A 57,671-nucleotide genomic window follows, 5' to 3' on the forward strand; every position below is an offset into this window, starting at 1 on the left:
TCCGCCAACGAAGAAACCCTGTTGGCGTTAGAGCCAGAGATGATTCTGGTCACCAAACCCAGCATGGACGATGACGACGCCGCCAAGGCGCTGCTGGAATCGCTGCCGCTGCTGGCCCATACTCCGGCGGGTAAAAACGGCCACATCCTCAACCTGCCCGCCAAAGCACTCCTGGGCGGATTGGGGCCCAGTGCATTGGACGCCGCTGAAAATCTGGCTCGGCAGATGGTGGAGATCCGATGATGGACCAAGCCCGACTGTTGTGGCCGCCACTCATCGCATCGCTGATGGTGGCCGGCCTGTTGTCAATCACCACCGGGCCCCTGGCCATCGATCCTCTGGATAGCCTGAGGGCGCTGTGGGCCACGGTCGTTAATACCGAAGTCACGTCGCTCCAGCCCCATGAACAACTGGTCATCAGCAACGTGCGCCTGCCGCGCACCCTGCTGGCCATCATTATTGGTGCCCTGCTGGCGCAATGTGGTGCGGTGATGCAGGGGCTGTTTCGCAACCCATTGGCGGATCCCGGCATCATCGGTGTCGCCTCGGGGGCGGCTCTGGGGGCCGCCATCTCCATCGTGGTATTTCCTTTGGCCGGAGACTACCTGGTGCCGATTGCCGCGTTCCTCGGCGGACTGGCCACTACGCTGGCAGTATACCGACTGGCCCACAGCCGCAACGGCACCTCGGTCACCCTGCTGCTGCTGTCCGGGGTCGCCATCGGCGCCCTGACCGGTTCCGGCATCGGCTTTCTGACCTTTGTCGCCGACGAAACCGCCCTGCGAGATCTGACCTTGTGGCAGATGGGCTCGCTGGCCTCGGCCCAGTGGCACAGTATTGGTATTTGCCTGGTGGCCTTTGCCATTCTGGCCTGGCAGTTCCAAAAAAACGCACAGTCTCTCAATGCTCTACTGCTCGGAGAGGCGGAAGCTCGCCACCTGGGCGTAGAGGTGGAGAAGCTGAAGATCAAACTGATCATGCTGACCGCCCTTGGCGTAGGCGTCAGTGTGGCCGCCGCCGGCATGATCGGCTTTATCGGTCTGGTGGTTCCCCATCTGATTCGTATGATCATCGGACCGGATCACCGAACCCTGCTACCGCTGTCGGCTGGCCTGGGCGCTGCCATCCTGCTGCTTGCCGACCTCGGTGCCCGCACCTGGATGGCTCCGGCCGAAATGCCGGTCGGCCTGGTCACCGCGATACTCGGCGCGCCTTTCTTCCTGGCGCTGCTGCTTAACCAACGCAACCGGCTGGGGTAATCATGGCATTTTTACACATTCAGGATCTGGACGTTGCCGTTGGCGGTAAAGCGCTACTACAGGAGGTGTCACTGGATGTACGCCCCGGGCAATTTACCGCCCTGCTGGGCCCCAACGGGGCTGGCAAAAGTACCTTGCTTAAAGCCGTTTGCGGTGAGATTGGCCATCAGTCTGGCCAGATTCAGTTTCTGGGTCGCCCCATGGAGCGGTGGCCGCGCATCGAGCTGGCCCAACACTTGGGCGTGCTGCCACAGCACAACAGCCTCAGCTTTCCTTTCCGGGTTCGGGAAGTGGTGGAGATGGGGCTGTTTCCGCTGAGCGCCAGCGCCAGTGAATCAAGGATGATTGTCAACCACGCTCTGGAGCAGGTGGACGTCTATCACCTGGCCGAGCGTCGCTACCCGACCCTGTCCGGTGGTGAAAAACAGCGGGTGCAACTGGCGCGGGTGCTGACCCAGCTGGCTCAGGCCAGCGAACCGCCCCTGCTGCTGCTGGATGAACCCACCTCGGCGCTGGATCTGTCTCAGCAGCACCGGGTGCTGGCCTTGGCCAAGGCACTGGCAAAAGAACAGGGCTTTGGGGTCATCGCGGTGCTGCATGACCTCAACCAGGCAGGGCGCTACGCCGACCACCTAGTGGTCTTGGATAACGGCAGCATTCGCTACCGGGGCAGCGCCAACGAGGTGCTGACCGGGGATCAGGTCGAGTCGGTGTGGCATTACCGCCCTACCATCGTCAATGACCCTAAATGGGGCACTCCGGTGGTACTCTGACGCCACCTAAATCACCCACACCAGAAGGCGACCGGCCTCTGCCCCGGTCGCCCTTTTGCTGCCCTTTCCCTAACGATACCAGACTGAACCCGGCCGGCGCTGCCGTCATGCAGACAGCCACACCATGCCCCTCTCCTGCCCCCCGATAAGCAAGCACAAAAAAGCCGACCCCGCAGCACGAGATCGGCAAACGCACCCAAGGGTACTGATGAACTTCATCCTTTGAGCTCTGTCTACCCTCAAAAAAAGCCGGCCCTGGCAGCGGGCCGGCAAAGCACCTAAGGGAAGGTAGAAACGGTTAAGGGGTCTTAATCTTAAAGAACATGGCGTACAACACCGGCACCACCACCAGGGTCAGCACCGTGGCAAACCCCAGGCCAAACATGATGGTTACCGCCAGCGAGGCAAAGAAAGCATCGAACACCAGTGGAATCATTCCCAAGATGGTGGTCAGTGCCGCGTTACTCACCGGCCGCACCCGGCTGATGGCACTGTCGACGATGGCCTGATAGGGCTCTTTGCCACTCGCCAACTCCAGGTTGATTTGATCCAGCAGTACAATGCCGTTTTTCAACACCATACCACTGAGGCTGAGTAGCCCCAGCAAGGCGGTAAAGGTGAACGGCTGGTTGGTTATCAACAGGCCGATGGTGACGCCAATCAGGGACAGAGGCACCGTCAGCCAGATCACCGCCGGTTTGCGGAAAGAGTTAAACAGCACCACGGTGATGATGAACATAAACAGGTAGCCCATGGGCAGGGAACCAAACAGCGACGACTGCGCATCCAGGGTCGACTCATATTCGCCGCCCCACTCCAGCTCATACCCGGCAGGCAACGCCAGCGCTTCTACCTTAGGGCGAATGCGTTTAAACAGCACATCGGCGGTCTCATCGCCCAACACATTGTGGTCGGCCATGACCGTAATGGTGCGCTTTCGATCTTTACGCTGAATCAACGAGTCGGTCCACACCAGATCAATGCTGCGCACCACCTGCTGAATCGGCACATAGTGCTGCAGGGTCGGGCTCCAGATCTTCAGGTTATCCAGCGTGGCGTAATCGTCGCGATACTGCTGCTCCAGCCGGGTAACAATCGGCAGCATGCGGGTACCGTCCCGGTACATGCCGACGGTACTGCCGCCAAAGGCCATCTTCAGCGTCTGCGCCACCGCTTCGTTGCTGATCCCTAAGCGACGGGCCTGAGAGTCATCCAACACCGGGACCAACTCCTTGGTGCGCTCACGCCAGTTGTGACGCACCCCACGGGCACCGCCATCCTGGTTAAGGATGTCCTCAACCTGAGCCGCCAGTTGTCGCAGCACATCGGGATCGGCACCGGACAGGCGAGCCTCAATTTTCGACTTCGGCGACGGACCGAATTCCATCAGTTTCAGCTGGAACAGCGGCTCGACAAACGCCTTGGGCAATTGCTCATCCAGCACCCTGGCCAGTGCCATCATGTTGTCCTGATTGTCGCTGCGAATCGCCAGCTGTGCATAGGAGGCATAGGACTGCTCCGGGGCGTAGGTCAGGGTAAATCGCGGCAACCCCTGGCCGATGGTGGACGCCACAAACTCCGCTTCCGGCCGCAACAGGATGTACTGTTCAACCTGCTTGACCATCGCCTCGGTTTCCCGAATGTCGGTGCCTTCAGGCAACCACATGTCCAGGTAGAACATCGGCGTATTGGATGGCGGGAAGAACGCCTGCTTAACCTGGCCAAAGCCGGTAATCGCCCCGGCCAGCAACAGCACCATGGCCACCATGGTGGTCTTGCGGAATTTCAGTGACCAGCGTAACAGGCCACCAAAGATCAGGAATCCCCGACCTTGATAGGGGTCCTTACTGTCCTCCTGAGTCGATGGCGCAGATAACAGGATGTCCGCCAGGAACGGTGTCAAAGTCAAGGCGGTTACCCAGCTCAGAAACAGAGAGAACAGCAGGACGTAAAACAGAGAGTTCATGAATTCACCGGTGGCATCCGGTGACAGCCCGATGGGAGCGAATGCCACAATGGCGATGATGGTGGCGCCCAGCAGCGGCCACTGAGTCTGAGACACGATATCTTTACAGGCCTCGAGCTTGCTCTTGCCCCGCTGCATGCCCACCAGAATCCCTTCCACCACCACAATGGCGTTGTCCACCAGCATCCCCAAGGCGATGATCAGCGCCCCCAGCGAGATCCGCTGCAGTTCAATGTCGGCGTTTTCCATCAGGATAAAGGTACCCAACATGGTCAGCAGCAGCACCGCACCGATGATCAGGCCACTGCGCAGCCCCATGGTAAACAGCAAAATCACGATCACGATGGCCACGGCTTCGGCCAGGCTCAGCAGGAAGCCATTGACCGAGTTTTCCACCTCCTGCGACTGGTGATAGAGCGGGTGCAGTTCGATGCCAACCGGTCGGTCCTGCATCAGTTCCGCCATCCGCTTGTCCACCGCCTGGCCCACTTCCACCACGTTGACGCCATCGGAGAAGGCAATGCCCAAGCTCAGGGCCTGCTGACCGTTATAACGCATCCGGTGAGTAGGAATCTCCTGAAAGCCCCGGTGCAGAGTCGATACGTCACTCAGGCGCACCAACTGGCCGGAGTCACGACCATGAATGATGGGATCAATGCTGCTGCCTACCGAGGTCGGCCTCAGAAACAGCGACTCGCCATTGATGGTCATCTGGCCGGCATCCAGTACCGCGTTTTCCTGGGTCAGCAGGTTCACCACCTGGCTCATATCCAGGTTCAGCGCCGCCAGCCGGGTCAGGGACATCTCGATAAACACCTGCTCCTGCTGGACGCCATCGATGCTGACCTTGCCGACGCCCTCGACCAACTCCAGCTCGCGGCGCAGGGTATCGACGTACTGTTTGAGGTCGTCAAACTCATAGCTGGAGCCGGTCACCATATACAGCACACCGTACACGTCTCCGAAATCATCGATAACCGCCGGGGTACGGGCCCCCGAAGGCAGCGACGGTGCCAGATCATTAACCTTGCGGCGCACCTCATCCCAGATCTGTGGCAACTCGCTTTCGTCGTACTCCATCTTCATAGACACGGTGATCTGCGACAGGCCCGGTGCCGAGGTGGAGACGATCTTGTCCACATAGGGCAGGCGCCGTATCGCCTTTTCAATGGGGTAGGTAAGCTCCTCCTCCACCTCTTCGGCGCTGGCGCCGGGGTAGGCGGTGACCACCATGGCGTCTTTAATGGTAAACGCCGGATCTTCCAGCCGCCCCAGGTTCAGAAAGGAGCTGGCGCCGCCAATGGCCAGAATCAGCAGAAACAGCCAGCTGATGACCCGGTTTTTAATGGTGTATTGGGCGATATTCATGTAACGGTTTAATCCTTGTTGACGACGGTAACAGCTTTGTTGGGGCGCAATTTCGCCAAGCCGGAAGTAATAATGCGATCGCCACCGGACAGGGCACCCATCACCAGTGCACCCTCCTGAGACATTCGGGCCACCTCAACCCTCATCGGTTCGGCGACGCTCCCCCGAACCCGCCAAATCTGGAACCGGTTGGCGACATCCGTGGCCTGCAGGGCCGTCAGGGGCAGCCGGTAACCACTGGTCACCGGCAGCCCGGCCGCCTTCAGGTCGATGCTCACTTCCGCGGCTTCACCAGGCAACATCTGCCATTGGGGATCATCCAGAGCCAGTTTGGCCACATAGGCACCGGTATCAGGGTCCAGTCGCAACGAGTGCTCCAGGTAACGCATGGGAATGGATTCCGACCGGCCTTTCAACGTGACCTGAGGCTCATAGTTCATGGCAGGTGCTATGGTGACCGCATGACTCAACAAGGTATCAGGTACCTGAACCTCCACATCGATACGATCACTTCGATACAGGGTCAGCACGGTTTCCCCCGGTGCCGTAGTTTCGTGGGCCTGCTGCTCCAGGGTATCGACGATGCCGTTAAACGGTGCGCGCAGCTCGGTGTAACTCAACTGCGCACGGGCTGAGTCCAGGCGGACCCTGGCCAGGCGCAGATTGGCGTCGATCTCATCGAAGTCAGACTGGGCCATCAGCCCTTTATCCAACAGTTTCGAGGCGCGCTCCCACTGCTTTTGCAGCAGCTGTTGCTGGGCAGTGGCGTCCTCAAGCTGCTGGCGCTGAATGGTGTCATCCAGCCGGGCCAGAATCTGCCCCTGCTGCACCGCCTGGCCCGGTAATACCGCCAGGCTGACCATCTTGCCTTCGATTCGAAACGCCATTCTGGTCAGCTCTGCCACCGCGACCTGGCCGTTAAAGCGACGCTCCAACAGGTGTTGGGGGGTATCCAGAGTGATGGTCTGAACCAGTTGCGGGGCCAGCGGCTGATTAGCCTGATCCGCCCCACACGCAGTCAATCCGGCGACAAGCGATGCCGCCACAGTCCACTTCATTACCGTCTTCATGTTAAATTCCCCGCTCTCTTTCCCACACGCGCACCAACTGCCCCGCATGCAGCCGGTTGGCACCGGCAGTGACAATGCGGTCACCGGACTGCAGCCCGGACTTCAAAGTGCCGTCGCCGTTCAGCTCCACCATCCTCTCCTCCAGGGTGCTGTGCTCCGGATGGATGCGCCAGACCTTGGCCTGATGGCCAACCCGGCTGATCAACGCCCCTTGGGGCAGGGTCACCGGTGTCATGGTGTTATTCAAACGATTCAGCTCCACCCAGGCGGTCATGCCCGTCAGGGCATTGACCACTTTGGGGCGCGGCATAATCAAGGTAATGCGGTAGCTGTTGGTGTCCGGATCCGGCTGGGAGGCGAACTCCTTGATGCGGGCATTGGCATAACGTCCGGGATGGCCACTGAACACCACACCGGCATTGAGCTCACCGGTTTGACGAAGTTCCTGCCCGTATTGCAGCGGCAGGTTGAAGCTGACATCCACCTGATCGTTGTTCTCGACGCTCATCACCACCTGATTGGCGGCCATCACTTCACTGGCGCGGGCAAACGTCATCGATACATAGCCACTGAACGGCGCCCGAATTCGAGTGTCATCGAGATCGCTCCGGGCCTGAACCAGGCGGGCCTTGGCCACCACCTGGTCGGTCTGAGTGCGATCGAACTGATCTTCGCTGATCAGCTTTTGCGCAAACAGGCGCTGATCCCGTTCGGCACGAATGGTGGCCAGGTCGTACTCCGCCTGCCGCGACTGAACCGCCAACCGGTAATCGGTGGGATCCAGTTCCGCCAGCAACTGGCCCTCAAACACCGGCTCACCCATGCGCACATACACGCCGCGCAGCTGACCTGGAATGCGAAACCCCATCTGTGCATGCCGGCTGGCCTCAACCTCGGCGGCAAACGGCAGCGACTGTACCTGTTTACCAATCACCATCGCCTTCACCGGCTGCACCACCGCCGGCGACGGCTGACCGCCATCGGGCTGAAACTGAGCCTGAGAATAGGCATAACCGGCCCAGGCCATTACAATAGCGGTCAACAGCGCCAAGCGCCGATGCCGTTTCCAGAGAGGATTTACTGCAGTTTTAAACATTGAAACCACGTGACACCATAAAGAGTAATTTACTATCCACGCGTATAGCTTATATACTACACGGGCGGATAGCAACTGTTGCTATACAAATGTATAGCAAGATGGTTCGACTAAGGCGCCGAGTTGGGCGAGGCTAATGAGTGAGAAGCAATGACAGCAAAACGTTCCGGTAGACAGAGTGCCAACTCGGCGCAGCAAACCCGTAAGCAGATCCTGTGTGTCGCAGGTGAACTCTTTGTCGAAAAAGGGTTTGATCGGGTATCGGTCCGCGAGATTGCCGACAGTGCCGGGGTCTCCCATGGCCTGATCCGCCACCACTTTGGCAGCAAGCATCAAATCTGGGAGCAGGTTTGTGATCGGGTGCTGAATGACGTACTGATGCAGATTAAAACCATCTTGTCTGAGCTGGATCCCAAACTGCCGGCCAACGAACGTTACTTCTCGCTGATCAGCCGATTTCTGGCCACCCAGCTGTGCGACCCGAGGCCGATGCGGCTGATGGTGGATGCGGTTCGGGACAATGAGATGCTATTCAATTACTTCCAGGACGCTCCCGCCGATATCGAAGCGTTGTTTGACTCCGAGCTCCGGGCGGTGCAGGCACAAGGCTATCTGGAGGGGATGAAAGTCAAAGAGATGAAGTGGCTGATCTGCATGTTCACCGACGCCCCGGCCACTCTGGCGCCGTTATTGGTGGACGTGTACGACACCAGTCTGGACAAGGCCAGGGTCCAGCACTGGATGCTTGCCTGCCAACTGCTGGCCAATCCTCTGGGCATTAGCAACGACAAGATTCCCAGGCCGGCCACCCTGGAAGAGGTCGCCCTCCCCTGGAGCCGCTGCACCCCCGACGACCTGTGTGACGAGACTTAACCCTCCAGAGCCCCGACTGGCGGGCCCTGGTGTCGCCACCGACATCGATTAATCCAGGCTCTTCTTAAACCGGGTTGACGCCACCGCCAGCCCTATGACAGTAAAGCCCGCCAGCCACAGGGCATCCTGCCACATGGCGATGAGATCTGAGCCACGCAACACCACCCCGCGAATGATGCGCATAAAGTGTGTCGCCGGCAACACCTCGGCTATCCACTGGGCGGCATTGGGCATCGCTTCATAGGGGAACATAAAGCCAGACAGCAAAATCGAGGGCAGCAGCACAAACACCGTCATCTGCATCGCCTGCAGCTGAGTCGTGGCAATGGTGGAGATCACCAACCCCAGTGTCAGGCTGGCGGCGATAAACAGCAGGGTTCCCCACAGTATCTGACTCACCTCACCATTGATCGGCACGCCAAATACCGTCACTCCCAGGCCCAGGATGATGGCCACCTGCACCAGACCGATGAAGATATAGGGGATGATCTTGGCCACCATCAGCTCCAGAGAGTGCACCGGCGTGGTGATCAGCAGCTCCAGGTTGCCTCGCTCCCGCTCGCGGACAATGGCCGCCGAGGTAAACAGGATCATGGTCATGGTCAGAATCACCCCCAGCAGGCCAGGCACTATGTTCACCGCCGAGCGCCTCGATGGGTTGTAAAACAGCGCCACCTCAAAGGTTTTCTCCTTTACCCCGGAAAAACTGGCCATCTCGGCAATGGGCATGAACTGAAACTGCAAAATCGCCGAACTGACCATGGTATCGCTGCCATCCACCAGCCACTGCCCCAACTGACGCCCCTGGGCGGCGCGTTGATTCAGATCCGACGGCAGCACCAAAGCGGCCCGAACGCGCCCGGCGCCGATGGCGGCCTCCGCTTGCGCCACCGTCGCCAGCCGCTGTTTCACTTCCACTACCTGGGTCGCTTTCACCGACTCGGTCACCACCCGCCCCAGCACCGACTGGCTTTGATCCACCACCGCCACCGGAATGTTGCGCACATCGGTGTTGATGGCAAAGCCAAACAGCAGCAGCTGAATCAGGGGGATCATCACCACCATACCGAAAGTGATTCTGTCCCGGGACAGCTGGCGCAACTCCTTAAAGACAATGGCTTTAATCCTAAATACGCTGTTCATTGCCGCCCCTCCCCGGTGCAGGTAACAAACACATCTTCCAGGCTGGGGCGGGCCAGGGTCAGCCGACCATGGCGCAGCGCCGGCTGCTGCTGTTGCAACCAGGCAATGGGATCCTCAATGGCCGTATCCACCAACACCCGCAATCGAATCCCCAGCTGGGCGGCAGAACGTACCTGCGGCAAGGACACTAGCTGCTCTTTAAGCTGCCGCAAGCCCACCGCTTCCACCTCCACCACCGACACCCCCATGTCGTTCATCAGGGTTTCCGGTGCGCCGTCGGCTCGGACAATGCCCGCCTCCATGATTGCCAGGGCGTGGCAGCGCTCCGCTTCATCCATGTAGTGGGTGGTCACCAAGATGGTGGTCCCGGCATCGGACAGATCAAACAGCTGCTCCCAGAACTCACGGCGATTCTCGGGATCCACTGCCGAGGTGGGCTCATCCAGGAACAACAAATCCGGCTTATGCATGGTGGCCGCCGCCAGCCCCAGTCGCTGCTTCTGGCCGCCACTCATGCCTCCCGCTCGCTGCGTCGCCAGCCGGGTCAGGCCGTAGGTGGTGAGCTGCTCATCGATGCGTTGACTCAACTGCCGATCCGGCATGCCGTAGATCTGACCGATAAACTGCAGATTCTCCCTGGCGGTCAGATCCTCATACAGTGAGAATTTCTGGGTCATGTAGCCAATCCGAAGGCGCAGGGCTTCCGCCTGCCTGGGGATAGACAGTCCCAGTACCTCGACACTGCCCTGGGTGGGGCTCAGCAGGCCGGTCAACATGCGGATGGTGGTTGACTTGCCACAGCCGTTAGGCCCCAGAAAGCCATAGATACTGCCGGTGGGCACCGTCAGGTTCAGACCATCGACAGCCTTGAAATTGCCAAACTTGCGCACCAGCCCCTCAGCTTTGATGGCGTATTCAGTCATGGGGCATCTCCACCTGGGCGGGGACGCCCGACGGCAGGTGACGGGCAGATTCGGGCAGAATCACCTCGGCCAGGTACACCAACCTGGCTCGATCCTGTTCATTTAAAGCGTAGTAAGGGGTAAAAGCCGGCTCGGTCGCTATCCAACGAATCTGGCCCTGATAGCTCTGTTCGTCGCCATCAACGTGCACCATCAGCCGGGTACCGGCACTGAGCCGAACCCGATAGGGTTCAGGCACATACACCCGGGCAAAGGGGGTCATGTCAGCCTGGATGGCGGCAACGATGCCATTGGTGGGCACCCGCTCACCAATGTTATAGGGCAGGCTGTCCAGAATGCCGTCCCGGGTCGCCACCACGGTCAAATCGCTGAGAATCTGCTCCTGCAATGCCACTTCCGCTTCGCTGGCATGAAGTGCCGCCTGGGCCTGGGTGATGTCTTCTACCCGGCTCCCCCGAATCAGCTTCGCCAAGGTTTCTCTGGCCAAATCCTGATCCGCTTTAGCCGCGTCCCGGTTGGCTTTAGCGCTGTCCAGGGTCGCCACGCTGGCAAGCTTCTTTTCCACCAGGGTTAACGCTCGCTCCAGACTTTTATCCGCCTCCAGCAGGGTGGCGCTGGTCCGCTCCACCTTGGCCTGTGCCGCCGCGATGTCTTCCGGTCGTTCACCGTTGGTCAATCGCAGCAGGTAGGCTTCCGCTTTCGCCTGCTCAGCCTTGGCCCGGGCCACCACGGCCAACTGCTGCTTGTCATCCAGCACCACCAATATGTCGCCGCGTCGAACAAACTCCCCCTCTTTAATCGGCCGCTGACGAACAATCTGATTGGCGGTCGCCGTCAGGATCACCCGATCCCGCTCCAGGGTGCCAAGCGCCTCGGTCGGCACCGGGTCGGTGCAGCCTCCCAGCGCTAACGCCATCATCACAGCAAACAATTTCCATTTCATAGGGGTACACGTCTCCGAACAGGGGTAGACCACCAGTCTACGAAAACCGGCTAAATTCACTACAAACTCAATTCTCACTGTGAGTACAATTTGATGAATTTTCAAGCGTGACAAAGAGTAAAGGCCTAACTCTCCTGCGAGGGACCCACCGGCAGCCCCACTTCGGCGATGGACTGATGTGCTCGCCGGTTAGGTTTAGGCTCATGCTGAAAAAGTGGGGCCCGCCTTCGGAACGGTTGAAGAAATAGTGGACAACGATGGCCTGTATGGCCGCCAGGTGGTAACCAAGCGTCCCCGAGGCCCCCCAGACCCTCAGCGGAAAAATCCGAAGGGGAATAAAAGGCCGTAAGCGGCCGGACTAGGGGTCGGACTCCCCTGGCCGCTTGCGGCTATGAGACTCCTGCAACCATACCCTCAGGTTAATACCGGTCAGCAACAGCAACACCGCCGCCACGGCAAAGACCATCAGACGGCCTTTCCAGGCGGCCACAACCGCCAACCCAAGACCGAAAACCAGAATAAAAAATTGACTGAACATGGCCTCTCCCTGCGCCACCCAAGGCTACCAGCCTCAGCCCATTAAATCGGGCCTTAAGAGAAAAATCTCTTCGATACGCTGTTTTTTTCATTTCTGCGGCCCGCCTCCGGTTTTGTTCACAGCGCACCTCGACGCCAGGGGGGGCTGATTCACATTTTTTCATCCTGCTGTCGGCTCTCAGACAATAGCCCAGGCAGATCACATTGTTAAATCAAGTTCTTACCTAAAATCAACAGCACTACCCCCCCTTTTTTAGCAATGATTATGACCATTATTGAAGCCCTGACTATCGGGCTGGGACTCAGCTACGCTGCCGCCCTGTTGCACGCCAGTCAACATCATTACGGTGCCCTGACCCTAATGTCGACTCTGGCGGCCGCCTTGCTGATCGCCAACCAGGCCACCCTGTGGCTGACCGTTACCCTGGCTATAACACTGGTTGCTGCGCTGCATCGTAGCCGCTGGGGGGAAAACTGGCTCACTCAGGTCGACCCTCAGCGCCTGCGCGTGCTGTGCCAGCATACTTTGGCGCTATCGATGTTGGTGGTCGCTGCTCAGTATGGAATTCATTTGTGGTTTCTCGGCCAAGGGCTGACGCCTCCCCTGCCCCGGCCGGATGTGGTGGATGCCTTTTTGCCCATCGCCGGCGGCCTGGGGCTTCGGGGAGCCATCGAAACCGGCCACCTGGACCACCACCATCCTGCTGCCATGGTGATGTTGACGGTGGTGCTGCTGGGCGGGCTGCTGTTCAAACGGGCTTTCTGCGGCTGGGTGTGTCCGTTGGGGCTGGCAGGGGAGTACCTGCATCGCCTGGGCGACCGCCTGCTCCCCGCCCGGCGCAACGTGCCTCCGAGGCTGGACGGGCCATTGCGAATGATCAAATACGTGCTGGCATCGGCACTGGTGTACGTGGTGGCGCTGGCGCTGCCAACCATGGCACTGCCCGGATACCTGAAAAGTTCCTATCACATTATGGCCGACGTCAAAATGGCCCAATTTTTTGTCGAACCGGGTACTTTGACGCTGCTGATGGGAACGGGGTTGATTGTGGCATCGATGTGGCGCCGCCAGGCGTTCTGTCGCTACCTGTGCCCCTACGGAGCCCTGATGGGCCTACTCAGCCTGCTGAGCCCACTCAAAATTCAGCGCCAGTCCGATCACTGCCTGATCAACAGCAAAGGGCTGGCCTGCGACAAATGCAGCCGCGCCTGTCCCGCCGGCATTGCCGTGCATCAGCAGACCCGGATTCACAGCGATGAATGTCAGGCGTGCCTTCGCTGTATCAGCGCCTGTCCCAAGCGGGCACAGGCACTGGCACTGAGCCTGCCTAATCAGCGTAAGGTCAGCGCCAACGGCCTCTTTGTCCTGTTGGTCATCACCCTGCTGCTGCTGCCGCTAATCGCACACCTCGCCGGAACATGGCACAGCGAAACCGACCCACTGATCCGCATTCAGCTGATACAGATGCTGGACAGCCTGGGGATGTAACCCGGCTGACTAACGGGAACCGCAGCGGCTTTGACCCAAAGCCGCGTACACTCGCACAATCCCCCGCTCATCGAGACGGTGCAGATAGCGATCCCAGGCCCGTTCGGCCACTCTCTGGGAATCCCCGGTGAGGGAATCCTTCCACTGTGCCAATTCCACGATCTGTTCACGGCTTAATTGACTCTGCCCCAGGCGGCGTACCCCTTCTTCCAGGCTTAACATGATCGCCTCCACCAATGCTCTGAGCTTATTTCTAGTTTGGCTCAGCTTCAGTGTCAAACGTCACTTGTCAGCCTAATCCTGAGCAAGCCAGGCCACGGCGTTACCAGTACAAAAGCCATCCCCCTCTCTCAGCCAGCCTCTGCTAATGGGTATTTTTTGCTCTACGCTCTAACTCATTGCTAATATTATTATTTCAATACTTCGTGAGCGTAGCCATGACCCTTGTTGCACGAATTCTGCTGTTGGCATTGCCTGTGGTTATTGCGGGCTGCGCCACCTCCCTGCCCCAGGTGAGTAAACCCGAGTCTTACGCCATTGCCCCGGATACCAACCAGCAGGCCTGGGAGTCCATTCAAGCCTTGCAGCAGGCTCACCCGGGCCAATCCGGGGTGTACCCTATCGGTGACGGCCGTGAAGCCTTCATCGCCCGACTCCAGGCCGCCACCGATGCCCAGGCCAGCATCGACCTGCAAACCTACATCTACCGGGATGATGATACCGGCCGGGCTGTGCTGTGGAGCCTGTGGCAAGCCGCCGAGCGGGGTGTCCGGATCCGGTTGTTGCTGGATGACATGCAGACCTCGGGCAACGATGAAGCATTGGCAGTGCTGCATCAGCACCCCGAGATTCAGGTTCGACTGTTCAACCCGTTCACCAAACGCCAATGGCGGGGATTGGAGTTGGTCGGCAGCTTCGACCGCACCAACCGCCGCATGCACAATAAAGCCTTTATTGTCGACAACAGTGTCGCCATCACCGGTGGCCGCAACATCGGCGACGAATACTTCGACGCCAGCCATGATATTGCCTTCGGTGATTTCGATGTATTGCTGATCGGGCCGGCGGTAATCGACATCAGCACTCAGTTCGATGACTACTGGAACAGTGACTACGCCATTCCCGTCGATGCCCTGGTGGAAACAACGCGTAGCACCAACCCGGCCGAAATCACGCGTGCCTTTGAACAGCGCATCGACGCCGATAAAAAGCAACAACAAGCCTACATCGACAGTCTCTACGAAACCGAGCTGGTGACTCATCTCGAACGGGGTGAACTGCCTCTGTACTGGTCACGAACCCGGGTGGTGGCCGACTCACCCCACAAGGCCGACAGCAGCAGCCCCGAGTCCAGCCTGATGGTGGACGCCCTCGCCGAAGAGTTTCGCAGATCCAACGACTCGTTGCTGCTGGTCTCCCCCTATTTTGTACCGGGCCAGGCCGGTGCAGATAACCTGGTGGCCATGGCCCGCCGCGGTCTGAAGATCAGCATCATCACCAATTCGCTGGCGGCCACCGATGTGGTCGCGGTGCACTCCGGCTATCGAGGCTATCGACAGCAGTTGCTGGAAGCCGGCATCGCCCTTTACGAAACCAAGCGCCGTCCCGGTATCAAGCCTGGCAGTTGGGCTGCTTCATCGCAGGCCAGCCTGCACGCTAAAACCATGGTGTTTGATCACCGTACCCTGTTCGTCGGCTCCTTCAACCTGGATCCGCGCTCCGCCCTCATCAATACCGAGATGGGGGTCTTGTTCGACTCGCCGAAGCTGGCCAAGCTGATGACCCAGTCGCTGGAAAAACAGATACCCAAATCAACCTACCGCCTGAGCCTGGAGGATGGCGAGTTGCGCTGGCACGATGACCAGACTGGAGCCGTGCTCTCCTCCGAACCCGACGCCAGCGTGTGGCGACGGATGGGCGCCTGGTTAATGACCTGGCTCCCTATCGAAGACCAGCTGTAATCTGCCCCATACAAAAGGGCCGGCGATTGCCGGCCCCTGATCAAGGGTTAACGGTTCTTTTTGCCTTTACCGGGCTTATCGCTACCGCCGCCACCACCGGTGTCACCGCCTCCGCTACTGCCGGTGCAGCTGGCCAGGGCCAGGTGCGCGTCGTAGGCACGAATCAGGCCATGACCATAGGCATCATCGCGGCCCGCCGTCCCCAAGTCTTCGGCAGTACTGGCCAATGCGGTGCGCACTTCTGAATTACTGCAGGTCGGATTATGACTCCACACCAGTGCCGCCACGCCAGCCACGTGCGGAGTCGCCATGGAGGTACCATCGAAGTAGGCATAGTGATCGGTGGACACCGCCAGGTCAGCCCTACCCAGGCTGGCCTTCAGGGCGGCACCGGCGCTGTCGCTGATTCCTACGGAAGGGATGGAGGTCGAAGTCTCGCCCAGGGTGCCGTACAGCATGCCCGGCTCGTTGTTGTAGATCACCGCACCGATACCACCGTTGCTTTGGCAGTTAAGCACCTTATCGGCAAAGCTGACGTTACCGCGGGCGATCAGGCAAACCTTGCCGGAGGCGGCGCAGGAGGCTTCGCCGGTACCGCAATCCACCAGGTCACCGGACACGGACTGAATGGGAGAGCCATCCATCATCGCCGAAGCATAAGCGCTGCCGTCAACGGTCAGATCAGACTTGGCTGCGCTGTCCATGGGCACGGAGGAGAGTACGCCCACCCCGGGTGCCGCCAACTCGACCTGGTTGGTCTGCTGCGAGAAATCCGCCACAGCCTTGTTCTCATCTATGGCCGCAACGGACACCACTGAATCGTAGGAGGCGGGGTAGGAGTGACGGGTGTTACCATCATTGCCAGCCGCGGCGATACTCAATACCCCTTCACCAAAGGCCTGTTCGAAGGCCCGCATCTCGGTACGGTTGGAGCGGGAACCGCCCAGGCTCATGTTGATCACCATGTTATCCAGCTGGCGATCGGCCTTAGCTGCCTTACAGGCATCCAGCGCGGCCACCAGACCGGAGGAGTAAGCCCAGCCATCGGCGCTGAACACCTTGATGATATGCAGGTTGAGGTTGCTGTTAGGCAGTACGCCCACCACACCGACGTTATTGGCTACCCCGGCAATGGTGCCGGCCACATGGGTGCCGTGACCATTTTCGTCGGTGAACCAGTCTCCGGTTCCCGGGTCACTGGTACCCTGGACCGCGCCGTTGTGGTTCAGATCTTCGTGCTGGCCGTCGTAACCGGAGTCAATGATGCACACCAGGGTGTTAGAGGCGGCAGCATCGGACAGCTGGTCAGCCTGTACCATAGGAATGCCGTAAGGGATGGTTTCGGACATCATGTAGCGCTTCACGTCCGCTTCTACATACTCTACGTTCGGGTTGCGCTCCAGTGCCTTCAGCGCCTGGGCCGGCAAGCTGACCGCCATCGCGTCATGGGCGGAAAGCTGGCGCTCAACCCGTCCCTTTCCCTGGGCAACACTGGCGGCCACTCCCTGGCCTTTACCCGGTTTGAATTTAACGATGTAACGTTCCTGAGTTTCTGCATAGCCCACATTGAGCAAGCTGGCGGCCGCCAAAGACAGCGCCAAGGAGGTCTTCTTCATCAGAGTCATAAATTCTACCTAACTTATCCTTAGTTATAGTTGTACCCCGTATCCCGAGGTGTCACGACTCCAGACTGTGACAACGATACCCTAACCTTAGGGAAACGCAGGCGTAAAGCAATCACCCGTGGCTGCAACCAGGGCGTTAACCTGATGCTGCTCGCCTTAACAGCGACTTATTCAAACAATCTCGCCACATTGCAGCCATCGACACTAAAGCTAGCCGAAATAGTGGAACCAAAAAGTTTTTTTATAAGCATTTCCATTCAAGGAGAGGAGATGCTTTCACTTGCCAAATAAAATCAAAAACTTGCAATGACCTGCCCCTCTGGACAGACCTGTTCCCTTTTTTGAGGGCAGTTTTGTACCGGAAGAAAATTTGTTTTGAACTCGATCACGATTCAACCGTGACGCCGATCTCGGTGCCTCAGCACAGTGGCGGGACATTCTGTGAATTGACTCCGGTTCATTAACACCCAAACCCAAAAATTCACCCCGCCAAAGTAAAATATTTCATTGACTCTCCGTCCCATGAGAAATTTTTGTCTGTGAAGGCGTCACGGTGTCTGTTGCTCCCTTTCCGTACTCTGAGCTCATCAAAACAAGCAATCGCACTTGGAGAAACCATGTCTAACAGACGCTCATTCCTCAAACTGGGGGCTGGCATTGCCGCTGGAGGGCTATCCGCCAGCATGCCGGCACTGGCCGCACGGGAAGGGACACAACACTGGGACGAAGAGGTCGACGTTCTGGTGATCGGCTCAGGCTTTGCCGGGCTGTCCGCCGCCCTGAACGCTCAGCGTCAGGGGCTGGGTAAAGTACTGGTACTGGAAAAAATGCAAGTCATCGGCGGTAACTCCGCCATCAATGGCGGCTGGTTTGCGGTACCCAAGAACCCGATTCAGCTGGCTCAAGGCATCAGCGACGACAGCCCGGCCGAGCTGGTAAAAGATCAGATGATCTCCGGCCGGGGCATGGCCAACGAAGCGATGCTGACCCAGATCGCCGAGCACGCTCTGGACGCTTACCATATGTGCGAGGATGCCGGCGTTGAGTTTCGCAAAAACTTCAACATCCAGGTCGGTGGCCACAACAAAGCCCGCGCCATTCGCAGCAAGCACGGTACCGGCGGCGATTACACTACCAAACTCTATGAAGCCGGCGCCCGGGAGGGCATCGAGTATCGCTTGCAACACTACATCGAAGACTTCATCCGGGTCGGTGATGAGGTCCAGGGCGTCGTGGTTCGCCGGGGCTACCGTTTCCCGGATCAGAAGACCGGCGAGCTGATCCGCATCAAGGCCAACAAGGCGGTGATCTGCGCCTCGGGCGGCTTTACCCGCAACATGGCCCTGCGCGCCGCGGTGGATCCATCACTGGACCCCACCCTGGACGGCACCAACCACCTCGGTGCCACCGGCGAGGTGATGCTCTCCGCCATGGCTCACGGTGCCCTGCCGGTACACCTGGATATGATCCAGACCGGCCACTGGGGCTCTCCCGATGAGGGCGGCTTCGGCTGGTCGGTAGCCTTGCTATCCATCAGCTGGCACGAGGGGATGGCCGTCAGTGTCCTGGACGGAAAACGCTTCATGAACGAGCGCGCCGACCGCCTGACCTGTTCCACCGCCATCATGAAGAACCGCTACCCGGACGGCACTCCCGCCTATCCGCTGGTGTTCTTCAACCACGATGACCATCCGGGCGACGATCGCGTCATGCGGGCCCTGAGGGATGAGATGGCCTGGAAAGTAGACAGCCTGGAGGAGATGGCAGAGAAGTTCAACGTACCACTGGCGCAGCTGAAGCTGAGCGTCAAAGAGCACAATGAGAACGTGAAAAAGCGGATCGATCCCCTGTTCGGCCGCAAGATGGACACCGCTCAGATACTGAAGGCTCCCTTCGTGGTCTCCCGTGTCTGGCCCAAAGTCCACTACTGCATGGGTGGCCTGAAAACCGACCTGGATGGACGCGTACTCGATGGTCGCACCATGACACCAATCAAGAAGCTGTACGCGGCAGGGGAAGTCACCGGCGGCGTGCATGGCCGGGCCAGGCTGAGCTCCACCTCCTGCCTGGAGTGCCTGACCATGGGCATCATCGTATCCAAAACCATTAAAGCTGACGCCTAAGGAGAACAGCATGAAATCAATTCTGTTAACCCTGGCGCTAGGCCTGGCTCTCACTGCGACCGCCCAGGCTGGCGAACTGACCAAGGTCAAAGGCAGCATCAAGGGCCGGGACAACCACCAGTTCCTGTATGAAGAGGGGTGCAAAGCCTGCCACTCGGGATCCGCCAAAAAATACGTCGACGACAGCGCTTGTCAGGACTGCCACGGCAACATTAACGACATCGAGATCACCCGCGAGCTGGTGCTCGAAGAAGCCAATCCGCACAAGAGCATTCACTTTAACCAGGGCGCCAGCTGTCTGGCGTGCCACGCGGAGCATCAGCAAAAAGCGCCTGTGTGCTCCGAGTGCCATCGCACCTGGTTTGACGTGATGTAACACCCTCGACACCGGAGCGGCTCCGGTGTCGACCAAAACAACAAAGTACCATTCCAATAGGATGAAGATGATGAAAAAACTTGCATTACTAATCGGCGTATTCTGCTCCGGCTCTGTGCTGGCCAATGCCCATCTGGAGCACGCCCAACTGCCTTACCAGCAAGCCACGGCAATCCCTTACGACAGCACCCCTTACACGCCTCAGGACACCATGCCCGAGCAGTGTAAAGACCCGATGGTGATGCAGTACATCGCCGATTGGGAAGCGGGTCGCGTTGACTTCAACACCATTCAGTCCAATGACTCCATTGCCAAGGATCAGCGATTCTGTAAGACCATGGACGACGACGGCAACATCATGGAAGCCAAGGACTGTAAACTGGAAAATGCCCCGGTCGGCTACCTGTGGAAAGAGCTGTCCGACGCCCCGGTAGTTATCGGCATCACCAATGGCGGCAAGTCTGACCACGCCCCCCACTTCCACGGCCAACCTGAGTGTTACTACGCCGTTTCAGGCCGTGCCCGCACTCTGGCAGACGGCCAGTATAAGTGGATGGAAAAGGGACAGTACTTCTACATTCCCGGTAACACCATCCACAACACCCCCATCACCGATGAGCAGGGCTTTGGAGTGATGTACTGGTACCCGAAAAACGCCCATTTCGACGGCTTCAAATACTACTGGCGCAAAGACGTGAAGAACCTGCGCGTAGCCGAAGAAGCCTTTGATCGCATCGATGCCCTGCGCAAAGCCGCCATGGATCTGGGCCCATACGGTACCAACCAAGACAAGTTCAAAAAATAAACAGATCCAACTATTTTTTGGAGCCGGTGCTGCCGGCTCCCTTTAAGGCAGTGAAATAATGAAAAACCTAACCAAACTCTCCACGGTGGCAGCGGCGGTCCTTACCCTGCTGACCACCCCGGTTCAAGCCCAGGAAGAAGACGGCATCAGCATCGGCGGCGCGGTGCGTGTTAACTACGGCATGAAGCTCTACAGCGACGCCTCCAAAGACAAGGGCGGCGACCTGACGTTTGATATGGCGGCCATCAAGTTCAACGGCAAGCACGGCGACTGGGGCCTGGCCTCGGAGTACCGTTTTACCTCCAGCACCGATTACATCAAGTACGGCTACGGTTACTACGACGTCAGCCCGGAATGGCAGCTGCAGTTTGGTATCAACAAGGTCCCCTTCGGCAACCGCGAATTCATCTCCAACAGCTGGTGGTTCGGTATTCCTTACTACCTGGGCTTCGAGGACGATCATGATGTGGGCCTGAAGGCCACCTTTGATAACGGCCAGTGGCACACCGACCTGGGCTTCTACAAGAACCCGGAGTACGGCGCCTCGGAGAACAAGCGCTACGCCACCGATCTGTACACCGGCACCATCAACGGCACCGAGTACGCCAACGAAGAAACCAACCAGCTGAACCTGCGCCAGACCTACACCCTGGCCCACGACGGCGGCAGCACCACCATTGGCGGTTCAGTTCAATGGGGTCAGATCTACAACAGCAAAACCGAGAAAAATGGCGATCGCTATGCCATCGCCGCTCACCTGGACTCCAGCTTCAACGGCTGGAACATTCAACTGCAGGCGATGCAGTACGAATACGACGCCGAAAACCAGGCGGGCGTAGACGGCAACAAGATCGGTGTCTCGGTCGTCAGCTGGCAGTATGAGATCGCCTCGAAAGGCCAGGCCTACAACTTCAACATCGCCAAAACCTTCCCCACCAGCTGGGGCAGCGTCAAGGTATACAACGACTTTGGCATCATGACTCCCGACACCGACGATGACAGCTTTGACAACAGCTACCAGAACGTGACTGGCGCCGCCATTGCCGCCGGGCCGCTGTACATCATGGCTGACTTTGTCATGGGTCGTAACATGACCTTCTCCACCGAGATGGACGACCACGTTGGCCTGGAAGAAGCGGGCGACGGCTGGGATCAGCGCATCAATATCAATTTCGGCTACTACTTCTAAGCCAAAACCAACATCACTCCTGTCCCCCAAGCGGCGCCCCTCGGTGCCGCTTTTTTAGTTGCTGACGATTTCACGACAACGCCCGCAGCAGTGACAACAGGGGCGGATAGCCGCCATGCCCCTTCATTAAATCCTCTTTCTGGTGACACTCGAACTCCTGAAACCTGGAACGCAGCCAACCCTGTTTGCCGCGCTGCTCGAATCGGACCGTTTCCCTGTCAACATGGCAGCCAAGCAGTAAAAAGGCTCCTTAAGGAGCCTTTTTATAAAGAGTCATCATCCCCGCAAAGCTCCTAGGCGCCCTCCTTTTGCATCGCCAGACAGTTACGGCAACTGTTGAAGCTGTCACGGTTAGCCTGGTAATACATGTGTACCCGCATCCCCATGCGCTCAAACTTCGCCAGACTCAACTCCTCTTTCCACTCATAAGGCAAGAAAACCCTTTGTAACTGCCGGAACAGGGTCTGTCGTTTTTCATGGAGAAACTGTCTATCAATCAAGCGACTCTCAAATGAGGACAGGCAACCACTGAGAAAAAACGTAATCGCCTGGGCGTGCTCACGCACCTCATCCTGAGTGGCGATCAAATCTCCCTGCTTCACTGCGAGTGCAAGGTAATCGTTGTTGGCTAACCAGTACTGATTGATTCTTTGTTCGAATACCTTGACCTTCTCAGGGCTGGCCAGGCGCCATATCATGCTGTTCACCGCCGTTTGACGAACCAGGTTAAAAGTCGGCGAAAAATAGGTAGCTTCAAAACTAAAGATTATTGGTATCAGAACCTTTTCGACCGACGTCAGCTCGGGATACAAACGCTCAAATTCCGAAAAATGATTGGATGTCGCGTTACGCAGAAAGCAGCACACCAACAGATCTTCCTTGCTTTCAAACAGCTTATAGAAGGTGCTGTTAGACAGCTCCGACTCTTTACTGACCTGGGACAGCTTAAAGGAGATCAGACCCTGCTTTTCGATCAAGGATTCCGTCGAATCGAGCAACCGGTGACAACGTTCAATCTGTACATCGGAATGGGGGCATTGCATACGTTCACTACCTATAGAACCGGCTTCAAACAGCCGGCGTCATTGTACTAAAAACAGGGTGGCCCAGTCCGCAGCAGTTCACATTTGCCACATTAACCTGTCGTTTTCCATTCACTCGAGATCACAAATAAACCCAATTCATTCACCGGGCCAGCAAACCTCTGGCAACCCAGGGACGCTGAATCAACAACTCAAACAAAATCACCCCATAACAGGCCGACTGAATGGTCCACCAGGCAGTGACCGACACCGGCAGACTCAACACCAGTGCCAGGGTCACCGGGCCATGAACCGGCAGGCGCCACCACAGGCGGCGACTGTCAGTGACTAAAGGCAGTGATGGTATCAAGGCGATCAGCGCCAACACCAGCACCCGGGCGCCCAGGCAAGCAACAATGGCCATCCCCATGACCCAGTAGCGCTCGGTAAACATCGACAGCGTAAGACTAAACCCCAACACCAACACCAGTACGTCGGCCCACATCCGCCCGCCCTCGGCAATAAAGGGCCGACTGGCGGCATCGATGCGGGGGGACAGCAGCAACACTGCCACGGCGGTGGTGACCACCCCGGACAAGCCAAAGCCCCACTCTGCTCCCCAGAACAGCAGATAACTCAAGGGCAACAACAGTCTGGGCGCTCGGGATAACAGTGGCCTCATCAGCCAGTGAGCACACCACGCCAGCACCAAACTGGCCAGCATCAACCAGAAAAATCCCAAGCTCAGCGACAGCGGTTGCAGTTGCTGCAAAGAGCCCGCGGTCGTCAACAGCATCAACCCCACCACGGCCAACATCTCTCCCCACAGGCCCTCGCCCTCCAGCAGCACTAGCAGTCCCCGCTTTTGCGGTATCAGCAACGAGCTCCAACTGGGATCGGCGGCAGCCAGCAACACACCGGCGATCACCGCCGATAACAGCGGAAATCCGGGGTGATCAATACTGAAATACAGAATCAGCGCCACGACCGTCACTGTGACCGCAAACACCAGACTGGAGGGGACTATCACCCAGGGCCACAGCCTGGACAGCCGCCGGCGGGAGAGGTGCAACGCCCCCTGTACCATCAACCAGGGCAGCAGCAAAAAGTAGATCCCCCTGGCCAGGTCCGCGGCCGTCACCCCGGTTTGCCAACCGAATCCAGTGACCGCCTGGCCCACCACCACCCCCAGCAGCAGCAGCAGCGGGTGGCGTACCAACAATTCCAGACGGGCCGCTGCCACCACCAAAGTAATGGCGCCCAAACCCAGTAACCAGCTCGATTCCAAAATCGCCCTGAGTCCTTATTAGATAACTGATTTATCTAAGCATAGTAGGCATTTCCACCACTGCACTGCCTCTGGACGCCCCAAAGGACCCGGCCACAAACTGGCCACAAACCCGCTACGCCATGGTCATCCCCCATGGCTCACAGACAGGCAAAGTTGCCGAAAGCCTCCCCGGCGGCAACGGAGCGATCGAATTCAGCTCCTAAAACCAGCAAATTCTGCGAGCCATCGCTCACTTTGGCGCCGGCCCCAACAGTTGTGAGTATTTGGAGGCCGGTTCGTAATCGACTGGTTAACGAAATGGGTCTGACCGACTGGGGCCATGGTCTTCCATCCGGCGGCAGGCCCCGCAATCCGCGGCCCCAGCCCCAACGGACAGGCCCAAAGCCGGGCCTCAAACCATAACAGAATCGGAATTGCCAAAGCTTTCCAAGTATTTGAGAGGACAATTGACGAAGATTATCGAAACATAACGCGGTGTTTTCACCCAAATTAAAACATGTAATTAAAATTCAAATGAAGCCACAAAATAGCCATGAGCCGACATTATGTTCGTAATTTTCCTACACATTCCAGTGCGACCAAACAAAATATCCGCTGGTAAATGAGTTTTTAGATTAAAGAGGTTCTAATCAGGTTCAAGAAGTAAAATTCATTTTATTGAGCGATATTCAACCTGGAGTTCAGATAATGACAACCATTCACATTAAGGGATGCTAAAAACGAAACATTATGAATTCCGAATGCACATCTAAGATATTGATTTATAAGCGTTAAATCAAGTTGTGAAATTTTCGTTTCAAAAGCAAGAAAAAAAACGTGATCCACATCACTGGCGCAAGGCGCGCAAAAATGCCATGGATCACAAAAATTCACCAATTGGGATGAGAAACTCATTCCCGATTGCTACTAAAATGTGAAGTTCATCAACATTGATTTGGATCAATTTTCTTTCCCGCTTTCCGCTATTGAATACGCTACCAATTACTAGCGTTCAGCTGTGGATTAATAATTTTCAGTTGACGTAGTGAAAGTGAAAGAAAGTAATCATTCCTCAATAGAAGGGAAAACGGCGTGAATCTCATACAGACACTCGCAACGCTCACACCGATTATTTCGGTACTTGTATTTTTGGTGCTATTGCGCATGCCTGCTTCAAAGGCAATGCCAATCTCTGCAGTATTAACCGGTTTAGCAGCTGCCTTCATCTGGCAGATGGACACCACCATTCTTGGTGCGTCCGTCGTCCAGGGTATGCTAGATGCGATAACCCCGCTAACCATCATCTTCGGTGCAATCTTCCTGCTGAAGACGCTGGCAGCTTCCGGCGCCATGGATACCATCCGTGCGGGCTTCACCAACATCAGTGCCGATGCCCGAGTTCAGGTCATCATCATCTGCTGGCTGTTTGGCGCCTTCATTGAAGGTTCTGCAGGCTTCGGTACTCCAGCTGCCATTGGCGCTCCACTCCTGGTACTTCTGGGTGTTCCGCCACTGGCTGCTGCAGTTGTCGCGTTGATTGCTGACTCCACTTCAGTTTCCTTCGGTGCCATCGGCCTGCCGGTGCTGTTCGGTATGGACAAAGGTCTGGACGCCGGTGGCGTTTCCATGGCCGCTGAGCAAATCGCCGCACTGGGTGCCAACGCAACCTTCGCTGACTACGCTCAGCAGATTGCCATGCACATGATCACCATCGACCTGGTGACCGGTTCACTGATTCCTGTGGTACTGGTTTGTGTACTGACAGGCTTCTTTGGCCGCAACAAGTCCTTCGCTGAAGGTTTGGCTATCTGGAAGTTCGCCCTGTTTGCAGGTCTGGCCTTCACCATCCCAGCCTGGCTGATCAACTACTTCGCTGGTCCTGAGTTCCCATCCGTCATCGGTGCTCTGGTTGGTATGGCTGTGGTTATCCCTGCTGCGAAGAAAGGCTTCCTGCTGCCCGCTCAGCCTTGGAACGACTTTGCTGAAAACGACGGCAAGGCCGCGTCTGCCACTGAAGGCCAGCCACAAGCTGCCGGCGCCGACGTCACCAAGCCTCAGTTTTCCCAAGCCGCCGCCTGGACCCCATACCTGGTAATGGCCGGCCTGCTGGTACTGTCCCGGGTTGTTGCTCCTCTGAAGAGCTTCCTGCTGAGCTTTAACATCAGCTGGCCTGGCCTGATGGGTACCTCTCTGAGCTCCGGCTTCAAAACCCTGTACGCACCTGGCGCCTTCTTTGTGGCCGTGTGTATCCTGGGCTTCTTCATCTTCAAGATGAAGCCAAAAGCGTTCTCCGGTGCCTTCACAGACTCTTGCAAGTCCATGATCCCAACCATCATCTCCCTGGGCGCTTCGGTTCCTATGGTGAAGATCTTCCTGAACTCCGGTGAAAACGCCGCAGGCCTGATGTCCATGCCTAAGGCACTGGCTGACCTGCTGGCTAACACCATGGGTGCCGTTTGGGAATGGACTGCGCCAATCGTTGGTATCTTCGGTGCCTTCCTGTCTGGCTCCGCTACCTTCTCCAACATGATGTTCTCCGGCCTGCAGTTCTCTGTAGCAGACAACATCGGCATGAACCACGCATTGGTACTGGCCCTGCAGGGCATCGGTGCTAACGCCGGTAACATGATGTGTGTAATGAACGTGGTTGCCGCCGCTACCGTTGTAGGTATGGCTGGCCGCGAATCCGAAATCATTCGGAAGACCATGCCTGTTGCACTTGCCTACGCCTTCGTGGCCGGCACCATCGCCTTCTTCTGGGGTGGGTTCTAACACCTTCTAGAAGAACTGAAAAGCCGGACCAAAGAGTCCGGCTTTTTTATTGCGAAAAATAACCCATACCACTTCGTCTTCCTGCCGTAATCAACACATTTTACACTCCCGCAAAATAAGCAACTGCCAAATTTAACTTATATTACAATAGGTCAGAAGTCGTATTTGGCGCCCACGACACGAAAACACTTATCCCCATACACCTAAATAACCCCCCCCCTCATTTACCACCATCTCCGCCGCATAGGCGCCGACAAGAGAATTGTGCACACAACCAAACAATAAGGTTCGACGAATCCATAGTCCGACGCATCGCAGAACGCCCAACGAAGAGCATTCCGGTTTCCATGGTGACGACGAACGCGCCTGGTCGGATCATCGAACCAGGAGAGCCTCTGCGATTTAACCAGGCACATAATGGGTGATCCCGGCCATGAAAGACGAGCGCCTGCTGGAGACCGGTGATGCCATGGCCGTCTGTGTGAAAGGGCAACTCGCGAGCATCCGGTTGTCAATTCTGTTTCAGGGAAAACCCAGAAATCTGATGGGTACCCAAGGTAAGCCGTAACAGGCATTAAACTGCAGCAGGCGGGCAAAAATGACAGCCAAGAAGATGATTAACCAAGCGGCGCTGATGGAGCGAATTCTTTGGAGCATCGGTCACCATGGTGAATCGCTAAGGCGTGTTGAGTTTTACGGGATACCTGTGTGCCAACCCTGGGCAACAGATCAACTCCGTGATGGATCCGGTCGATGGACGACGCTCTGCAATCGACCGCCTTATTGAGCTGCCTCCATCTTTAACCCACTTCTGCGCTAATGAGATAGACCGACCCCGGTCCTCCAGAGCTCGCCGGGAATTTTTCTTCGATAAAATTGTTCATCCGCACAAAAACCAGGGTGTTTTTTAACTCTATATTCGGTCATTCGTCCAAAGATGTAGAAATGCCCTTGTGGCATAGTATCCATGTTGAATAAATGTGATCCAGGTGCGGGCTATACCAAGTGCAATAAATATTTGTTCAAATATTTAACTCCCTTGGTACACAATATAAGGGTATAAAAAAGTGCTAACTGCTAACTACAGTGAACTGGCTAACAAACTTAACCAGATTCTTGACCAGGACCGCGTTCACACCGACTACCTTCGCCGGGTAGCCTGGGGTACCGACGCTTCTTTTTATCAAAAACGTCCACAGATCGTTGTTCACCCGAAGACCGAATCTGAAGTGGCAGCCTCCCTGGCGGAGTGTCATGCCAACAAGACCCCGGTCACCTTCCGGGCCGCCGGTACCGCCCTGTGCGGTCAGGCCATCTCCGACTCCATCCTGATGGTTGCCGGCAGTGGCTGGGACAAGTACGAAGTGCTCGATGGTGGTGCCCGCATGAAACTGCAGGCCGGTGTTATCGGTGCCAAGGTCAACCAGGTGCTCAACCCTCTGGGCTGGAAGTTTGGTCCCGATCCTGCCACCATCGCCTCGGCCATGGTGTCCGGTATTGTTGCCAACAACGCGTCAGGCATGAACTGTGGTACCCACCACAATGCCTACCGTCTGATTGAATCGGCCCGCATCGTTATGGCCAACGGTTTCGTTCTCGATACCGCCAGCGAAGCCAGCCGTAAAGAGTTCACCGCCAAGCACCCTGAAGTGATCAAAGGCATCGAACAGATTCGCGACGAAATCGCCGCCGACGAAGAGATGACTGCGCGCATCAAGCGTAAGTACTCCATCAAAAACGTGACCGGTTTCGGCATGAACTCCTTCGTTGATTTCCACGACCCGTTCGACATCATGCTGCGCCTGATGGTGGGTTCAGAGGGTACTCTGGGCTTCCTGTCTGAAGTCACCATGAAGAGCGTGGTCAAGTCCTCTCACTCCGCCTCTGCCATGGTGTACTTCGACTCCCTGCGCGGCGCCTGTGAAGCGATTGTGGAGCTGCGCAAAGACGCCTTCGATGAAACCAACGCTGCCGAGCTGCTGGATAACTTCGCCCTGAAAGCCGTAGCCGCGTCCAAGTACGAGACTCCGGATTTCCTGGCCGACATCCACAAGGACGTCACCGCGGTACTGTTCGAAACCTTCGGCATGAGCCAGGAAGAGATCGACGCCAACATCGCCAAGATGACCGCTATCATGGCCAAGCATGGTCTGTACAAGCCGGCCGAGTTTACTCAGGTAGGCTCAGAAATCGCCAACATGTGGGCCATCCGTAAAGCGGTATTCCCTCTGGCGGGTTCCATGCGTCCGGCTGGCACCTCCTGCATCATCGAAGACATCGCCTTCCCTATCGAGGTGCTGCCCCAGGCCACCATCGATCTGCAGAACCTCTCCTTCGAGCACGGCTACAACGATGCGGTGATCTACGGTCACGCCCTGGAAGGCAACTACCACGTTATCTTCTCCCAGGACTTCAGCACCCAGGCTGAGATCGATCGCTTCGACAACTTCATGGCGGCGGTCGTAGAACTGGTTGCCACCAAGTACGACGGCTCCCTGAAAGCGGAACACGGCACCGGCTTCGGCATGGCCGCCTTCGTTGAGAAGGAGTGGGGCAGCAACATCTACAACATGATGAAGCGGGTTAAGCAGGTGATGGACCCATCCGGCATCCTCAACCCGGGCGTGATCATCAACGATGACCCACACTGTCACTCCAAAGGCTTTAAGCCACTGCCTAAGGTGCACGACCTCATCGACAAGTGCATCGAGTGTGGCTTCTGTGAGCAGCACTGTGTGGCCCACAGCCTGACCATGTCACCGCGTCAGCGTACCGCCGTCGCCCGAGTGATGAAGACCCTGGAAACCACCGGTAAAGAGCCGGAGGTTCTGGCGGATCTGAAGGCCAACTACCCCTACTACGCCATGGATACCTGTGCCGCCGACGGCCTGTGTAAACTGGGCTGTCCTATGGGCATCGATACCGGCAAGTTCATCAAGAAGCAGCGCGCCAAGTACGCCACTTCCATGGACAAGAAGATCGCCAACTTTACCGCCAACCAGTACGACAATCTGGAAGGGGTTGCCCGCTTTGCCCTGGGTGCCACCGACATCGCCCGTGCCGTGATTGGCGAAGGCGGTATGGGTGCGGTGACCGGCCTGGCCCGTAAGATCATGCCGGGTATGCCGATTCCTCAGTGGACTGAAGGGATGCCTAAACGTGGTAAGGCCCTGCCTGAGATGTCCACCAAAGGTGACACCAAAGCGGTGTACTTCCCTGCCTGTCTGAACCGCATGCTGGGTACTGCGCCAAGCAACAAGGACCAGCGTTCGATCCCTGAGACGATTAAGTCTCTGTTCGAAAAAGCCAACATCGAAATGTTGTGCGGTGAGAAGCCTCAGGGTCTGTGCTGTGGCCAGTCCTGGGAGTCTTACGGTCACGACGAGCAGGCGGATCGCAAGTCTGACGAGCTGTCCAAGTGGCTGCTGGAAGTCTCCAACAACGGTGAGCACCCGATTCTGGTGGAAACCACCGCCTGTCTGGAGCGGATGCGCCGTGCCTGTGACAAGCGCCTGAACATGCTCGGTCCAGAGGAGTTCGCCATGCAGTTTATGGTCGACAAGCTGGACATCACCAAGATCGAAGAGAAGATCGCGGTGCACCCAACCTGTACCTGTCGTAAGATGGGCATCGTCGATGACCTGGTTGGCCTGGCCAAGCTGTGCGCATCCGACGTTGTGGTACCAGAGCGTGACAAGGTTGGCTGTTGTGGTATGGCCGGTAACCGCGGCATGAACTACCCGGAGCTGAACGCCCACGGCCTGCGTAACCTGAAAGCGGAAACCAAAGACAAGGGTTGCACCAGTGGCTACTCGGTGTCGGCCACCTGTGAGATCGGCCTGACCACTCACTCCGGCATTCCGTACAAAAACATCCTGACCCTGCTGGACAAAGCGTCCAAGGCCAAAGCCTAAGCGGTCCTGAGATGACAAAGGCCACCCTCACGGGTGGCCTTTTTTTGTCTGGGCTCTGAGCCTCACTCAGACGCTCATACCAACCCCGCAATGCTCAAGTCTTCACAAGGCCTTACCCGATGGCTTACAACGCCGTTAACCCCCTCTTATGGCCGCGTACCGGCCCTGGGTCAGAGACAACAGCTGGTCCGGAGCCAACTCAATCTCCAACCCCCGCCGCCCCGCAGAGACAAAAATGGTGGCGTGAGCCTGTGCCGACGCATCCAGCAGCAGCGGCAGTCGCTTCTTTTGCCCCAGCGGACTGATGCCGCCGACCACGTAGCCGGTGGCCTTCTCCGCCACCTTGGGATCGGCCATCGCCAGCCGCTTGGCTTTGACGGCCTTGGCCAGCGCTTTCAGATCCAATTGTCCGGTTACCGGCACCACGGCCACGTAAAGTGTGCCGCTGTCGTCTGCGGCCAGCAGGGTCTTAAACACCCGGGCCGGATCTTGCTGCAGCGCTTCTGCGGCTTCCAGACCATAGGAGCTACTGGCGGGATCATGAGAATACTGATGAAGTTGGTAAGCCACTTTGGCTTTCTTGACGGCATTTACAGCAGGGGTCATAACAGGTCGTAATCGAGACGTACAGGCCACCTAGTATGCCACAGCCGGGCCCATTCGCGGCCAGAGCGGATCACAAATCCACTGCTGACAAGAGTTGAAACAGAATAATGGCCGATGATTGTGTTGCTAAAAAAGGTATATTCGCCCAGAAACAATTAACACTCGACGATATTATTTTTCTTTCTGTTGTTCAATGCAGGCAAAAACAGTTCAAATTTGGAATACTAAAACCGCCTCATTGAAATTGTGACCGACCGTCAGGAAATGCGGCCAAATAGAATATAGGATTTGCTCATTCTCTCTTCCAGGCAATATGAATGAATAGCAAACTCAATAAACTGGATTATTTTACGTTGAGTGTGTTTGTCGAGTTGTATGAACAACGTAGTGGCATCGCGGTTGCCCGCCAACTCAATAGCACCCAACCCAAGGTCAGTCGCGCCCTGACCTGCCTTCGTGAAGTATTTGAGGATGAGCTGTTTATCCGCCAGCAATACGGCATGGTCCCCAATCAACGGGCCGAATTTTTTTACCCCATGGCTAAGGAGCTGGCCCGTCAGTACCAGCAGTTGTCACAGGCCCTGGCCCACGACTATACCCAGAGGTGGGAGGTCAATATTGCCGCCCAGGAGCATCTGTTCCGGATTATGGTCGATTGCCTGAACCAAACCCGCACCGAACTGGGCAACGGCTTCGGCTACAATCTGCACCCATGGACCCCCGACTCCCACAAGCAGATCAGCCTGGGGCAGCTGGATTACTGCATCTCCATCAACCCCAAACACTCGGATTCCGTGGACCAGCACCATATTGGCAGCGTTCAGAATTACTTCCTTGTTGCGAGAAAAGGCCACCCGGTTTTTGAGCAACCGCTGTCACTGGCCAACCTGCTTCATCACCCCATGGTATTGTTTAACTATGCCTTAAGCAGCCTCAAGCACCATCGAATCGAAGTGGCAGCCCAGGAGTTGGGCAGCGCCATCGAGGTCGCCATGAAAACCTCCAGCATGTCACTGTTGCTCGAGCAGGTAGCACGAACCGATCACATCAGCATACTGGCGTCGGTGTTTGCTCTGGAGGCGGTCAAGGAGCGCAGCGAACTGGCGTACGTCAACATCACCGATTACTGGAGAGCACAGGTGCTATCGCCACACAGCAATAATGAGTTCCAGTTCTATCTGGAAAGTAAGGGCAGTGCCGACAGTCGATTAACCGAAATATTCGCCAGGAATCTTCGGGATAAAATTTTCACATTGCAATCAAAACAAGATAATGAGCAACCTCATTAAAAGCTCATTCTCAATATACCTTTTGCATTATTGAGATCGGATTATTCATTACTAATAAAACAGCAAGGATGAAAATGTAAAATTATATGTCAGCCGAAAGAATCGATAACTATTATTATTTTCATGTTTTTACACGACCTTGATATCTACCGAAACGCTACCCTTCTGAGTAGCGTTTTTCTAAACAACCGACCAATTCAGATAGGCAAACGTCAGTGTGCTCACCGTCAGCGCTCTTTCACAATCGCCGCTGAAAAAGCGTCTCATCCCCCTTTTCGTCCGGCAGGTTTTTCACCTTAAGTCTGGCCGCCAACGGAGCGGCTACTCGCGACCTCATCCCGCCCCGTAGCCGGCATCGGCGATGTCCTCATCGAAGACGTTGTGTACCCGAGTCGTTGAATACCTCGCCCAAGGGGGGGGGGCAAAGCCGGGTGGCAGCTTGACCGCATACCCAAAGTGGCCCCGTCGGTTGTCGCCAACGGACCTGACGTCGATGAGTGTATTTTCAATCTCTCTGCCAATCGGCCGGTTTTCTCCCCGGTTTCGAGTCGATGAGCCGAAAGAAAGCCCGTCAGGGATTCCTTGAGCCGGCGGCAGGCTCCGCCCCTTTAGCTCCCACTTCGGGACATTTTGTCCATCCGCGGCGGTCATTTCAGGTAATCCGTGTTCTTTTACCCCCTTTTCTGTTGATCCACATCCCACCATCTCGCAGTCACAATTGATGGAAATACGTTACAGATCAACCATGCGCCCAGACGTTCCCTTTGGCGTTGCGGACCGACTGTGCATCTATCGCCGCAGCGCTATTTTTTATTCGGAGTTTCCCATGCTGTACCGCCCCCTGATTTCCGGCCTGCTGTTCCTGGCCGTAATGCCAGCCCAGGCCATTGAATGCAAAGCCAGCTATGGTGACGGACAGGTGGAGTTCAAGCTGGCCACCGGCAGCCCCGGCGAACTGGGCCTGCTCAAGGCCCTGGCGGATGCGTTTAACCAAGGCCATAACAGCCGTCTGTGCTGGGTTAAAGCCGGTTCAGGCAAGTCTCTGTCTCTGCTCAAATCCGGAGAGGTTGACATGGCGATGGTGCACGCCCCCGCTGCCGAGAAACGTGCGGTCGAGCAAGGCTGGGCCACTCAGCGTACCCTGATTGGCAGCAACGAATTCTACCTGGTGGGACCGGCCGGTGATCCTGCCAAGGTCAGCCACGCACTCAGCATCGCCCAGGCTTACCAACAGATAGCCGATAAACCGGCACTGTTCCTGTCCCGGGGCGATAACTCCGGCACCCACAAGAAAGAGCGGATGATTTGGGAAAAAGCCCAGCGCTCGCCTCAGGGCAAGTGGTATCGGGTCACCGGCAAGTTTATGCGCGCCACCCTGCGTCAGGCTAACCAGCAGCAGGGCTACTTTATGACCGACAGCTCCACCTGGGTGGCGGAAAAAGCCAAACTGGACAACTTAAAGGTGCTGTTTGCCGGCGATCCTGTCCTGGTCAACACCTACCATGCCCTGCGCGGCGTTAGTGGAAACGACGCGGCCCTCAAGCTGTCTGGGCAATTTATCAATTTTGTCGGTTCCAACGCCGGTCAGGCGATTCTCACCCACTACGGCAAAACCGCCCACGGCGCCGCCATGTACACCGGCATCGCCGATACCACCAGCAGCCACTAACCGGCTGCACCAGTTCGCTCTGGCGGGTTGTCAGGTTTCTCACCGTCTCCTGCACATCCCGCCCTCTCCCCCTCTTCAAGGCTTGAAGATCACTGAACCCAGCCCAAAAACTGAATTTTATTTTCATAACATTGCGCCAGAGCATTAAAATCTCAGATAACAACTGGCATTATCAGCCCAAACTTATAGGGTTCCCCTGATCAGGCTCGAGTGTTAATGAACGAAAAACTGACCAAATCAGAAGAGAAACAATTAACTCAGATTTTGGACGACGCAGCCCAATTCGGCGGCATGACGCTGATGCAAAGTCGTGGCTATCTGGCTCACATCCACTGCTTTCCACGGACCATCGATCCTGGCGTATGGAGTGCTCATATCGCCAACATGAAACCAGAAAAAGAACTCTGGCCATTTGAAAACAAGACCATGGAGATGCTGTTTACTCTCTACAACCAGCTGCATCATGAGGTCGTGGAAAAGGGCCAGGTGCTCTCCCCCCGCTGCCAGCCGCTGCTGGAGCAGGTAAAGGCACGCACCATTCCCCAGGATCTGCGCCATTGGTGCGCCGGCTTTATGACCGGCTACATGGTGTTGCGTGAGAACTGGCAGGAGATTTGCGATTCCGAACAGCTGGAAGAGGTGGAGTCCTGCAGCCACATGATGGGGTATCTCGCCACCCTGGGTAGCGAAGAGGAACACGCCCTGGCATGGCGCAACGATCAGGCCGAGCCGGAGCCGCAGATGCTGCTGGACGCCATCAGTGAAGCCATGGACTACATGCATGGCTGGTCTCAAATGGAGTTGGATGACAACAACCAACCGGTCAACGCTATGATCAATCCGGACTCCGGCAGCCACTGAGTGCGGTAACAACGCAAACAGGCTGCCACTGGCAGCCTGTTTCATTTTTAGCGCAACACGGTTACACCGGCATTCGCTTCAGAGGGTTACGCTTCAGGTAATCACACAAAAACTGCATCAACGCCCGTTGCACCTCCGGCAGAAAACGCTGCGCCGGATGCAACAACCACACCGGTACCGCCGGCGGCTCATAGTCACTGAGGACCGGTCGCAGGGCTCCGGTATCAAACGCCCGCCACAACTGGAAGTCCGCCAACTGCACCACGCCCCGATCCGCCTGCGCCTGAGCCCGAATGCACAGACTGTCGTTACTCTCGAAATCGCCATCCACCTTCACCGGAATCCGGTGGCCCCCCTCCTGATACAGCCAGGAACGAGGCGTACGGTGGACGTTGTTGATCAGGCAGTTATGATCGGCCAGATCCGCCGGGTGCTTGGGGATGCTGTTTAACGCCAGGTAACCGGGCGATGCACCGGTCAACATCCGCATGGTGGTCAACTTGGTGGCCACCACGTCCGCGTCCGGCTGTTTGCCGGTTCGAATGGCAAAGTCGTAGCCCTCCTGAACCAGATCGCATTGTCGGTTCAACAACCTCAACTCAATGGCAACCCCTGGATTTTCCCGACCAAATTCGGCCAGGGCCGTTGGCAGGATCGACTGACCAAACAGCACTGGCGCCACCAATCGGATGGTACCCGCCAGGCCATCGCCGGTCTGGGTACTGCCATACAGACCATCCACCTCCTTACAGATGGACTCCATCTTGGCCAGATAGCGTTGCCCTTCATCGGTCAGCCGTACCGAGCGGGTGGTCCGCTGCAGCAGTTGCACCCCGAGGTGACGCTCCAGCTCGCTGACCTGCCGGCTAACCGCCGACGGCACCAGGTTTAACGAGGAAGCGGCGGCGGAGAAACTCTGTTGCTCCAGCACCGCTCTGAATATCCGTATCGATTTTAATAGGTCCATCGTTGCCAGAATTAGAACAATTGATTGATTAATAGATGTCTATTCACATTTTGGACTCAATCAACCGACCATAGCAATAGACAATTGAAAAAATCTGCCCCACCCCGCTATCAGTGTGCCGAGCTAAACCCGGCGTGGCTGGCCAACGGAAGCTGACTCAGGTGGTGCTCCAGGACCGAAGCAGACACCATCGAACCCGTGGCAACGTCAGCGAGTTTGCCTCTCAGTCCCGGGGTGCCTTAAGTTCTGTCGTCACCGTCGGTGAGGAGGGCAACGCACCATCATCGGACACCCAGCCGTCCCGGCCATTGCGCTTGGCCGCATACAGAGCCTGATCCGCCCGCCGGAACAGCGATCGCTGCGTGTCCTCAGCCCGCCACTGCGCCACGCCGGCGCTGACACTGACCCGGTGGGAGACCGGCGAAGCCGGATGGGGGATATCGTCCCGCCTCAGGGCGGCGATCATCGCCGTCACCACCTGCTCCGCCGCCCGCAGGTCGCAGCCATTGAGCAACACCGCAAACTCTTCGCCTCCGATGCGGCACAAGGTGTCGTTGTTGCGGTCAACCACGCTTTGTAACAGTTGAGCCACCTGGCGCAGACAGTGATCGCCATAGTCATGACCCTGGTTGTCGTTGTAGAGCTTGAAATAATCGATATCGATAAGAACCAGACTGAATCTCTTACCACCGCGACCCGACTCCGCCACGGCTTCAGTCAGCACCTTATCGAAGCCTCGGCGGTTGGCCACATTAGTCAGTGGATCGAGATAGGTTTCCTGCTCAAAACGGGCAACCAGTTTCAGGTTTTCTGTGTACCGATCCATCCCGAAGAAATACCATTTACGCAGGAAGTGAGCACTGAGCAGCACCAGTACCGGAAATTTCAGCACCGACAGATAGGTGGTCACCGACTGAAATCCGCTATGGATGTTGGTCAAATAGACAAACGACCCCATGATCATCGATGTGCCGACAGCCAGCATGGTGCGACTTGTGTACCAGCCAATCACCATCGACAGACACCCCAGCACAAAGATCTGTTTGGTGGACTGAAATCCCATCCAGCTTTCGACAATATTGATGGACAGGGCGCTCCAGGCCAAGCCACAGAAGGCCGCCAGGCCCACTCGAACCCAGTGGCGTGTCGGGGTCACCTCGCTCACCTGAGTTTTGAACAGCAATATCAGCACCAAGCAAGCCAGCAACTGCACGGCCGCCAGTCCCAGCACCCGGTGTGAGTAGCTGTGAAAATGCAAATAGAAGTTGGCAAAAAACAGGGCCTGCGTAATGAGTGTCGACAGCAACACCCACTGGGTTCCCTGGCGGAAATTGCGGGCCTGAATCGCCTCGACAACCTCTTGGTAACGCCGCTCAGGCATCGCTGTTCACCGGTACTCACCCCATGCGGTCTCTACAGGCCCCTAAAGGGCGTTTTCTGGGCGGCAGTGTACCCCGAAGGAACTTCAATGTGCCTTGTTTGAGCAATGATTGAATCTTAATCACGGCGCAAATTTTGCTGCCGAACCGGCCTTAATGGAAAATAACAACCATGAATCAATATGTTGGTTTTAAGTACACAACGGCCAGGCTCAGAAAGCCCAGTTCGCTGCCGAAAACCAAGCACCAAAAATGCGACCGCTCGCACCGGAAACAGCACTCAACCAAAACCACAACAATGGTCGTTATCGACGCACTATTCCGCCGAGCCGGCCTCATGGGCTTTGGCCGACAGAATCATGCTGGTAATGCTGGAGCCCTTACCCGGTATCACCATCACCCCGGCAGAATCAAAAAAAGGCGAGACCATCGCAGTCTCGCCTTCATCAGCAGGCAGTCACCCTACCCCGAATTTCTCATTTTATCCGACGCCGTTTCTCATTCTTGGCGGCGCGCTACAAAAATTCAGGCACAAAAAAAGCGCCCCTCGGGGCGCCTTTTCAAGCCAACGCGACATTAAGCGCGTTTAAAGTCCAAGTGGGTAACTTTAGGCTTGTAGGGGTGACGCTGCATGTCCTGCACCTTCACCTTCACTTCTTTACCGTCAACGTTCAGAGTCAACTCGGAAGTGTAGAAAGACTCATTTTCCTGAGCTTTCAAAATGAGATTGTGATCCAGCTCGATGGACACAGCGGCTTCTTCGCCACCGTAGATGATGGCTGGGATCTTGTCCGCGTGACGCAGGCGGCGGCTCGCACCTTTGCCCTGGTCTGCGCGTACTTTAGCTTCGAATACGAAAGACATGGTAATACCTTATTATCAGATAAAATAATGCCACTGCTTGCGACCAGCAGTGGCACTTTGCAAAAAGCGGACGGAGTCTACCACGAGGTGGTCGTTTCTCCAACGACTTTCTGCAGTAACCCGCCCCGGTTACCAACGCCTTACCCGCCCGGTATCCACATGGACAAAGCCGGAGCTAGGATAGAAGCCGACCCCGCCACGCTTAAGCTCCAGCGCGGCATCGCGCAGATCCTTAAGCTCGACACCGGGAATAGCAATGTCGATGGCCATGCCACGGGTGTGATAGCTTTTCTTTGCCACGCCAGAGGACTGGTTCGCCAGCATGGTATTGGTTTTCAGACTGCGGTAGCCGGAAATGATCTCGATGCGGTTGTCGGTTCCCAGGCTTCGCTTCAGATCAAACAGCAGGTTAAACAGATCCTGGTCCATCTCTGCGACCTCGCCGGTACGGTGGTCCCGCAGCACCTGGTTGAAGCTCTGTAGCGCCTGAGGATCATACTCTCCGCCCATCCAGAAAGTCTGGTTACTGGTCTCACCGGTGTGCCGATTATAAAAGCTCAGACTTTTCGGGGTAGAGCGACTGGCCAGGGCGACCTGCGGCAATTGGCACAATACGGCCGTTGCCCCCAAACCCAACATCAGGCGGCGGCGAAGAAGATCACAGTGCGTCATTATAAAACTATCCAGTGCTGCGAAGACTCGAAGAGGCAAGGCCCCCTTCCCTCAGTTGGCCGACACGCTAACGGTTATTTTTTGCACTGGCAAGTTTGCAGTTCCTCTGCTACTCCCAGAGGATACGGGGTAAACATCGGATTAAAAACGAGGTTATCGGCCGATCTGACCGCCCATGGCGATGGTCATTTTGTGATCGAGATCACCATCCTGGTGATACAGATCGCGTCGATATTGGGGTTTATGGTCTTTTCCCATCCAGGCGCTCCAATACACCAGGTACACGGGTAACGGGCGTCGTAACTTAAACCACTGGGTGGCATTGCTGCGGCGTGAACGGACAAACTGCGATTCGCGAATGTCGCCATATTCCACCAGCTGCCGAGCCAGCAGGTCGGCATCCTGCACCCTGACGCAGCCGGAGGAAAACGCCCTGGAGGGCTTATCAAATAGCCGCTGTTTTGGAGTGTCGTGCAGATAGATGGCCTGATTGTTGGTCAGGTGGAACTTATACCGGCCCAGCGCATTCGCATTACCCGGGCGCTGGCTGAGCTGAAAGGGAAACTGCCCATAAGTGGCCTGCTGCCATTGCTGCGGCGTTTTATCGACTCGCTCCCCCTGCCAGTCAAAGGCGTCAAAATTCTGCTGCGCCAGGTAGTCGCCGTTGCGGCGAATCTGAGGAATCAGGTCTTTGCTAACGATGGAGCGCGGTACATTCCAGCTGGGGTTAACCACCACACTCACCATCTCGGTGGCCATTCTGGGCGTCCTACGGCTGTTACGACCGACGATGACCCGGCTACGAAACCGCTCCCCCTGAGGAGTAACCCATCGCAGGGAGAACTCCGGAATATTAACCAGCAGATACTCCTCGGAAAACCAGCGACGATCATGGCTCTGACGCAAAATATTGCGAGACAATCGCTGCGCTCGAACCGACGGAGGCAGGGAGAGCCAGGTACGGGTTTTCGGACCGATCACCCCGTCCGCCTCCAGTCCATGCCGACGCTGGAAACGCTGCACCGCCTCCACCAATTCGGCATCGTACTCCTGCCCCAGTACCGATCCCTGAAAGTCGTTTAACAGCTTAAGGACCACCCGAATCTGCTCCACTTCGACATGGCTCTGATGAGGCTCTATCAGGCGGGTGGCGCTAAACTGAGGCCAGTTAAGATGGACCATCCGCTGCAACTGTTCCACCCAGTGCCGGGCCGCCAGATAGTCGCTGCCCCTGGGTTCGAGATCGATCACTAACTGAACCAGACGCTGCTGACTGACGGCGCTGGCCAGTTCAAAGGCACTGCCTTCCGGGCTGGTAAGATGCAGGGGCATCTGCCCGAGCAGATCGCCACCGATTGGGCGGGAGGCCATCACTTGGTTGAACCCCTGAATCAGCAGATAGGACTCGGTCAACAGATCACTCTGTTGCCTCAGGGTCAACGACTCCTGGCTCAATAATCGCTGCAGTTCATTGAATTGGTGGGAGACATTGGACGCCGCCAGGAAACTCACCTGTTTGCGCAACTCCTGGCCTGCCTGACGCTGAGCCGGGTTGTCGAACCACAGCGGCGCTGCCATGGTGCCCGAAGACGCCATAACCAACCACAACACTAACCACCACACTCGTGCCACCGCAACCCCCTTAGATCCGGCCATCACTCCAGCATGACCGTCGGGCCTTTATCCCATCCTGGGGGCGCCAATTCTGTCGCTGTTATCGAAACCAGAACCGTCGTCGCAGCAATGATTTCTCGCATTCAGCAGTAAGTATGGCAAGAACCCGAAGAAATCATCGGAAAAAATCATTCTGGTCAGTATAGAGCACTGAAAAAAAAGACCCTTTGGCAGGAACGCCTAAGGGTCAGGGGTTTCAAGGTCAAAACAGTAACGGGAGGGCGTTCAACGCACGAGCGCAACTGTAGCGACATCAGGTTACCGTTTCATGACACTCAGCCCGAAGCTTCTCCCAACGTGTCATTAAGGAAGGTCAACCAGAAGCGTCCCCGCTGCGACTGCCCATGCTCAACGGCTTTCACCGCCGCCTGACGGGCCAGGTGATACTCCTTTAACTGGTAGTGGGCATTCACCTGAGCCAGATACAGTTCACCACGTCGGTCCTCCAGAGACTCCACCAGCACTGCCTGCGCCAGCACCGTCAATGCTCGCCGGTGCTGACGCTGCTGCAGCAGCAACCTGGCTTGGGGCCACAACAGCTCCGGACGTCGGCGGGCAGCCACTTCCCATGCCTCAATCGCCTGTTGCCACTCCCGAGCGGCTTGCCAGTAACGGGCCAGTTGCTGCTGGTGCTCCGCCGCCGGCGAAACCTGCCCACGATCCAGGTATTGCTGCAGGTGACGGGCAGCCAACTCCGGTAAGCCCTGGCTGGCAAACAGTTGCACCAGAGTCAGGTAATCGGTTTCACTCTCCAGCACGCCGCTACGCTCTGCCAGGGCAGAGGTGACCAAGGCGGCCTCAACCTTGTTTTGCTGCAGCTGCACACTGATGCTCTGGCGCCACCAGGCCAGGCGTTTTGGCTGCAACCGCAGCAATGCGACCAGGGTCTGCTCCGCCGCCGCCCATCGCTTCAGATTCCACTGGGCGGTCAGACTCAACTGCCGGGCAACCAACACCGGGTTGTAGGACGCCTCACTCTCGCCAAGCAGTGTCAGCGCCTGCTCCGATTCGGCCTGCACCTGCTGCCACTGCCGCAGCCGGGCCTGGCACCTCGCCGCTCCGATATGCCATTGGGCGACCCGGTCATACTTATCGGTGTCGCTGCGACTGGCAATCAGGGCCTGATACTGCACAATGGCATCGTCAAAACGTTCCTGGCTCAGCAGCAGTTGCGCCAGTTCATGCTGGGTCTGGCGTTCGCTGACCGGGTCCAGGCCGCCACTGTCCAGCGCCTGCTGCATCTGCTCAATCGCTTCGGGGTAACGTTCGGCCACTGAGTACAGACCCGCCAACATGCGACCAACATAGGCCGAGGCGTCCTTTGACGAGGGCGAGAGCGACTCCAGCAGTTCAATGGCCTGATCCGGCTGCTCCTGCTCGTACAACTCGTAGGCTTTTTGCAATTTGGCGGCCACAAAGGGACTGATGGCCGCCTGCAGCGGCAGGCTGCTCAGGCAGATCAGAACCAGGCACAGTCGTAACATCACTGTAATCGAAACTCCAGTTTAAGGGTTTGTCCCGGTTGCGGCACCGCTTTGCCATCCACCCTCTTGGGTTGATACTTCCAGCGGGCCAGCGCCTTAACCGCCGCCCGATCAAACAAACGCACCGGTTGAGACTCCATAACGGTAATCTCGGTCGGACGGCCGTCGGGGGCGATGGTGAACTTCATCACCACAAAACCCTCGGCCCGCATCCGTTTGGCCCGTGGCGGGTACGCCGGCTCGACCCGGTAGAGCGGCATCGCCTGACTATCCGACTGGGCAAAGCCGGGTTTGCCCGGCATGGATACTGCCATGGTGTCGATATCCGACAGCGCCAGCGGCGGCAAACTGGGCGGCTGTGGCCGGGCCGGAGCACTGGCATTGTCCGCCACACTGGCGGTAGGCAGAGGCGGCAGCGGCGGTGGTGGCTCAGGCAGGGTTCGCTGTCGTCGCTCCAGCCGCTGTGGTCGCTCGACCATGGTGATGCTGATGGGGTCTCTGGCTGCGGACGCAGCGGGCAGGGGCCCGTTGCCCCCCACCATCCAGGCCATCAGGCTGAACAGCGCCGCCGTCACCCCCAGAGCAATGGCCGCACAAGCCAACAGCGACTTCATGGCGCCGGCTCCGCCGCCAGGGCAATGTCGTCGATGCCTGCCGCCTTGGCGGCGTCCATCACCTTGACCACAATGCCATTAAACGCCCGCTCATCGGCCTGAATCACCAGAGGCGAACCAGGTTGATCCACCATCAGCCGTTCGAGATTGGCTTGCACCCGTTCCACATCAACCTGACGGGAGTCGATGAAGATCTGATTGTGGTCATTGATGGCGACAAACAGGCCGGCCCCCGCCTTGGAGGCGCTCTGGCTGGCCTGTGGCCGGTTGACGTCAATGCCGGACTCCCGCACAAAGGAGGTGGTGACAATAAAAAAGATCAGCATGATGAACACCACATCCAGCATGGGGGTGAGATCCACTTCCGCTTCTTCCTGAGATTCCGCTTGCCGTAACAATCGCATCTTACTCTACCTCTTGCATTTTTATCGCCAGCCGCCGCAAGGTGCGTTGGCACCCCTTGGTCAGTCGCGCATGGACAAACAGGCCCGCCAGCGCCGCCACCATGCCGGCCATGGTCGGCAGGGTCGCCATGGCAATGCCCGCCGACATCATCTTGGGATCACCGGTGCCATTGGCAGCCATCACCTCGAATACCGAGATCATGCCGGTCACCGTGCCCATCAGCCCCAACATCGGGCAGATAGCCACTAACGCTTTGATCAGGCTAAGGTAACGCTGCAGCCCACGTTCCGCCCGCGCCAGCAGCCCCTGACGCTGGGCATGGGCATACCAGGACAGGTGCTCCTTTCGCTGTTGCCACACCTGTAACAGCCGCCGCTGCTGCCTGGGGAACCCCAGCAGCAGGTAACTGATTCGCTCGGCGATCAGAAACCAGGTCAACAACACGCAGCCGGCCAGCCACCACAGCACCGGCCCGCCCTGGGCCATAAACCGGTTCAGCCACTCCCACCAGGCAAGCATCAGGCCGGCTCCACCGGGCTCTGCCGCTCGGCATGCTGCGCCACCAGGGCGATGCTCTCTTTCTCCAGGATGCTGCGAATGGTCCGGACCCGGGACGACAGCAGATTATGGGCCAGCAGCAGGGGAATGGCCGCCATCAGGCCGAGCACCGTGGTCACCAGCGCCATGGAGATGCCACCGGCCATGATCTTGGGATCACCATTGCCAAACTGGGTGATGGTCTGGAAGGTACCGATCATGCCGGTCACCGTCCCCAAAAGCCCCATCATCGGGGCAATGGCGGCCATCAGCTTCAACATCGACAGCCCTTTTTCCAACCCCTGTTGCTGAGTGACGATCGCCTCGGTCAGTTTGAGCTCCAGGGTGTCCAGCGACTGGCTGCGCTGCTGCTGATAGACCGACAATATTCGTCCGAGCGGGTTGTCCGACGGCTGCTGCGGCTTGGCCAGCTGACGGTTGATGCGCAGTTGAATCCGCGCCAGAACCAGCATGCGTGCCAGGGCAATCACCCCGCCAATAACCAGCAACAGAGCAATGCCTTTGCCAACCAGCCCCCCCTGCTCAAACCGCTGCATCAGGGTCGGCGTGGTCTGCATCTGGGTCAGCAGCTCCCCCTGAGCCGGATCCAGCAACAGCGGTTGCCAGCCGGTCAAGGTGGGCACTGCCACTCCATTGGGCTGACGCGGGTACACCGATACCAGGCCACGCTCGCGGTTCAGCTGAAGGTAGCCCTGCTCGGACACCAGATTAAAGTGCCCCAGCCGCCACACCTGCTGGTCATGAACCTGGCCTTGCCGATCCGCCACCGCCATGGTGACCGGCTCGACCCGTTTCGACGCTTCGATGTCGGCGTTGAGCAGTACCACCATCTGCTGCAATTGAGGCAGGGACGGCAGGCGGTCGGTTTTGGACAACCGCAATGCCTGCTCCCGGTGCTCCGGCTGCAGAAGGCTGCCTGGCCCCTGAGCCAACTCACGCTGCAGTTCGCCTCCCGCCTGGCGCACCACCCCGTACAGCTCTCCTAAGCTGCTGCTGGCCAGAGCCAGTTGCTGCTCGGTATCGGCCAGTGCCTGCTCGTTGGCGGCAAAGCTCTGGCTCAATGACTCAACCCGGGCCTGAAGCTCACTCAGCGCCCGGCGCTGCTGCGCCAGCAACTGTTCTGCTTGCCGGTGTTCGGCATGGAAGCGGGCCTGACGCTGCTGGTTATGCAACTGCTCCTGAGCCAGTGCTTGTTGGCTGGACTGGCTCAGCTCCGCCAGTGGCTGGGCCAGCGCCGCCGCCGATACCAGCAAGGTCAATCCAAACAGAGTCGCCTTCATGATTGCACCTCGCCGACAAACACCGGCACCGTCATCAGCTGGGGCACCTGTTGACCGCTGGCCACCCGGTACGCCAGCTCCAGTTCGCCAGCCGGGTGATCATCCATCGTCTGCCAGCGCTTCTGTTGTGGGTGCCAGCGCCAATATGCACTGCCATCCAGATTTCTGGCCAGCAGGGTCAGGCGCCCAAGGTGCAACAGCTCCACCTCTCTGGGTTCACCCTCGTTGACGCTGATGCTGTCGCGGTACACCGCCACCTTGCGGCCATACTCCAGCTCAATTTGATAGGCTTCGAGCAGGCGGCGAAACTTCTCGGCATCGGCCACGTCGGCACGGGACATCAAGGCACTCAGCTCGGTTAATCGCAGCCGGCGCTGTGCCGCCTTTATGGGCAGATCGTCGGCCAGCCTCAATTTGAGATCCGCCAGCATCTGATACATCAGCGGCACCAGTCCGGTACGGGTGGTATCGATGCCGTCAATCTGCGTCTGCTTGTCCGCCAGCTCCCGCTGCTGGTCCTTCACCAGGGCCTGCAGATGGTCGTGGTAGACCTGAAGGTTTTCCAGCTCCTGGGCCAACCGCTCGGTTTCCGTGCGCATCTCCAGGGTGTCATCGGCCAGGCGCTCCACCTGCAGCTGAGTCGTCCGCCCCTGTTGCTGGATGGTGGACTGGGTCTGACGGGCCTGATCTAAAGGCTCGCCGGCCTGTACGCTGGCAACCAACGCCAGCCAGGTCAATGTAAATAGGGTGTAAATGGGCTTCATGGTCTCTCTCTGGGCTCCCGATCGGCATCGGATGGTGACAGAGCCCCCATTACATCTCAATGAAAATCATTCTCATTATAATGACCCGGATCACAATTCAAATAAGTTGGACTAAAACACCTCTTAAGCAAGATTTTCCCGACCCAGATTCGAACCGCACAATGCTTCAATAAGTAGATGATTTTAAATGGATTAAACTATTAGAAAGCGGAAGTTACCTTTCCTGTCTGGTTTCTGGTGCCCCGTGAGCCAACTCACAGTCACTGTTAACAAAACCGCATACACTTCAAAGCGCTTAATGTTCCCAAAGCATGTCATGTTGCGCCAACTCCCCTTAGTTGGCGCTTTCTTTTGCCCGTCGAATCGACCAAGTATCCAGCAGTCAACCGAACAGGGTTCGATTTTCCCCCGTGTTTCAGGTATAAAGCCGCTCCTTAGCGACAACCCGAGACTAGTATGAATCGCCAACAACTGATCCAATTGATGGCCGAACGCAGCGGCCTGAGCAACAGCGATTGCCAGAAAAGCCTGAAAGCGCTACAGGAGAGCATTGCCCGGGCCCTGCATGAGGGCGAGAAGGTGTATCTGCCGAAAATGGGGGTGTTTGAGATTCGCCATCACCTGCCAAAAACCGGACGCAATCCGCAAACCGGAGAGCCGATGGAGATCCCCTTTCGAACCAGCGCCGCGTTTCGGCCCAATGCCACCTTCAAGGCAGCCGTTAACGACTGAGCCCAAAACAGCAACAAAAAACGCCGCCCATGGGCGGCGTTTCTGACTCTACAGGAGCCACTTCGAGCATCGTTCGCTATTCAACCACCCTGCAGGCCACCACTGAATTGGAAGGCTGAAGAAAGAACAGCGCGTAACCCGCCTGTTCATTATTCTCCAGTAGCCGTATTGTCAGGTTGTGAACCCCTAAATTGGCTAGGTTACTCTTGGCAAAAGCCTCAAGGTACTGAATGTGCTGCACTTGCAAGGCTTCTGGCTGATGATATTGGGTATCGATATGATCAATAGCCAGTTCAAAGGCATCGCCCATGACCGAGGTACTCACCACGGATCCGGTCATTAGCATCTGAGAATGGACCACTCCCTCTTTGGAGAAATACCGGAAACTCATGCTGGCCAAATCATCTTTGAGGGCAACGTCGACAATCAGGTAGTGCTTATCGCCTGTCACAGACTGACTATCATGAAGTTCATTGCGACAATTCAGAGTAAGATCGGTATTCGGCCTGATGGCCACCAACACGGCAGCAACCACCAAGACCAACAACAACGTCACGATGACGCGGGTCTTAGTCACACTCAAACTCCTGTTTTAGCCATTGAGGATCAATAAAGGTCGGCTGGAACCGGAAGTCGCCAATCCTGATGTTCCGTATGCTGTCCCATTGCCCCTCTCCCTCCTTGAGCAGGGCCACGCTCAACATCTGGCGATCGTGGGACAATGACAGACTGACCCTGTCCCAGGGAAAGTAAACGCAGCTGGATAACAGATTGCTGAGCTGTTCCGAGTAGCCTTGCATCTCCCTTAAGTTTGACTGGGAGCTGGTGATAATTTCCACCACCATTGTCTGTCCATACTCATTATGAATTTCGGTGGTAGACGCAGACAAAGAGGAAGGCGGGAAAAAGAGACGAATCGACACCAACACCACCACCACCAAACCCAGTAACATGGCACCGCCCCTGCACCATGGAAACGACCAGGAGCACAGCCTCCCCAACCAGCCAATGTCCGGCACTTGGCTTGACTTACCGTCATCGGCCCCCCGTTCCTCCGAGATAGGCAGAAACTGGTAACCCTCTTTGGGCACAGTTTGGATGTAGCTGGCCCCGGGTTCACCCAGAGATTGTCTGAGAGTACAGATTGCCTTCACCACCGCCGACTCCCGGATCAGCGGGGTTTCTCCCCCATCACAACTCAAGTGGCGCTTACTCAGCGTCATTCCCGGATGGCTGACCAATTGCTTCAAAACCAGCAGTTCACTGCTGGTCAAGGCCTTGTGGTGCCCGCTTTCCCTATGCTCCAGGCAGCCGTCGGCCGTCAGGAATCTGTACTGCCCTATAGTGATAGCGGGTGAATCTTCTTGCTTAACTGTCATTCGAAATATTGTACCGAATTCTTAAAAACCGGTCTGTGACCGGAACTGGCTTTAAAGAGATAACTCCCGCTGCCGAATCCCCCTCCCCAACACAGGCAAACCCGCTAACCGTGACCGGAATCACAGTGATTCCGCACCCAGGAGCAGCAGTAATAGCCATGCGACCAACCATTAACGGTGGAATTCACCAACATATCGACCCCTGACAGGGCGATACTTCAATGCAGTAAGAATAAAAAACCCTCAATCTCGAGCGACTGAACCCCACTCAAACCGCCACTATGCCGGGAGGTTCCTCACATTATCAAAGACCCCGGGCTCATAGCATGAATGTCGAAGCCGCTGATGACGGCAATGTGCCCCCTCCAGCATGAAGAGAGATAATGATGAGTATGCACCGTAGAGACGCCCTGAAGAACATAATTGGTATCACCTCCTGCGCCGCCGGCGCCAGCCTGATCCCCGGCTTTGCTAACGCCGCAGAAGAGCCTGGCTCCTGGCTACTGTCACCGGGAGAAAGATTGGCTTATGCCCGCCTGGATCCTGCCGAAGTCGCCGCCATCGCTTTTCGTGACGACGTAAAACCCAACGGCTGTATGTACCAGGTATTCCATGCCGTGATTGAAGCCCTGCGCAAATCCGCGAGTCCGGACGCCGACAAGTTTGCCAGAATCCCTACGGCCATGGCGGTATATGGTGGCGCTGGCGTTTTAGGTCAAGGCACCATCTGTGGTAATAACAACGCCACCGGCATGCTGTATAACATCCTGAGCATCAATGGCGAGGCCCCCAGCTCTCTGGGCAAAATCTCCGCTTACTATGAACAGACCCCCTTACCGCGTAATGATACTGAATTCCTGCAGGCGGTTGGCTACAGTATCGAAGCATTTAACTCCGAGATTGTTGTTCAGACCGAGGCTCGTAGCCTACTGTGTCACGCTTCCCTGACCCGATGGAGTGATGCCTCAAACATCGCCATTGCCAACAAAGCCAACCGTTGTACGCTGCTGTCTGCCTCCATTGCCTGGCGAGTCACTGAGTTGCTGAATATGGAATTGGCCGGTGAAGACACCTCCAGCCTCCCCGGTGACACCGCAGAAACGTCAGAGTGCCTGAGTTGTCATACCAAGGCGAACGCCTTCCCGACTTCCGTTATGGCCCACATGGAATGTGACACCTGCCACGGCACCAACTGACCGTTGTCAAAAGCGATAGGACTCCACTTATGAAAATAAAACTCCTCCCTGTAGTTGTGGCCGGCCTGACTCTGGCCGGGTGTGGTAGCGACGACAGCGCCGTAACCGAACCTGTTGTTCCCGTGGAACCGACTGAGCCGGTTGAGACTGTGGCGATCGAGGATGCCGACAGCATCAACATTATCGAACCGGATTTGGAAGGCGATACCAGTGAAATCACCTTTAATCTGGCAACGGATGACGGTAAGGCGATTACCGGGCTGTCAACCGTCTCTCTGGACTACGTCGGCATTCCCGAACCCAAGGAATGGACCCACTTTAAAGACACCATGGGCCTGCCCGGTCATGAAATTCAAAGGTTCAACTGCACGGCTGAGGATTGCAACATCGCCATCGTCCACAGTCAAACCACACCGGGGCATTACACCCTAAACGCCGATGATTATGACTGGGAGACTACCCCGGCGGTAGTCAAAGCGTCGATCACCATTGTTGACTCGACGCCGGTCTGGCTGGAATCAACGCTGCCCTAATCCACCCGGTTCACCGAGGGGGAGTACATTACTGGCCAAAAAAATCCGGCTTCAGGGGCTGAAGCCGGATTGACGGTTAACCGAAGTGCCTTAGAGGCCTCCCCCTTACTGCTGCATCAACTCACGGATGTACTTCACCGGTGCCGAGCCGTAACCCAGGAAAGTTTCATGGAAGCGCTGCAGATCGAACTGCTGCCCCAATTGCACCTTGTTCTCTTCACGCCAGTCGTAAATCTCACGGAAGCCGGAGTAGTATGAGGTCAACTGCACCTGGCTCAGGGTCGCCCGACGCCACTTCTGCGCCGCCTCCTCCTGCTGCTGGAAGGCACCGTCCACCATCAGTGACATCGCCCGCTGCCGATCGATGCCCTTCACCTGAATCTCGTAGTCGATGATGGTGTTGGTGATCACCCGCAGGTTCCACTTCCAGTACATCAGCCACAGTTCCGGCTCATAGCCGCCATAGCCCTGCTCCAGCATCACCCGCTCGGCATACACCGCCCAGCCTTCGATCATGGCGCCGTTACCAAACAAGCTTTTGATCAGGCTGGGAGACTCGTTGGAGTACACCAACTGGGTGTAGTGACCGGGAATCGCTTCATGGATATTGAGAATCTGCAGAATCCAGTGATTGTACTCACGCAGATAGCTCTCGGCCTGCTCGTCACTCATGCCATCCAGCGGCGTGACATTGTAATAGGTGTTGGCGTGCTTATCGTACGGACCCGGCGCCGAGATAGAGGCGCCGGCAAAGCCGCGCATGTAGGCCGGGGTTTCCCTGACCACCAACGGCTTATCAGGATCCAGAGTCACCAGTTTGCTGTCGTTGACAAACTGCACCAGCTCCGGAATCTGTTTACGTACCTCGCTGACAAACTCGTCACGCTGAACGTGGCGGGCCGACAGGTGATCGATCATCTGTCGCACCGCCAGCAGATCGTCGGCAGGCATCCGGGTGTTGGGGAAATACTTGGGCCACAGCTGCTCGGTGATGGTGACCATCTGCTGCTGGGCCTGGGACTTGTCCGCCAAGGCCTTCTGATACAGCTGCTTGGCGGTCATGCCGGCCTGAATATCGAGGGCAAACTTCTCTTCGTACAGGGCTTCACCGATGCGGAACGAACGGGCACCGTGCTGCGTCAGCCGCGCCACCTCCGCCTCCAGCCAGCCGATGTGGCTCTGAATCGCCTGTTTGGCGATGTAGAAGCGCTGCTCAAACAACCCCTTCTCCTGCGCCGACAACCCGGAGTCCAGTGCCATGGTCAGCATGGCATCGGAGAACACACTCAGGGCGCCCTGGTTTTGCAGCAGCGCCAGCTCGGTGTGCTCCAGAGTCGGGTTGCTGATATTGGCCCGGGCGGCACTGTAGTAGTCAGGCACCAACTCCATGCGGCCGAGAATGGCCCGCAAGCGCACCTCTTCGGCCGCATAGGGCTCATTCATCAACCGGGCAAAGGGACCGGCCACGTTATAATTGGCCGGATTCCACTGCCAGGATTTAAAGCGGGTATTCTCCCACTCCATCTTATCGAGCATATTGGTGATCAGCGCCAGGTCGATGCGGGCGGCACTGGTCAGCGGTTGCTGGGCATACGGCATTAGGCGGGCCCGCCAACGGGCAACAAACTGCGACTCGGAAGCCCGACTCATGGCATCGGGGATCTCCAGCTGGTCGGCGTAGTCATAGAAGCCGCTGTACAGCGCCCAGGTCGGCGACTGTCGCCACAGATCCTGAACAAACTCCTGGCCCACCTTATCGAACTTCGCCGATTGGCATTCGGCCAGACAGGGGGCGGGAGCGGTAACCTCGGCGGTTTGAGACTGGCAGCCCGCCAGGCCGACGGCCGACAGCAGCGCCAGGGCGGCGATTTTCAATTTCATTATTATGACTTCCCTGAGTCTGATGGGGATTCTCAGGAGCCAGTAAACCATGAATCCGGGGCCGATGTTAGCCCCGGTTAAAGTTGGTAACAATTTGTTGAAATGACTTGAAGTTCCATAACTTAGGCCGAAGCGCCAACAGCCCAAGGCACAGCATCAGGTACAGTGCCGGCTCATACCAGCCGGACTTCACCGACCACCAAAAGTGCACCGGAGCCAGCAGTGCCACCAGATAGACCCAGTTATGCAGCCGCTGCCAACGGCGCCCCAACCGGCGCTGCATCCCCTGAGTGGAGGTCAGTGCCAGCGCCGTCAAAATCAGCAGTGCCAGCATGCCCACCACAATGTAGGGCCGCCGAACCACCTCGGACAGCAGCAGCGCCCAGTCCCCCAGCAAATCCAGCACCAGGAAGGCCCCTAGGTGCAACAACGCGTAAGCAAAGGTCCACAGGCCGAGCAAGCGGCGCACGCGAACCAGCGCGCCCAGCTTCCACCACCGCGCCAGTGGCGACACCAGCAAACTGGCCATCAGGCCATGCAGGGCGCCCATCCCCAGGAAGTGAATCACATACTGAACCGGGTCGCCGCCGGCCGCTCCCCCCTGTACCGCCGCCGCCAGATACAACAGCGGCAGCAGGAAGCACAGGTGCAGCAGAGTTTTCAGCGCCAACAACCGGCCTTGGGTAAGCGTCATCAATACCACCGCCCCATATCCAGGTTCGCATACAGGGCCGCCACCTGTTCGCCGTAGCCATTGAACAGTTCGGTGGGAATCCGCTTGGCAGACAGCAGGCCGCCGGCACCGATGCGACGTTCACTGGCCTGGGACCAGCGGGGGTGATCCACCTGTGGATTCACATTGGCGTAGAAGCCATACTCATGGCTGGCCAGCAGGTTCCAGGTGGTGGGCGGCATAGTTTCCACCAGGCGAATACGGACAATGGATTTAATTGACTTAAAACCGTATTTCCACGGCACCACCAGACGAATCGGCGCGCCATTTTGAGGCGGCAGGGTCTGGCCATAGAGACCCACGGAGATCAGTGTCAGCGGGTTCATCGCCTCATCCATTCTCAGCCCCTCCACATAGGGGTACTCGATGCCACCACCGGCAAACCGCGACGCCTGCCCCGGCATCTGTTTGGGATCGTACAGGGTCTCGAAGGCCACGTACTTGGCCCGGCTGGTGGGGTTGGCCTTTTTCAGCAACGCCGACAACGGAAACCCCAGCCAGGGTATCACCATCGACCAGGCTTCGACGCAACGTAAGCGGTAGATGCGCTCCTCAATGGGCAGGGTGTTGATCAGCTCGTCCACGTCCAGAGTCAACGGCGTGTCCACCTCGCCTTCAATGGACAACGTCCAGGGCCGGGTTTTCAGCCCCTGGGCATTTTTGTACGGGTCGGTCTTGGCGGTACCGAACTCATAGAAGTTGTTGTGGGTAAGGATCTTATCCTCCGGCGTCAACTCATCGCCGATGCCGTAGTTGCTGCTGGATACCGACGTCAGCGGTCGCCGCGGCGCCATGGCATCCGTGTCACTGCCCTGGCTAAACCAGTCCAGCAGCCCCGCCTGCACATTCAGTGGCACACTGGCACTGATGGCCCCTAGCCCCAGCGCTTTGGCTACCTGCCGCCGGGCCCGGAACACCTCTTCGGGAGTCACGTCGTTGTCTTTAAATCTGTCCCACTGTGGCTTGCGAAAAAATGTCATTCAGCTGTCCCTACTTCGATACTTACCCCTGTTAGACCCTGAAAAGGGCTAAACCATTTCAATGGGATTCACATTCATTGGTGATCAAAGCAAAGCCAATGGCTGCCACAGTCGCCGAGCCCCGCTCTCAGGTCAGCAGGTCCTCCACCTCCAGCGAGTCGTGAATGTAGCAACGCAGCGCCTCAAGCAACCACTGCGGACAGGTCTGTCGATCTTTATAGGTCAGATAGTATCCAGGCTCACGGGAGCCATTGCCTATCCCCTGATGGATGCGGCGACGGGTCTGGCTCGGCACCAGCCTCACATTCAGGCACTCATTGGCCTTGAGGAACTCTATGGTGCGGCGACCACCGGTAAAACTGAAGCTGTCCTGATGCCCCAACATGCTCACCAGCTCATCCAGCGTATTGACCCGGGCCCGAATGTTCAAATCCCGGCCATTGAGCTTGGCAAAAATCTCCATGGGATCCTGGGCATCGTTAAAGGAAGCGCACTCGGTGACCACGAAGGGGTAATCAAAAATCACCTCTTCGAACCGATCAAACTGCTGCCACAGGGGGTGGGATTTGGCCGCCACCACACAGGTGCTTTTTGAATACGCGATGAATTCAGACTCCGCGCCTTTTACTGGCACCGCGCTGAAGTACACCCCGAGATCGATGGCGTCGGAGTTGGTGTCGCTGTTGAGGCTGCCGCTCCAGATTCGCAGGCTGATGTCGATCTCTTCCCCGTTTTGGCGCGCCGCCTCCAGCAGGTAGCTGGTCAGGCCGTTACTCAGGGTCGCCGGAACCGCCAGGTTGACCTTCTGCCGCTCTCGTTGCTCCTTTCCCTGGTTGCCCATCACCACCGGCACCATGCGATCCAGGTTGGATTTGACCGACTCCATCATCGGGTACAGCTGCACCGCCAATGGCGAGGGTTCGAAATTATACTGGCGCCGAATAAACAGTTTGTCGTTAAACACCGAACGCATGGCACTCAGGCTACGGCTGACTTTAGAGGGCAACACCTCCAGCTCAGCTGCAACCGCTTTGGAATTCAAATATTTACCCAGGTATACAAACACCTGAACATCGAAAAATGACAGACTTCGAATCTGTTTATGCAACTGTTCCAACGTTTCCACTTTCACCTCTGAGCCCCTAGTTCGCAAGGGGGCCAAGCCACTGCCGATGCTCTGTTAACAGAGTTGCAAATTCAGAGTCGGCGAGTTCCAACTCCCGCATCATCACAACATCTTATGGCCTTCTCAATGCAATCCGGTAACAAAATACCGAAGTGTGAACCACACGCCGACCAGGCCAAGATAACACGATCCCAAAATGCGCAATTGACATTTCCTTGTCGCGAAATTTCCTGATTCGATCTTGCGCTCATCCACACTGGACAGTGGCAATCCGCCGGCGTAGGTTTAGAAACATGGATCGCCCACGGCTCTCCACTGACGGAGGGCATATTAAGGATGACGCACTTATGGCTTACCACCCGCGCACCATTGCACCCGGCCCCCTGATGTCGCTACGCCACGTATCAATGAAAACCTATCGGGTCAGTTTTGATGCCACTTTGCCGGAGCCCGGTCAACTGTGCGAGGCGATGGCATGGATCACCCCGTTTGTCATCAAAAAACCGCCGTTTCAGCATGCCCATGTCGGCTTTGCGATTCTGCACCGTGGTCTGAAGCGGGATTATCTGGTGGTGTGCTACTGGGCCAATCACAACGAGTGCCTGACCCAGATTGCGGTTCGGGACCGCGACCACCCGGGCCAGTGGCGCCTGGCCGACAATGAGTCATTTTGCGTCTGGGACATGCAGATCATGGCGTTTGAACGGGATCAACTGGTCAAACACATCCTCGCTCCTGCACAGCCGAAGCTGGCCGGTTATCTTGGACTGCACCTGAGTATCGATGGCGAAACCAGCGACCGCTGAAGCGAAAACCAGCAGTTGCACCGGCGCCGCTTGCAGGCCCAGGCCGTCAATGACACTCTAATCACTCACTGATTTTCTGTTGCTGCAGGTGCCATGTTTACCAATCCTATCGTGTTAGCCGCTCTGGGCGTCACCTTTGTCATCGCCATGGCCATCGGCTGGCTGGTGCAATCCAGCGGCCGCCGCCAGGCCGAACACCGGGCCGTAACCCTGGAAGCCACCAATGAACAACTGGCGGAGCAACTGGAGCGCCACGACAACCGGCTGCAACACAAAGAGCAGGAGCTGAATCAACTGCACAGCGCCCTGGCCGACAGCCGTGCCCGCGAGGAGCCCCTGCGCCACCAGGTTCAACAGGCTCTGGACAGCGAGAAACGCCTGACTCTGCAGTTTGAGAACCTGGCCAACCGGATTTTCGACAACAAGAGCCAGCAACTGAGCGAGCAGAGCCAGTCTCAACTCAGCGCCGTGTTGACGCCGCTGCAACAACAGCTGGAAGGCTTTCGAAAACAGGTTCAGGACAGTTACACCTCGGAAGCCAAAGAGCGCTTCGCCCTCAAGCATCAGCTGGAGGATCTCAAGGCGATGAACCTGAAGATGAGTGAGGATGCCCTAAACCTGACCAAGGCCCTCAAGGGGGACAACAAGGCCATGGGCAACTGGGGGGAAGTGGTGCTCGCGCGGCTGCTGAGTCAGAGCGGTCTGAGAGAGGGGCACGAATACGACACCCAGGCCGCGCTCAAACAGGACGACGGCAAACGCTACCAGCCGGACGTCATTGTGCACCTGCCGGACGACAAAGATGTGGTGATCGACTCCAAGGTGTCGCTGCTGGGGTACGAGCGCTTCTATAACGCCGAAAACGACGACGATCGCCAGCGCGGCCTGAGGGATCATCTGGCATCGGTGCGCGCCCACATCAAGGGCCTGTCCGACAAGGACTACCAACAGCTCAACGGCATTCGCACCCTGGATTACGTATTGATGTTCATTCCGGTTGAACCGGCGTTCCTGGCAGCCATCGAGTCGGATCCGGAATTGGTAAATTTTGCCCTGGAGCGGAACATTTTGCTCACCAGCCCCACTAACTTGATGGTAGCCCTGAGAACCATCAACAACCTGTGGCGGTTTGAATACCAGAGTCGTAATGCCCAGGAGATCGCCGCCCAGGCCGGAAAAATCTACGATAAGCTGGTGGGATTTTCCGATGACCTGCTCAAAGTCGGCCGGGCGCTGGACACCGCCCAGGGCAGCTACCAGAAAGCGCTGGGTAAATTCTCCTCCGGCCGTGGCAATCTGCTCCGCCAGGCGGAGCAGATGAAGCAACTCGGGGCCACCACCAGCAAACAACCGCAGGCCGCCCTGCTGGACGATGCCCTCAACCCGGTGCTGGATCACCGGGAAGCGGTTGACGCCAAGGAGTAGCCTAAGCTGGACTACACTGAGTCCTGGTAGCAGTAGAAGGATGAACTATGGCCCGGATTGGCTGGACGATAATCATACTGCTGTGGGTCGGACTGGCCTGGGGCCAGCCCGCCCTATCGCCACAGCAACTGGAGTATAAGCAGGCGCTGTCGGCACTGAAACAGGGTGACAACGACGAATTCCGCCGGTTACGCAACCAACTCCAAGACTACCCGCTGTTGCCCTACCTGGATTTTGAGCATCGCTCCAGCCAGATGCACAAACTGACCGCCCAGCAGGCGGTGGAGATCCTCTCTGCCCTGACCAATACCCCGCTATATGACCGCTTTAAACACCGCTACCTGGTGCAGGCAGGCAAGCAGCAACGCTGGTCGACCTTCCTCAGCATCAGCCCTCAGCCTCCCCGCAACACCGATCTGCGCTGCTACTACTACCGGGCCAAACTGGCTGAGGGTGACACCAAAGCGGCCTGGGCTGGCGCTCGGGCCCTGTGGTTGACCGATCGCAGTCTGCCACAAGCCTGTACCCCGCTGCTGCGCGCCTGGCAACAGGCCGGTCGGCGCAACAACGAGCTCATCTGGCAACGGATGCTGTTGACCTTTGAAGGCAATCAGGGATCGCGACTGGCCTATCTCAATACCCTGCTGTCCCGCAGTTGGCGCGAGCGTGGCGACCTGCTGGTTCGCCTGTACCAACACCCGAAAGAGATTCGCCAGCGCACCACCATCAAACATCATCAGGAGCAGGGTCGGCAGATCGCCGCCGTGACCCTGTACCGGCTGGCCCGCCGTGCTCCGGAGTACGCCCTCAAACACTACCTGCGCTGGCAGGGGCAGTTGGGTGAGCGCGAAGACGCGGTGCGTACTCGGGTCATCCGCTACGCCCTGGCCGACAACCTGTGGACCCCGGAGCTGGCCGGGCTGATGGAGTCCTTCCCCGAAGACACCTTGATCGTGTTGCGCACCCGCCAGTTGATCGCCCGCGGCGACTGGCAGGCCATCAACCACTGGTTGGCCCGGATTCAGAACACCGAGGCCGACGACTGGCAGTATTGGCGCGCCCGGGCCATGGAGGAGTTGACCCTGAGCGAAGAGGCCGACGCCGCCTATCGCGCCCTGGCCAAACGGCGCAGTTACTACGGCTTTCTGGCGGCTCAGCGACTGGGGCTGCCCTATCGCATGAATCAGGCCCTGCCGGAGAATGACCCGCAACTGACCGCCAGGGTGGCAACCCTGGCCTCGGTACAGCGCATCGGCGAGTTACTGGCCCTTGAGGATCATCGCGCCGCCCGCAGCGA

The 57,671-nt window shown here is 57.3% G+C and carries 50 protein-coding genes and 1 pseudogene (2 of these 51 only partly in view); 22 read left to right on the forward strand and 29 right to left on the reverse strand.

The annotated features are described in order from the left end of the window. The 3 genes in view from BLT77_RS05240 to BLT77_RS05250 are tightly spaced (at most 2 nt apart) and all read left to right on the forward strand, a layout consistent with a single transcriptional unit that may run on beyond the window. Positions 1-243: the final stretch of a heme/hemin ABC transporter substrate-binding protein gene (locus BLT77_RS05240; RefSeq protein WP_090363085.1), read on the forward strand. Its footprint begins 606 nt before the window's first position; the window shows 243 of its 849 coding nt (coding positions 607-849); its start codon lies off the left edge, out of view; the stop codon is at positions 241-243. Further along, the gene (locus tag BLT77_RS05245) at positions 243-1,259 is read left to right on the forward strand and encodes a FecCD family ABC transporter permease (protein WP_090363465.1); all 1,017 of its coding nucleotides are present in this window, start codon (positions 243-245) and stop codon (positions 1,257-1,259) included. The genes BLT77_RS05240 and BLT77_RS05245 overlap by 1 nt, the downstream gene beginning before the upstream one ends. Before the next feature lie 2 nt (positions 1,260-1,261). Beyond that, positions 1,262-2,032 carry a heme ABC transporter ATP-binding protein gene (locus tag BLT77_RS05250; protein ID WP_090363089.1) on the forward strand — a complete coding sequence of 257 codons (771 nt, stop codon included), beginning with the start codon at positions 1,262-1,264 and terminating at the stop codon, positions 2,030-2,032. Positions 2,033-2,330: 298 nt separating this feature from the next. Here BLT77_RS05250 and BLT77_RS05255 read toward each other — a convergent pair whose 3' ends face one another. Genes BLT77_RS05255 through BLT77_RS05265 form a run of 3 tightly spaced genes read right to left on the reverse strand, consistent with a single transcriptional unit; the run spans position 2,331 to position 7,478 of the window. Then, entirely contained in the window at positions 2,331-5,366 is a 3,036-nt protein-coding gene (locus BLT77_RS05255) for an efflux RND transporter permease subunit (protein ID WP_090363091.1), read from the reverse strand. Between the two features lie 8 nt (positions 5,367-5,374). Further along, on the reverse strand, positions 5,375-6,436 hold the full coding sequence (locus tag BLT77_RS05260; RefSeq protein ID WP_176819190.1) for an efflux RND transporter periplasmic adaptor subunit: 1,062 nt from the start codon (positions 6,434-6,436) through the stop codon (positions 5,375-5,377). A gap of 1 nt (position 6,437) precedes the next feature. Beyond that, positions 6,438-7,478: an efflux RND transporter periplasmic adaptor subunit gene (locus BLT77_RS05265; protein ID WP_176819191.1), complete on the reverse strand. Its 1,041-nt coding sequence runs from the start codon at positions 7,476-7,478 to the stop codon at positions 6,438-6,440. 204 nt (positions 7,479-7,682) lie between these two features. Between BLT77_RS05265 and BLT77_RS05270 the strand changes: the two genes are divergently transcribed. Beyond that, positions 7,683-8,405 (forward strand): TetR/AcrR family transcriptional regulator, encoded by a 723-nt coding sequence (locus tag BLT77_RS05270; protein WP_090363098.1) that lies wholly within the window; start codon positions 7,683-7,685, stop codon positions 8,403-8,405. 48 nt (positions 8,406-8,453) lie between these two features. Here the strand turns inward: BLT77_RS05270 and BLT77_RS05275 are convergent, their stop codons facing one another. From BLT77_RS05275 to BLT77_RS05290, 4 genes are all read right to left on the reverse strand, one after another. Next, positions 8,454-9,548: an ABC transporter permease gene (locus BLT77_RS05275; protein ID WP_090363101.1), complete on the reverse strand. Its 1,095-nt coding sequence runs from the start codon at positions 9,546-9,548 to the stop codon at positions 8,454-8,456. Then, a complete protein-coding gene (locus tag BLT77_RS05280) occupies positions 9,545-10,471 on the reverse strand; it encodes an ABC transporter ATP-binding protein (protein WP_090363104.1) in 927 nt (308 codons plus the stop codon). The genes BLT77_RS05275 and BLT77_RS05280 overlap by 4 nt, the downstream gene beginning before the upstream one ends. Continuing rightward, a complete protein-coding gene (locus BLT77_RS05285) occupies positions 10,464-11,414 on the reverse strand; it encodes an HlyD family secretion protein (RefSeq protein WP_090363107.1) in 951 nt (316 codons plus the stop codon). The genes BLT77_RS05280 and BLT77_RS05285 overlap by 8 nt, the downstream gene beginning before the upstream one ends. Before the next feature lie 358 nt (positions 11,415-11,772). Next, positions 11,773-11,952 (reverse strand): hypothetical protein, encoded by a 180-nt coding sequence (locus tag BLT77_RS05290; protein WP_090363110.1) that lies wholly within the window; start codon positions 11,950-11,952, stop codon positions 11,773-11,775. Between the two features lie 264 nt (positions 11,953-12,216). On the opposite strand from BLT77_RS05290, the gene BLT77_RS05295 reads away from it, so the two are divergent. Continuing rightward, complete coding sequence (locus tag BLT77_RS05295; RefSeq protein ID WP_090363468.1) at positions 12,217-13,440, forward strand: 4Fe-4S binding protein; 1,224 nt, start codon at positions 12,217-12,219, stop codon at positions 13,438-13,440. 9 nt (positions 13,441-13,449) lie between these two features. Here the strand turns inward: BLT77_RS05295 and BLT77_RS05300 are convergent, their stop codons facing one another. Continuing rightward, positions 13,450-13,662, reverse strand: coding sequence for a hypothetical protein (locus tag BLT77_RS05300; protein ID WP_090363112.1), 213 nt, complete (start codon positions 13,660-13,662; stop codon positions 13,450-13,452). A 215-nt stretch (positions 13,663-13,877) separates the two neighbouring features. Between BLT77_RS05300 and BLT77_RS05305 the strand changes: the two genes are divergently transcribed. Beyond that, on the forward strand, positions 13,878-15,401 hold the full coding sequence (locus BLT77_RS05305) for a phospholipase D family protein (protein ID WP_090363115.1): 1,524 nt from the start codon (positions 13,878-13,880) through the stop codon (positions 15,399-15,401). A 47-nt stretch (positions 15,402-15,448) separates the two neighbouring features. Here the strand turns inward: BLT77_RS05305 and BLT77_RS05310 are convergent, their stop codons facing one another. Beyond that, a complete protein-coding gene (locus BLT77_RS05310; RefSeq protein WP_218126903.1) occupies positions 15,449-17,026 on the reverse strand; it encodes a S8 family serine peptidase in 1,578 nt (525 codons plus the stop codon). 617 nt (positions 17,027-17,643) lie between these two features. Between BLT77_RS05310 and BLT77_RS05315 the strand changes: the two genes are divergently transcribed. The 4 genes from BLT77_RS05315 to BLT77_RS05330 all read left to right on the forward strand — a co-directional run bounded on the left by BLT77_RS05315 (position 17,644) and on the right by BLT77_RS05330 (position 21,519). Next, on the forward strand, positions 17,644-19,149 hold the full coding sequence (locus BLT77_RS05315; RefSeq protein WP_090363119.1) for a flavocytochrome c: 1,506 nt from the start codon (positions 17,644-17,646) through the stop codon (positions 19,147-19,149). Positions 19,150-19,159: 10 nt separating this feature from the next. Beyond that, complete coding sequence (locus BLT77_RS05320) at positions 19,160-19,525, forward strand: cytochrome c3 family protein (protein ID WP_090363121.1); 366 nt, start codon at positions 19,160-19,162, stop codon at positions 19,523-19,525. A 70-nt stretch (positions 19,526-19,595) separates the two neighbouring features. After that, entirely contained in the window at positions 19,596-20,330 is a 735-nt protein-coding gene (locus BLT77_RS05325) for a cupin domain-containing protein (RefSeq protein ID WP_090363124.1), read from the forward strand. Positions 20,331-20,388: 58 nt separating this feature from the next. Then, entirely contained in the window at positions 20,389-21,519 is a 1,131-nt protein-coding gene (locus BLT77_RS05330) for a hypothetical protein (RefSeq protein ID WP_425431718.1), read from the forward strand. A gap of 293 nt (positions 21,520-21,812) precedes the next feature. On the opposite strand, the gene BLT77_RS05335 is transcribed toward BLT77_RS05330, so the two are convergent. Continuing rightward, on the reverse strand, positions 21,813-22,562 hold the full coding sequence (locus BLT77_RS05335; protein WP_090363130.1) for a TetR/AcrR family transcriptional regulator: 750 nt from the start codon (positions 22,560-22,562) through the stop codon (positions 21,813-21,815). 142 nt (positions 22,563-22,704) lie between these two features. Continuing rightward, positions 22,705-23,829, reverse strand: a complete 1,125-nt coding sequence (locus BLT77_RS20450) for a cation:proton antiporter (protein WP_090363134.1) — start codon at positions 23,827-23,829, stop codon at positions 22,705-22,707. A 1,074-nt stretch (positions 23,830-24,903) separates the two neighbouring features. Between BLT77_RS20450 and BLT77_RS05345 the strand changes: the two genes are divergently transcribed. From BLT77_RS05345 to BLT77_RS05350, 3 genes are all read left to right on the forward strand, one after another. Further along, on the forward strand, positions 24,904-26,583 hold the full coding sequence (locus BLT77_RS05345) for an L-lactate permease (RefSeq protein ID WP_090363137.1): 1,680 nt from the start codon (positions 24,904-24,906) through the stop codon (positions 26,581-26,583). Between the two features lie 433 nt (positions 26,584-27,016). Further along, a complete protein-coding gene (locus tag BLT77_RS20590) occupies positions 27,017-27,151 on the forward strand; it encodes a hypothetical protein (protein WP_281241962.1) in 135 nt (44 codons plus the stop codon). A 499-nt stretch (positions 27,152-27,650) separates the two neighbouring features. Next, positions 27,651-30,497 carry an FAD-binding and (Fe-S)-binding domain-containing protein gene (locus BLT77_RS05350; protein WP_090363140.1) on the forward strand — a complete coding sequence of 949 codons (2,847 nt, stop codon included), beginning with the start codon at positions 27,651-27,653 and terminating at the stop codon, positions 30,495-30,497. Positions 30,498-30,632: 135 nt separating this feature from the next. Here BLT77_RS05350 and ybaK read toward each other — a convergent pair whose 3' ends face one another. Further along, the gene (gene ybaK / locus BLT77_RS05355; protein ID WP_090363143.1) at positions 30,633-31,103 is read right to left on the reverse strand and encodes a Cys-tRNA(Pro) deacylase; all 471 of its coding nucleotides are present in this window, start codon (positions 31,101-31,103) and stop codon (positions 30,633-30,635) included. Between the two features lie 317 nt (positions 31,104-31,420). Here ybaK and BLT77_RS05360 point away from each other — a divergent pair, with 317 nt between their 5' ends. From BLT77_RS05360 to BLT77_RS05375, 3 genes are all read left to right on the forward strand, one after another. After that, positions 31,421-32,392, forward strand: coding sequence for a LysR family transcriptional regulator (locus tag BLT77_RS05360; RefSeq protein WP_090363146.1), 972 nt, complete (start codon positions 31,421-31,423; stop codon positions 32,390-32,392). Between the two features lie 745 nt (positions 32,393-33,137). Next, positions 33,138-34,061 carry an ABC transporter substrate-binding protein gene (locus tag BLT77_RS05370; protein ID WP_245709874.1) on the forward strand — a complete coding sequence of 308 codons (924 nt, stop codon included), beginning with the start codon at positions 33,138-33,140 and terminating at the stop codon, positions 34,059-34,061. A gap of 216 nt (positions 34,062-34,277) precedes the next feature. Further along, positions 34,278-34,922 (forward strand): UPF0149 family protein, encoded by a 645-nt coding sequence (locus BLT77_RS05375; protein WP_090363156.1) that lies wholly within the window; start codon positions 34,278-34,280, stop codon positions 34,920-34,922. 61 nt (positions 34,923-34,983) lie between these two features. Here the strand turns inward: BLT77_RS05375 and BLT77_RS05380 are convergent, their stop codons facing one another. From BLT77_RS05380 to BLT77_RS05430, 11 genes and pseudogenes are all read right to left on the reverse strand, one after another. Further along, positions 34,984-35,889: a LysR family transcriptional regulator gene (locus BLT77_RS05380; protein WP_090363159.1), complete on the reverse strand. Its 906-nt coding sequence runs from the start codon at positions 35,887-35,889 to the stop codon at positions 34,984-34,986. Between the two features lie 223 nt (positions 35,890-36,112). Then, the gene (locus tag BLT77_RS05385) at positions 36,113-37,270 is read right to left on the reverse strand and encodes a GGDEF domain-containing protein (protein WP_090363161.1); all 1,158 of its coding nucleotides are present in this window, start codon (positions 37,268-37,270) and stop codon (positions 36,113-36,115) included. A gap of 580 nt (positions 37,271-37,850) precedes the next feature. Then, positions 37,851-38,132 (reverse strand): annotated as a pseudogene (gene rplY, locus BLT77_RS05390) (50S ribosomal protein L25); the annotation flags it as partial. Between the two features lie 129 nt (positions 38,133-38,261). Then, positions 38,262-38,804 (reverse strand): peptidoglycan L,D-endopeptidase MepK, encoded by a 543-nt coding sequence (gene mepK / locus BLT77_RS05395; RefSeq protein ID WP_090363167.1) that lies wholly within the window; start codon positions 38,802-38,804, stop codon positions 38,262-38,264. A gap of 153 nt (positions 38,805-38,957) precedes the next feature. After that, a complete protein-coding gene (locus BLT77_RS05400) occupies positions 38,958-40,460 on the reverse strand; it encodes a L,D-transpeptidase family protein (RefSeq protein WP_090363170.1) in 1,503 nt (500 codons plus the stop codon). Positions 40,461-40,753: 293 nt separating this feature from the next. Further along, a complete protein-coding gene (locus BLT77_RS05405; RefSeq protein WP_090363173.1) occupies positions 40,754-41,962 on the reverse strand; it encodes a tetratricopeptide repeat protein in 1,209 nt (402 codons plus the stop codon). Then, positions 41,962-42,576, reverse strand: a complete 615-nt coding sequence (locus BLT77_RS05410; protein WP_090363176.1) for an energy transducer TonB — start codon at positions 42,574-42,576, stop codon at positions 41,962-41,964. The genes BLT77_RS05405 and BLT77_RS05410 overlap by 1 nt, the downstream gene beginning before the upstream one ends. Then, positions 42,573-42,980 (reverse strand): ExbD/TolR family protein, encoded by a 408-nt coding sequence (locus BLT77_RS05415; RefSeq protein ID WP_090363179.1) that lies wholly within the window; start codon positions 42,978-42,980, stop codon positions 42,573-42,575. The genes BLT77_RS05410 and BLT77_RS05415 overlap by 4 nt, the downstream gene beginning before the upstream one ends. A gap of 1 nt (position 42,981) precedes the next feature. Then, positions 42,982-43,500: a MotA/TolQ/ExbB proton channel family protein gene (locus BLT77_RS05420; protein ID WP_090363182.1), complete on the reverse strand. Its 519-nt coding sequence runs from the start codon at positions 43,498-43,500 to the stop codon at positions 42,982-42,984. Beyond that, positions 43,500-44,819, reverse strand: a complete 1,320-nt coding sequence (locus BLT77_RS05425) for a MotA/TolQ/ExbB proton channel family protein (RefSeq protein ID WP_090363184.1) — start codon at positions 44,817-44,819, stop codon at positions 43,500-43,502. Before BLT77_RS05425 ends, BLT77_RS05420 begins: the two co-directional genes overlap by 1 nt. Then, a complete protein-coding gene (locus BLT77_RS05430) occupies positions 44,816-45,583 on the reverse strand; it encodes a DUF3450 domain-containing protein (protein ID WP_090363186.1) in 768 nt (255 codons plus the stop codon). Before BLT77_RS05430 ends, BLT77_RS05425 begins: the two co-directional genes overlap by 4 nt. Positions 45,584-46,039: 456 nt before the next feature. Between BLT77_RS05430 and BLT77_RS05435 the strand changes: the two genes are divergently transcribed. Continuing rightward, on the forward strand, positions 46,040-46,315 hold the full coding sequence (locus tag BLT77_RS05435; protein ID WP_090363188.1) for an HU family DNA-binding protein: 276 nt from the start codon (positions 46,040-46,042) through the stop codon (positions 46,313-46,315). 76 nt (positions 46,316-46,391) lie between these two features. Here the strand turns inward: BLT77_RS05435 and BLT77_RS05440 are convergent, their stop codons facing one another. After that, on the reverse strand, positions 46,392-46,892 hold the full coding sequence (locus tag BLT77_RS05440) for a hypothetical protein (protein WP_090363191.1): 501 nt from the start codon (positions 46,890-46,892) through the stop codon (positions 46,392-46,394). After that, positions 46,885-47,694: a winged helix-turn-helix domain-containing protein gene (locus BLT77_RS05445; protein ID WP_090363194.1), complete on the reverse strand. Its 810-nt coding sequence runs from the start codon at positions 47,692-47,694 to the stop codon at positions 46,885-46,887. The genes BLT77_RS05440 and BLT77_RS05445 overlap by 8 nt, the downstream gene beginning before the upstream one ends. 383 nt (positions 47,695-48,077) lie before the next feature. Here BLT77_RS05445 and BLT77_RS05450 point away from each other — a divergent pair, with 383 nt between their 5' ends. Further along, a complete protein-coding gene (locus BLT77_RS05450) occupies positions 48,078-48,890 on the forward strand; it encodes a cytochrome c family protein (protein WP_245709875.1) in 813 nt (270 codons plus the stop codon). 29 nt (positions 48,891-48,919) lie between these two features. Then, complete coding sequence (locus BLT77_RS05455; RefSeq protein WP_143026569.1) at positions 48,920-49,423, forward strand: hypothetical protein; 504 nt, start codon at positions 48,920-48,922, stop codon at positions 49,421-49,423. Positions 49,424-49,528: 105 nt separating this feature from the next. On the opposite strand, the gene BLT77_RS05460 is transcribed toward BLT77_RS05455, so the two are convergent. The 4 genes from BLT77_RS05460 to BLT77_RS05475 form a co-directional block, all read right to left on the reverse strand. Continuing rightward, positions 49,529-51,304 carry a DUF885 domain-containing protein gene (locus BLT77_RS05460; protein ID WP_090363202.1) on the reverse strand — a complete coding sequence of 592 codons (1,776 nt, stop codon included), beginning with the start codon at positions 51,302-51,304 and terminating at the stop codon, positions 49,529-49,531. 67 nt (positions 51,305-51,371) lie between these two features. Beyond that, on the reverse strand, positions 51,372-51,998 hold the full coding sequence (msrQ, locus tag BLT77_RS05465) for a protein-methionine-sulfoxide reductase heme-binding subunit MsrQ (protein WP_143026570.1): 627 nt from the start codon (positions 51,996-51,998) through the stop codon (positions 51,372-51,374). Next, positions 51,998-53,017 carry a protein-methionine-sulfoxide reductase catalytic subunit MsrP gene (gene msrP, locus BLT77_RS05470; protein ID WP_090363205.1) on the reverse strand — a complete coding sequence of 340 codons (1,020 nt, stop codon included), beginning with the start codon at positions 53,015-53,017 and terminating at the stop codon, positions 51,998-52,000. Before msrP ends, msrQ begins: the two co-directional genes overlap by 1 nt. Positions 53,018-53,144: 127 nt before the next feature. Further along, the gene (locus BLT77_RS05475) at positions 53,145-54,149 is read right to left on the reverse strand and encodes a LysR family transcriptional regulator (protein ID WP_090363207.1); all 1,005 of its coding nucleotides are present in this window, start codon (positions 54,147-54,149) and stop codon (positions 53,145-53,147) included. 341 nt (positions 54,150-54,490) lie between these two features. Here BLT77_RS05475 and BLT77_RS05480 point away from each other — a divergent pair, with 341 nt between their 5' ends. The 3 genes from BLT77_RS05480 to BLT77_RS05490 all read left to right on the forward strand — a co-directional run. Next, on the forward strand, positions 54,491-54,949 hold the full coding sequence (locus tag BLT77_RS05480; RefSeq protein ID WP_090363209.1) for a hypothetical protein: 459 nt from the start codon (positions 54,491-54,493) through the stop codon (positions 54,947-54,949). Between the two features lie 93 nt (positions 54,950-55,042). Continuing rightward, complete coding sequence (rmuC, locus tag BLT77_RS05485; protein WP_090363211.1) at positions 55,043-56,374, forward strand: DNA recombination protein RmuC; 1,332 nt, start codon at positions 55,043-55,045, stop codon at positions 56,372-56,374. Positions 56,375-56,421: 47 nt separating this feature from the next. Next, a protein-coding gene (locus tag BLT77_RS05490; protein ID WP_090363213.1) for a transglycosylase SLT domain-containing protein crosses the window boundary here: on the forward strand, positions 56,422-57,671 show its 5' portion. Its footprint extends 646 nt past the window's final position; the window shows 1,250 of its 1,896 coding nt (coding positions 1-1,250); its start codon is at positions 56,422-56,424; the stop codon falls past the right edge of the window.

This window comes from Ferrimonas sediminum (assembly GCF_900100175.1).
Lineage (GTDB): Bacteria > Pseudomonadota > Gammaproteobacteria > Enterobacterales > Shewanellaceae > Ferrimonas > Ferrimonas sediminum.

Excerpts from the sequence above, each read along its gene's own strand:
- BLT77_RS05245 (WP_090363465.1), top strand. The coding sequence starts at position 243 with ATGGACCAAGCCCGACTGTTGTGGCCGCCACTCATCGCATCGCTGATG.
- BLT77_RS05250 (WP_090363089.1), top strand. The coding sequence starts at position 1,262 with ATGGCATTTTTACACATTCAGGATCTGGACGTTGCCGTTGGCGGTAAA.
- BLT77_RS05255 (WP_090363091.1), bottom strand. The coding sequence starts at position 5,366 with ATGAATATCGCCCAATACACCATTAAAAACCGGGTCATCAGCTGGCTG.
- BLT77_RS05260 (WP_176819190.1), bottom strand. The coding sequence starts at position 6,436 with ATGAAGACGGTAATGAAGTGGACTGTGGCGGCATCGCTTGTCGCCGGA.
- BLT77_RS05270 (WP_090363098.1), top strand. The coding sequence starts at position 7,683 with ATGACAGCAAAACGTTCCGGTAGACAGAGTGCCAACTCGGCGCAGCAA.
- BLT77_RS05275 (WP_090363101.1), bottom strand. The coding sequence starts at position 9,548 with ATGAACAGCGTATTTAGGATTAAAGCCATTGTCTTTAAGGAGTTGCGC.
- BLT77_RS05280 (WP_090363104.1), bottom strand. The coding sequence starts at position 10,471 with ATGACTGAATACGCCATCAAAGCTGAGGGGCTGGTGCGCAAGTTTGGC.
- BLT77_RS05285 (WP_090363107.1), bottom strand. The coding sequence starts at position 11,414 with ATGAAATGGAAATTGTTTGCTGTGATGATGGCGTTAGCGCTGGGAGGC.
- BLT77_RS05290 (WP_090363110.1), bottom strand. The coding sequence starts at position 11,952 with ATGTTCAGTCAATTTTTTATTCTGGTTTTCGGTCTTGGGTTGGCGGTT.
- BLT77_RS05295 (WP_090363468.1), top strand. The coding sequence starts at position 12,217 with ATGACCATTATTGAAGCCCTGACTATCGGGCTGGGACTCAGCTACGCT.
- BLT77_RS05300 (WP_090363112.1), bottom strand. The coding sequence starts at position 13,662 with ATGTTAAGCCTGGAAGAAGGGGTACGCCGCCTGGGGCAGAGTCAATTA.
- BLT77_RS05305 (WP_090363115.1), top strand. The coding sequence starts at position 13,878 with ATGACCCTTGTTGCACGAATTCTGCTGTTGGCATTGCCTGTGGTTATT.
- BLT77_RS05310 (WP_218126903.1), bottom strand. The coding sequence starts at position 17,026 with ATGACTCTGATGAAGAAGACCTCCTTGGCGCTGTCTTTGGCGGCCGCC.
- BLT77_RS05315 (WP_090363119.1), top strand. The coding sequence starts at position 17,644 with ATGTCTAACAGACGCTCATTCCTCAAACTGGGGGCTGGCATTGCCGCT.
- BLT77_RS05320 (WP_090363121.1), top strand. The coding sequence starts at position 19,160 with ATGAAATCAATTCTGTTAACCCTGGCGCTAGGCCTGGCTCTCACTGCG.
- BLT77_RS05325 (WP_090363124.1), top strand. The coding sequence starts at position 19,596 with ATGAAAAAACTTGCATTACTAATCGGCGTATTCTGCTCCGGCTCTGTG.
- BLT77_RS05330 (WP_425431718.1), top strand. The coding sequence starts at position 20,389 with ATGAAAAACCTAACCAAACTCTCCACGGTGGCAGCGGCGGTCCTTACC.
- BLT77_RS05335 (WP_090363130.1), bottom strand. The coding sequence starts at position 22,562 with ATGCAATGCCCCCATTCCGATGTACAGATTGAACGTTGTCACCGGTTG.
- BLT77_RS20590 (WP_281241962.1), top strand. The coding sequence starts at position 27,017 with ATGAAAGACGAGCGCCTGCTGGAGACCGGTGATGCCATGGCCGTCTGT.
- ybaK (WP_090363143.1), bottom strand. The coding sequence starts at position 31,103 with ATGACCCCTGCTGTAAATGCCGTCAAGAAAGCCAAAGTGGCTTACCAA.
- BLT77_RS05360 (WP_090363146.1), top strand. The coding sequence starts at position 31,421 with ATGAATAGCAAACTCAATAAACTGGATTATTTTACGTTGAGTGTGTTT.
- BLT77_RS05370 (WP_245709874.1), top strand. The coding sequence starts at position 33,138 with ATGCGCCCAGACGTTCCCTTTGGCGTTGCGGACCGACTGTGCATCTAT.
- BLT77_RS05375 (WP_090363156.1), top strand. The coding sequence starts at position 34,278 with ATGAACGAAAAACTGACCAAATCAGAAGAGAAACAATTAACTCAGATT.
- BLT77_RS05380 (WP_090363159.1), bottom strand. The coding sequence starts at position 35,889 with ATGGACCTATTAAAATCGATACGGATATTCAGAGCGGTGCTGGAGCAA.
- BLT77_RS05385 (WP_090363161.1), bottom strand. The coding sequence starts at position 37,270 with ATGCCTGAGCGGCGTTACCAAGAGGTTGTCGAGGCGATTCAGGCCCGC.
- mepK (WP_090363167.1), bottom strand. The coding sequence starts at position 38,804 with ATGACGCACTGTGATCTTCTTCGCCGCCGCCTGATGTTGGGTTTGGGG.
- BLT77_RS05400 (WP_090363170.1), bottom strand. The coding sequence starts at position 40,460 with ATGGCCGGATCTAAGGGGGTTGCGGTGGCACGAGTGTGGTGGTTAGTG.
- BLT77_RS05405 (WP_090363173.1), bottom strand. The coding sequence starts at position 41,962 with ATGTTACGACTGTGCCTGGTTCTGATCTGCCTGAGCAGCCTGCCGCTG.
- BLT77_RS05410 (WP_090363176.1), bottom strand. The coding sequence starts at position 42,576 with ATGAAGTCGCTGTTGGCTTGTGCGGCCATTGCTCTGGGGGTGACGGCG.
- BLT77_RS05415 (WP_090363179.1), bottom strand. The coding sequence starts at position 42,980 with ATGCGATTGTTACGGCAAGCGGAATCTCAGGAAGAAGCGGAAGTGGAT.
- BLT77_RS05420 (WP_090363182.1), bottom strand. The coding sequence starts at position 43,500 with ATGCTTGCCTGGTGGGAGTGGCTGAACCGGTTTATGGCCCAGGGCGGG.
- BLT77_RS05425 (WP_090363184.1), bottom strand. The coding sequence starts at position 44,819 with ATGAAGGCGACTCTGTTTGGATTGACCTTGCTGGTATCGGCGGCGGCG.
- BLT77_RS05430 (WP_090363186.1), bottom strand. The coding sequence starts at position 45,583 with ATGAAGCCCATTTACACCCTATTTACATTGACCTGGCTGGCGTTGGTT.
- BLT77_RS05435 (WP_090363188.1), top strand. The coding sequence starts at position 46,040 with ATGAATCGCCAACAACTGATCCAATTGATGGCCGAACGCAGCGGCCTG.
- BLT77_RS05445 (WP_090363194.1), bottom strand. The coding sequence starts at position 47,694 with ATGACAGTTAAGCAAGAAGATTCACCCGCTATCACTATAGGGCAGTAC.
- BLT77_RS05450 (WP_245709875.1), top strand. The coding sequence starts at position 48,078 with ATGATGAGTATGCACCGTAGAGACGCCCTGAAGAACATAATTGGTATC.
- BLT77_RS05455 (WP_143026569.1), top strand. The coding sequence starts at position 48,920 with ATGAAAATAAAACTCCTCCCTGTAGTTGTGGCCGGCCTGACTCTGGCC.
- BLT77_RS05460 (WP_090363202.1), bottom strand. The coding sequence starts at position 51,304 with ATGAAATTGAAAATCGCCGCCCTGGCGCTGCTGTCGGCCGTCGGCCTG.
- msrQ (WP_143026570.1), bottom strand. The coding sequence starts at position 51,998 with ATGACGCTTACCCAAGGCCGGTTGTTGGCGCTGAAAACTCTGCTGCAC.
- msrP (WP_090363205.1), bottom strand. The coding sequence starts at position 53,017 with ATGACATTTTTTCGCAAGCCACAGTGGGACAGATTTAAAGACAACGAC.
- BLT77_RS05480 (WP_090363209.1), top strand. The coding sequence starts at position 54,491 with ATGGCTTACCACCCGCGCACCATTGCACCCGGCCCCCTGATGTCGCTA.
- rmuC (WP_090363211.1), top strand. The coding sequence starts at position 55,043 with ATGTTTACCAATCCTATCGTGTTAGCCGCTCTGGGCGTCACCTTTGTC.